General features: G+C 44.4%; 60 protein-coding genes (1 of these 60 only partly in view). 20 read left to right on the top strand and 40 right to left on the bottom strand.

Annotated features, from left to right (window positions below):
• Both AS888_RS20270 and AS888_RS20265 read right to left on the bottom strand, forming a co-directional pair.
• Positions 1-391, bottom strand: partial view of a cell wall hydrolase gene (locus AS888_RS20270; protein WP_061143928.1) — the 5' portion only. Its footprint begins 38 nt before the window's first position; only the first 391 of its 429 coding nucleotides appear in the window; the start codon lies at positions 389-391; its stop codon lies beyond the left edge, outside the window.
• Between the two features lie 386 nt (positions 392-777).
• Entirely contained in the window at positions 778-1,047 is a 270-nt protein-coding gene (locus tag AS888_RS20265; protein WP_061143927.1) for a DUF1292 domain-containing protein, read from the bottom strand.
• Between the two features lie 227 nt (positions 1,048-1,274).
• Between AS888_RS20265 and AS888_RS20260 the strand changes: the two genes are divergently transcribed.
• On the top strand, positions 1,275-1,700 hold the full coding sequence (locus tag AS888_RS20260) for a VOC family protein (protein WP_061143985.1): 426 nt from the start codon (positions 1,275-1,277) through the stop codon (positions 1,698-1,700).
• A gap of 255 nt (positions 1,701-1,955) precedes the next feature.
• Here AS888_RS20260 and rpsN read toward each other — a convergent pair whose 3' ends face one another.
• The 8 genes from rpsN to purT all read right to left on the bottom strand — a co-directional run bounded on the left by rpsN (position 1,956) and on the right by purT (position 8,832).
• Positions 1,956-2,225: a 30S ribosomal protein S14 gene (rpsN, locus tag AS888_RS20255; RefSeq protein WP_061143926.1), complete on the bottom strand. Its 270-nt coding sequence runs from the start codon at positions 2,223-2,225 to the stop codon at positions 1,956-1,958.
• Positions 2,226-2,290: 65 nt separating this feature from the next.
• Positions 2,291-2,440 (bottom strand): 50S ribosomal protein L33, encoded by a 150-nt coding sequence (rpmG, locus tag AS888_RS20250; RefSeq protein WP_061143925.1) that lies wholly within the window; start codon positions 2,438-2,440, stop codon positions 2,291-2,293.
• 256 nt (positions 2,441-2,696) lie between these two features.
• Positions 2,697-4,388, bottom strand: coding sequence for a methyl-accepting chemotaxis protein (locus AS888_RS20245; protein ID WP_061143924.1), 1,692 nt, complete (start codon positions 4,386-4,388; stop codon positions 2,697-2,699).
• Positions 4,389-4,535: 147 nt separating this feature from the next.
• Entirely contained in the window at positions 4,536-4,910 is a 375-nt protein-coding gene (locus AS888_RS20240) for a nucleotide excision repair endonuclease (RefSeq protein WP_061143923.1), read from the bottom strand.
• Positions 4,911-5,129: 219 nt separating this feature from the next.
• On the bottom strand, positions 5,130-5,282 hold the full coding sequence (locus tag AS888_RS25310) for a YpzG family protein (RefSeq protein WP_081092541.1): 153 nt from the start codon (positions 5,280-5,282) through the stop codon (positions 5,130-5,132).
• Between the two features lie 105 nt (positions 5,283-5,387).
• Complete coding sequence (locus AS888_RS20235) at positions 5,388-6,032, bottom strand: DUF4352 domain-containing protein (RefSeq protein ID WP_061143922.1); 645 nt, start codon at positions 6,030-6,032, stop codon at positions 5,388-5,390.
• 19 nt (positions 6,033-6,051) lie between these two features.
• On the bottom strand, positions 6,052-7,425 hold the full coding sequence (locus tag AS888_RS20230) for an alkaline phosphatase (RefSeq protein WP_155645569.1): 1,374 nt from the start codon (positions 7,423-7,425) through the stop codon (positions 6,052-6,054).
• Between the two features lie 249 nt (positions 7,426-7,674).
• Positions 7,675-8,832: a phosphoribosylglycinamide formyltransferase 2 gene (gene purT / locus AS888_RS20225; RefSeq protein WP_061143920.1), complete on the bottom strand. Its 1,158-nt coding sequence runs from the start codon at positions 8,830-8,832 to the stop codon at positions 7,675-7,677.
• A gap of 295 nt (positions 8,833-9,127) precedes the next feature.
• Between purT and AS888_RS20220 the strand changes: the two genes are divergently transcribed.
• Both AS888_RS20220 and AS888_RS25980 read left to right on the top strand, forming a co-directional pair.
• Positions 9,128-9,424 (top strand): hypothetical protein, encoded by a 297-nt coding sequence (locus AS888_RS20220; protein WP_260320320.1) that lies wholly within the window; start codon positions 9,128-9,130, stop codon positions 9,422-9,424.
• An 89-nt stretch (positions 9,425-9,513) separates the two neighbouring features.
• Positions 9,514-9,714: a hypothetical protein gene (locus AS888_RS25980; RefSeq protein ID WP_155645568.1), complete on the top strand. Its 201-nt coding sequence runs from the start codon at positions 9,514-9,516 to the stop codon at positions 9,712-9,714.
• A 119-nt stretch (positions 9,715-9,833) separates the two neighbouring features.
• Here the strand turns inward: AS888_RS25980 and AS888_RS20215 are convergent, their stop codons facing one another.
• Together AS888_RS20215 and katA are read right to left on the bottom strand one after the other, a co-directional pair.
• A complete protein-coding gene (locus AS888_RS20215; RefSeq protein WP_061143918.1) occupies positions 9,834-11,027 on the bottom strand; it encodes a M14 family metallopeptidase in 1,194 nt (397 codons plus the stop codon).
• 142 nt (positions 11,028-11,169) lie between these two features.
• Entirely contained in the window at positions 11,170-12,624 is a 1,455-nt protein-coding gene (gene katA / locus AS888_RS20210) for a catalase KatA (RefSeq protein WP_061143917.1), read from the bottom strand.
• A gap of 479 nt (positions 12,625-13,103) precedes the next feature.
• Here katA and AS888_RS20205 point away from each other — a divergent pair, with 479 nt between their 5' ends.
• The 4 genes from AS888_RS20205 to AS888_RS20190 all read left to right on the top strand — a co-directional run bounded on the left by AS888_RS20205 (position 13,104) and on the right by AS888_RS20190 (position 17,618).
• Positions 13,104-13,994 carry a TetR/AcrR family transcriptional regulator gene (locus tag AS888_RS20205; RefSeq protein ID WP_061143916.1) on the top strand — a complete coding sequence of 297 codons (891 nt, stop codon included), beginning with the start codon at positions 13,104-13,106 and terminating at the stop codon, positions 13,992-13,994.
• A gap of 230 nt (positions 13,995-14,224) precedes the next feature.
• Positions 14,225-14,572, top strand: coding sequence for a phage holin family protein (locus AS888_RS20200; protein ID WP_061143915.1), 348 nt, complete (start codon positions 14,225-14,227; stop codon positions 14,570-14,572).
• A gap of 208 nt (positions 14,573-14,780) precedes the next feature.
• Entirely contained in the window at positions 14,781-15,935 is a 1,155-nt protein-coding gene (locus tag AS888_RS20195; RefSeq protein WP_061143914.1) for an endonuclease, read from the top strand.
• Positions 15,936-16,250: 315 nt separating this feature from the next.
• A complete protein-coding gene (locus AS888_RS20190; RefSeq protein WP_061143913.1) occupies positions 16,251-17,618 on the top strand; it encodes an amino acid permease in 1,368 nt (455 codons plus the stop codon).
• Positions 17,619-17,667: 49 nt separating this feature from the next.
• Here AS888_RS20190 and AS888_RS20185 read toward each other — a convergent pair whose 3' ends face one another.
• The 5 genes from AS888_RS20185 to AS888_RS25305 all read right to left on the bottom strand — a co-directional run bounded on the left by AS888_RS20185 (position 17,668) and on the right by AS888_RS25305 (position 24,661).
• Complete coding sequence (locus AS888_RS20185) at positions 17,668-18,534, bottom strand: DUF4349 domain-containing protein (RefSeq protein WP_061143912.1); 867 nt, start codon at positions 18,532-18,534, stop codon at positions 17,668-17,670.
• Between the two features lie 162 nt (positions 18,535-18,696).
• Positions 18,697-22,512: a bifunctional 2',3'-cyclic-nucleotide 2'-phosphodiesterase/3'-nucleotidase gene (locus AS888_RS20180; RefSeq protein ID WP_061143911.1), complete on the bottom strand. Its 3,816-nt coding sequence runs from the start codon at positions 22,510-22,512 to the stop codon at positions 18,697-18,699.
• Positions 22,513-22,820: 308 nt separating this feature from the next.
• A complete protein-coding gene (locus AS888_RS20175; RefSeq protein ID WP_061143910.1) occupies positions 22,821-23,291 on the bottom strand; it encodes a DinB family protein in 471 nt (156 codons plus the stop codon).
• A 15-nt stretch (positions 23,292-23,306) separates the two neighbouring features.
• Positions 23,307-24,140, bottom strand: a complete 834-nt coding sequence (locus AS888_RS20170; protein ID WP_260320319.1) for a GNAT family N-acetyltransferase — start codon at positions 24,138-24,140, stop codon at positions 23,307-23,309.
• Positions 24,141-24,526: 386 nt separating this feature from the next.
• Positions 24,527-24,661, bottom strand: coding sequence for a YvrJ family protein (locus tag AS888_RS25305; RefSeq protein WP_232732473.1), 135 nt, complete (start codon positions 24,659-24,661; stop codon positions 24,527-24,529).
• A 183-nt stretch (positions 24,662-24,844) separates the two neighbouring features.
• Here AS888_RS25305 and AS888_RS20165 point away from each other — a divergent pair, with 183 nt between their 5' ends.
• The gene (locus AS888_RS20165; protein ID WP_061143909.1) at positions 24,845-25,468 is read left to right on the top strand and encodes a sigma-70 family RNA polymerase sigma factor; all 624 of its coding nucleotides are present in this window, start codon (positions 24,845-24,847) and stop codon (positions 25,466-25,468) included.
• Positions 25,461-25,679 carry a hypothetical protein gene (locus tag AS888_RS20160; protein WP_061143908.1) on the top strand — a complete coding sequence of 73 codons (219 nt, stop codon included), beginning with the start codon at positions 25,461-25,463 and terminating at the stop codon, positions 25,677-25,679. The genes AS888_RS20165 and AS888_RS20160 overlap by 8 nt, the downstream gene beginning before the upstream one ends.
• 44 nt (positions 25,680-25,723) lie before the next feature.
• On the opposite strand, the gene AS888_RS20155 is transcribed toward AS888_RS20160, so the two are convergent.
• The 3 genes from AS888_RS20155 to AS888_RS20145 all read right to left on the bottom strand — a co-directional run bounded on the left by AS888_RS20155 (position 25,724) and on the right by AS888_RS20145 (position 29,813).
• Complete coding sequence (locus AS888_RS20155) at positions 25,724-28,093, bottom strand: penicillin acylase family protein (RefSeq protein WP_061143907.1); 2,370 nt, start codon at positions 28,091-28,093, stop codon at positions 25,724-25,726.
• A gap of 355 nt (positions 28,094-28,448) precedes the next feature.
• The gene (locus AS888_RS20150) at positions 28,449-28,889 is read right to left on the bottom strand and encodes a hypothetical protein (protein ID WP_061143906.1); all 441 of its coding nucleotides are present in this window, start codon (positions 28,887-28,889) and stop codon (positions 28,449-28,451) included.
• Between the two features lie 60 nt (positions 28,890-28,949).
• Positions 28,950-29,813: an STAS domain-containing protein gene (locus AS888_RS20145; protein ID WP_061143905.1), complete on the bottom strand. Its 864-nt coding sequence runs from the start codon at positions 29,811-29,813 to the stop codon at positions 28,950-28,952.
• 145 nt (positions 29,814-29,958) lie between these two features.
• On the opposite strand from AS888_RS20145, the gene AS888_RS25975 reads away from it, so the two are divergent.
• Positions 29,959-30,102 (top strand): hypothetical protein, encoded by a 144-nt coding sequence (locus AS888_RS25975; RefSeq protein WP_155645567.1) that lies wholly within the window; start codon positions 29,959-29,961, stop codon positions 30,100-30,102.
• A 59-nt stretch (positions 30,103-30,161) separates the two neighbouring features.
• On the opposite strand, the gene AS888_RS20140 is transcribed toward AS888_RS25975, so the two are convergent.
• The 4 genes from AS888_RS20140 to AS888_RS20125 all read right to left on the bottom strand — a co-directional run bounded on the left by AS888_RS20140 (position 30,162) and on the right by AS888_RS20125 (position 34,424).
• Positions 30,162-30,491, bottom strand: coding sequence for a hypothetical protein (locus tag AS888_RS20140; protein WP_061143904.1), 330 nt, complete (start codon positions 30,489-30,491; stop codon positions 30,162-30,164).
• Between the two features lie 99 nt (positions 30,492-30,590).
• Positions 30,591-31,784 (bottom strand): MFS transporter, encoded by a 1,194-nt coding sequence (locus tag AS888_RS20135; RefSeq protein ID WP_155645573.1) that lies wholly within the window; start codon positions 31,782-31,784, stop codon positions 30,591-30,593.
• Positions 31,785-31,928: 144 nt separating this feature from the next.
• A complete protein-coding gene (locus AS888_RS20130) occupies positions 31,929-33,242 on the bottom strand; it encodes an APC family permease (RefSeq protein ID WP_061143902.1) in 1,314 nt (437 codons plus the stop codon).
• A 354-nt stretch (positions 33,243-33,596) separates the two neighbouring features.
• The gene (locus AS888_RS20125; protein WP_311316493.1) at positions 33,597-34,424 is read right to left on the bottom strand and encodes an undecaprenyl-diphosphate phosphatase; all 828 of its coding nucleotides are present in this window, start codon (positions 34,422-34,424) and stop codon (positions 33,597-33,599) included.
• Between the two features lie 151 nt (positions 34,425-34,575).
• Here AS888_RS20125 and AS888_RS20120 point away from each other — a divergent pair, with 151 nt between their 5' ends.
• The gene (locus AS888_RS20120; protein ID WP_185113139.1) at positions 34,576-35,319 is read left to right on the top strand and encodes a glycerophosphodiester phosphodiesterase; all 744 of its coding nucleotides are present in this window, start codon (positions 34,576-34,578) and stop codon (positions 35,317-35,319) included.
• 60 nt (positions 35,320-35,379) lie between these two features.
• Here AS888_RS20120 and AS888_RS20115 read toward each other — a convergent pair whose 3' ends face one another.
• Entirely contained in the window at positions 35,380-35,589 is a 210-nt protein-coding gene (locus AS888_RS20115; RefSeq protein WP_057912178.1) for an alpha/beta-type small acid-soluble spore protein, read from the bottom strand.
• 170 nt (positions 35,590-35,759) lie between these two features.
• Between AS888_RS20115 and AS888_RS20110 the strand changes: the two genes are divergently transcribed.
• Together AS888_RS20110 and AS888_RS20105 are read left to right on the top strand one after the other, a co-directional pair.
• Positions 35,760-37,046, top strand: a complete 1,287-nt coding sequence (locus tag AS888_RS20110; RefSeq protein WP_061143900.1) for a glycoside hydrolase family 18 protein — start codon at positions 35,760-35,762, stop codon at positions 37,044-37,046.
• Between the two features lie 229 nt (positions 37,047-37,275).
• Positions 37,276-38,268 carry a potassium channel family protein gene (locus AS888_RS20105; RefSeq protein ID WP_081092539.1) on the top strand — a complete coding sequence of 331 codons (993 nt, stop codon included), beginning with the start codon at positions 37,276-37,278 and terminating at the stop codon, positions 38,266-38,268.
• Here the strand turns inward: AS888_RS20105 and AS888_RS20100 are convergent.
• The 4 genes from AS888_RS20100 to AS888_RS20085 all read right to left on the bottom strand — a co-directional run bounded on the left by AS888_RS20100 (position 38,265) and on the right by AS888_RS20085 (position 41,866).
• Positions 38,265-38,669 (bottom strand): YugN-like family protein, encoded by a 405-nt coding sequence (locus AS888_RS20100; RefSeq protein WP_061143899.1) that lies wholly within the window; start codon positions 38,667-38,669, stop codon positions 38,265-38,267. The two genes, AS888_RS20105 and AS888_RS20100, sit on opposite strands and share 4 nt — an antisense overlap.
• A gap of 70 nt (positions 38,670-38,739) precedes the next feature.
• Positions 38,740-39,069 carry a FlxA-like family protein gene (locus tag AS888_RS20095; RefSeq protein ID WP_061143898.1) on the bottom strand — a complete coding sequence of 110 codons (330 nt, stop codon included), beginning with the start codon at positions 39,067-39,069 and terminating at the stop codon, positions 38,740-38,742.
• A gap of 135 nt (positions 39,070-39,204) precedes the next feature.
• A complete protein-coding gene (locus AS888_RS20090; RefSeq protein ID WP_061143897.1) occupies positions 39,205-40,551 on the bottom strand; it encodes a glucose-6-phosphate isomerase in 1,347 nt (448 codons plus the stop codon).
• 151 nt (positions 40,552-40,702) lie between these two features.
• Positions 40,703-41,866: an iron-containing alcohol dehydrogenase gene (locus tag AS888_RS20085; protein WP_061143896.1), complete on the bottom strand. Its 1,164-nt coding sequence runs from the start codon at positions 41,864-41,866 to the stop codon at positions 40,703-40,705.
• A gap of 212 nt (positions 41,867-42,078) precedes the next feature.
• On the opposite strand from AS888_RS20085, the gene AS888_RS20080 reads away from it, so the two are divergent.
• Positions 42,079-42,312, top strand: coding sequence for a DUF378 domain-containing protein (locus tag AS888_RS20080; RefSeq protein WP_061143895.1), 234 nt, complete (start codon positions 42,079-42,081; stop codon positions 42,310-42,312).
• A gap of 127 nt (positions 42,313-42,439) precedes the next feature.
• Here AS888_RS20080 and yugI read toward each other — a convergent pair whose 3' ends face one another.
• Positions 42,440-42,844 (bottom strand): S1 domain-containing post-transcriptional regulator GSP13, encoded by a 405-nt coding sequence (gene yugI, locus AS888_RS20075; protein WP_061143894.1) that lies wholly within the window; start codon positions 42,842-42,844, stop codon positions 42,440-42,442.
• Between the two features lie 431 nt (positions 42,845-43,275).
• On the opposite strand from yugI, the gene AS888_RS20070 reads away from it, so the two are divergent.
• Entirely contained in the window at positions 43,276-43,629 is a 354-nt protein-coding gene (locus tag AS888_RS20070) for a helix-turn-helix domain-containing protein (RefSeq protein ID WP_061143893.1), read from the top strand.
• A 157-nt stretch (positions 43,630-43,786) separates the two neighbouring features.
• Here the strand turns inward: AS888_RS20070 and AS888_RS20065 are convergent, their stop codons facing one another.
• Positions 43,787-44,956 (bottom strand): aminotransferase, encoded by a 1,170-nt coding sequence (locus AS888_RS20065; RefSeq protein WP_061143892.1) that lies wholly within the window; start codon positions 44,954-44,956, stop codon positions 43,787-43,789.
• A complete protein-coding gene (locus AS888_RS20060; protein WP_061143891.1) occupies positions 44,953-45,453 on the bottom strand; it encodes an Lrp/AsnC family transcriptional regulator in 501 nt (166 codons plus the stop codon). Before AS888_RS20060 ends, AS888_RS20065 begins: the two co-directional genes overlap by 4 nt.
• A gap of 300 nt (positions 45,454-45,753) precedes the next feature.
• Between AS888_RS20060 and AS888_RS20055 the strand changes: the two genes are divergently transcribed.
• A complete protein-coding gene (locus AS888_RS20055) occupies positions 45,754-46,623 on the top strand; it encodes an alpha/beta fold hydrolase (protein WP_061143890.1) in 870 nt (289 codons plus the stop codon).
• A 57-nt stretch (positions 46,624-46,680) separates the two neighbouring features.
• On the opposite strand, the gene AS888_RS20050 is transcribed toward AS888_RS20055, so the two are convergent.
• On the bottom strand, positions 46,681-46,941 hold the full coding sequence (locus AS888_RS20050; RefSeq protein WP_061143889.1) for a DUF1871 family protein: 261 nt from the start codon (positions 46,939-46,941) through the stop codon (positions 46,681-46,683).
• Positions 46,942-47,043: 102 nt separating this feature from the next.
• Here AS888_RS20050 and AS888_RS20045 point away from each other — a divergent pair, with 102 nt between their 5' ends.
• The gene (locus tag AS888_RS20045; RefSeq protein ID WP_061143888.1) at positions 47,044-48,219 is read left to right on the top strand and encodes a MalY/PatB family protein; all 1,176 of its coding nucleotides are present in this window, start codon (positions 47,044-47,046) and stop codon (positions 48,217-48,219) included.
• A gap of 111 nt (positions 48,220-48,330) precedes the next feature.
• Here AS888_RS20045 and AS888_RS20040 read toward each other — a convergent pair whose 3' ends face one another.
• A complete protein-coding gene (locus tag AS888_RS20040; RefSeq protein ID WP_061143887.1) occupies positions 48,331-49,086 on the bottom strand; it encodes a TraR/DksA C4-type zinc finger protein in 756 nt (251 codons plus the stop codon).
• 141 nt (positions 49,087-49,227) lie between these two features.
• On the opposite strand from AS888_RS20040, the gene AS888_RS20035 reads away from it, so the two are divergent.
• Positions 49,228-50,085: a manganese catalase family protein gene (locus AS888_RS20035; RefSeq protein ID WP_061143886.1), complete on the top strand. Its 858-nt coding sequence runs from the start codon at positions 49,228-49,230 to the stop codon at positions 50,083-50,085.
• Positions 50,086-50,126: 41 nt separating this feature from the next.
• Here the strand turns inward: AS888_RS20035 and AS888_RS20030 are convergent, their stop codons facing one another.
• From AS888_RS20030 to AS888_RS20010, 5 genes are all read right to left on the bottom strand, one after another.
• The gene (locus tag AS888_RS20030; protein WP_061143885.1) at positions 50,127-50,741 is read right to left on the bottom strand and encodes a PH domain-containing protein; all 615 of its coding nucleotides are present in this window, start codon (positions 50,739-50,741) and stop codon (positions 50,127-50,129) included.
• 43 nt (positions 50,742-50,784) lie between these two features.
• Entirely contained in the window at positions 50,785-51,261 is a 477-nt protein-coding gene (locus AS888_RS20025; RefSeq protein ID WP_061143884.1) for a GNAT family N-acetyltransferase, read from the bottom strand.
• 101 nt (positions 51,262-51,362) lie between these two features.
• Positions 51,363-51,587 (bottom strand): hypothetical protein, encoded by a 225-nt coding sequence (locus AS888_RS20020; protein WP_061143883.1) that lies wholly within the window; start codon positions 51,585-51,587, stop codon positions 51,363-51,365.
• Positions 51,588-51,709: 122 nt separating this feature from the next.
• Entirely contained in the window at positions 51,710-52,825 is a 1,116-nt protein-coding gene (locus AS888_RS20015) for a M50 family metallopeptidase (protein ID WP_155645565.1), read from the bottom strand.
• A gap of 673 nt (positions 52,826-53,498) precedes the next feature.
• The gene (locus AS888_RS20010; RefSeq protein WP_397252242.1) at positions 53,499-54,089 is read right to left on the bottom strand and encodes a peptidylprolyl isomerase; all 591 of its coding nucleotides are present in this window, start codon (positions 54,087-54,089) and stop codon (positions 53,499-53,501) included.
• Between the two features lie 160 nt (positions 54,090-54,249).
• Between AS888_RS20010 and kapB the strand changes: the two genes are divergently transcribed.
• The gene (kapB, locus tag AS888_RS20005; RefSeq protein WP_061143880.1) at positions 54,250-54,636 is read left to right on the top strand and encodes a kinase-associated lipoprotein KapB; all 387 of its coding nucleotides are present in this window, start codon (positions 54,250-54,252) and stop codon (positions 54,634-54,636) included.
• A 40-nt stretch (positions 54,637-54,676) separates the two neighbouring features.
• Here the strand turns inward: kapB and kapD are convergent, their stop codons facing one another.
• Positions 54,677-55,300: a 3'-5' exonuclease KapD gene (gene kapD / locus AS888_RS20000; protein ID WP_061143879.1), complete on the bottom strand. Its 624-nt coding sequence runs from the start codon at positions 55,298-55,300 to the stop codon at positions 54,677-54,679.
• Between the two features lie 271 nt (positions 55,301-55,571).
• On the opposite strand from kapD, the gene AS888_RS19995 reads away from it, so the two are divergent.
• The gene (locus tag AS888_RS19995) at positions 55,572-57,434 is read left to right on the top strand and encodes a transglycosylase domain-containing protein (RefSeq protein WP_061143878.1); all 1,863 of its coding nucleotides are present in this window, start codon (positions 55,572-55,574) and stop codon (positions 57,432-57,434) included.
• Positions 57,435-57,671: the final 237 nt, after the last annotated feature.

Raw genomic sequence — 57,671 nt, 5'->3', positions numbered from 1 at the left:
TTGGTTCATAAAAGCAATGAAGCTTAAAGCGGCCGACTAGAGGCTGATTATACCAGGTAGGCGGGCAATCCCCCTCTGGCCTGAAATACCACAGGCTAAATTTCGAGGGCCATAATCTTTCCCCGCTTACACTTCGACGTGCAAGCCTTTTTTCCCTATCTCTTGCCCGTTGGTAAAAATACCCTTTCTGCACAGCCTCAAAGGCATGCTCCTGATAAATCATATCCGGAATCGTCCTCAGCCCTTTGAAGTCGGAGCAATTCGATCTAATCCGGTTGACTCCAACGTTCCCGATCATCAACATCCCTTGATCGCCTTCACCTTCACCTTCCGCTCTGAGCAATCTCGCCAACAGAGCAATGTCGGCATCAGTGTGCTTAACGACGGTCATCCAATCACCTCCACTTTTTTTATCCTATGCCCAGGAGATGGAAAGATGCTCCGATTTTAATAAAACCTTCATATGCCGTACACGTCCCATCAACAATCCAACCTTATACTTAAGGAAGGTTGGATGGCACGCGTGGCTATCATGGTATTTGGCGTAGGCGGGGCCAATACTTTTTGTACATAGACAACGGCGCGGATCGTGCCGTACCAAACTGTAGGCAAACTCAAGATTCATCGAGGCTGTTTATGGTTTTTGTGTTTGGAGCTTTGATTTTCGGTGCAGGTATAGATTGCATCGCAAGTGCTTCCATTCCAAAAGTAATTAAAAAGGCTTCGGAATGAGGCCATTCCGAAACCTTTTTGTGTGTCGTGTCCTTGACTTGTCCATTATGCCTTCGCTTCAAAAGCAGCTTCAAACGCCAAAGATACCTTTTCGAATTCTTCGTCCGATTCGATATCGAACAGTTCGCCTTCGCCCTCGACCCTGAAGAAGAAAATATCGATGTCTTCCTCTGTATCTTGTTCAATATCTTCAAGCAAACCGACTGCCACATATTCCGTTCCTTCTACATCCAATGAGCCTAAAACCTCAACTTCATGAGCCTCATCACTGTCATCTGTAAGTGTGAAAACCTCACCTTCACGAATGTTACCCATCCTATCTCTCCTCTCTTATCCATTCATAATGGAGTTGTTTCCATAGTATATCGGCTATTTCCTTCAGAAACAAACTTTTGCCCTGAAAACTAGGGAAATTCTTTTTCCGCTACTTAGAATCAATGCCAGCCAATGGCCTATACAGGATGACCCCTATCGTTCCAAACATTATGATCAATAGAAAAAATATTGAAAAACAGTTAAAAAAGGGAATCCAATTCCGAATAATGTTATATATTGAACTATTAATAAAGGAGGCTGTTTCATTGCCCGCAAAAAGAATCGATCATATTGGAGTTGTCGTAAGAGATCTTGAAAAATCCATCACTTTTTATCAGGACGTGCTGGATTTAAAATTAAAAGCGCGTACTCCTCATACCAATGGTGTCATCCAACTGGCATTCCTGGGTTACGAGGAGTCGGAAGAAACGGAAATCGAATTGATTCAGGGGTATAGCGATACATTGCCATCTGAAGCGACGATCCATCATTTTGCCATTACCGTTGATGATATCGAAAAAGAATATGCACGAATCAAAAAACTGAATGACATCGAGCTGATCGACGAGGAAATCGTCACCCTTCCAAATGGCTACCGCTACTTCTACATATATGGACCGGAAAAAGAATGGATTGAATTTTTCCAAAGATAAATCGCATGCTAAAAAAGCAGAGTCCAGTCGACTTCTGCTTTTTTGCCGTTCACCCACGCTGAATCCTGGTACGCTGACTGTTTAGGTTCATCCGGACGATATACTCCCGCGTCGGGACGATTTCTCTTCTAATCGGACGGATTTCTCGCGTATCCGGATGATTTATCTGACGGATCGGATGGATTTTCGCGCTGTTTCGGACATTAAATGATGGGGTATCTCATTTCTTCACCACAATTAAATAAAAGCTGGCTGTTACCAGCTTGACTTTTTGACACCCGGTACATGCCCCTTATGGGCAAGCTCGCGAAAAGCAATTCGTGACATGTTGAATTTGCGCATATATCCACGGGGCCTTCCCGTTACTCCGCAGCGATTATGGATCCTTGTCGGGGAGGAATCCCGGGGGAGTTTGGCCAATGCTGCATAGTCCCCTTTTTCTTTCAATTCCCGCCTGCGCTCCGCATACTTTTCAACCAGTGCCAACTGTTTTTGTGCTTTCACTACCTTCGATTTTTTCGCCATTTTTCAATCTCCTTTACGTTAACTGGTCCACATAAAACAAAATCATTACGATTTAAAAGCGATCATTATTTCGTTTCCCGATGGATCGTATGTTTCTTTAAGCGTGGACAATATTTCTTCAATACGATTCGATCCGGATGATTCCGCTTATTCTTCGTTGTAATATAGTTACGGTCCCCTGTTTCCGTGCATGCTAAAGTAATATTCACTCTCATTTCCTTTTCCTCCTTTTTCCTTCTAATCACAACACAAAACGTAATGATTACGATTTAATCCCCTGATTTCCATCACTTTAAAAAGCTCCTCTTCATAATAAAACGTAATGATTACTATTTGCAAGTTTTTTTTATTCTTTTTATCGTTCAAATTCAGAAAAATCCTTCAGGCCTTGCATCTGATTTTTCCCGAACCAATAAAAAACCGAAGACAACCCCAATGCATTTCGAGTTAGTCTTCAGTCTAGAATTTTTATTATTTGATGTTGAATTTCCCGACCATATCCCCAAGCTCTTCAGCCATGGATGAAAGCGAACGGATGGAGGAATTGACTTCCTCCATGGATGCCAGCTGTTCTTCTGTCGATGCCGCTACTTCTTCTGAGTTGGCGGCATTTTCCTGGGCGTGCGCCGTCATATCATTGGATACCTGTGCCACTTCATCTATGCTTGCGGAAATTTGTTGGACACTGGCCTTGATTTCCTCGATTTTAGGTGTAATGCTTCTCGTACTGTCCAGGATTTGCGAGAATTTATTGGAAGTCTCGACAGATACCTTCACACCCTCCTCGGCATTTTCCATCACTTTTTTCATTATGTTCACTGAATCTCTCGTGTCGTTTTGCATGCCGTTAATCAAATCGGCAATCAGCTTAGTTGAGGTTTGGGATTGCTCAGCCAATTTCCTCACTTCCTCTGCCACAACGGCAAAGCCTTTACCATGTTCCCCAGCACGAGCAGCTTCAATGGCTGCATTGAGTGCCAGCAAATTCGTCTGTCCCGCAATTCCGGTGATGACCTCGATGATTTTTCCGATTTCATGAGATCGATCGGACAAGGAGCCGATCACCTGATTCGATTGATTGACGGATTCATGGATGAATCGCATTTGATTCAAGTTTTCCTCAACAAAATGACTGCCCTCTTCAGCTTGCATAGCAGATTCCCTTGATAATTCAGCTACACTGGAGGTACTGTCCGATATCCGAACGATTCCCTGGACAACTTCATTCAACGTTCCGAGACTGCCTTCAAGCTGTTTTGTCGTCTCCTCGGATGCCCCCGAAATTTCCTGAATCGATGTGGCCACCGTTTCAGCGGCAATGCTCGATTGATTAACACTTGAACTTAATTGTTCGGCAGAAGCGGCTACCATTCCGGCATTGGCTGAAATTGCCGTAAGTGTATCGCGAAGATGCTTGGTCATTTTTTCAAAGGATTGATTTAACTCATATAATTCATCCCTGCTCTTCAACTCTATTCTCTCGACCATCAAATTGCCCTCCGCTACCTGGTTGGCAGCAGCCCCCAGCTTTTTAAGCGGCTTGGAAATCAGATTGGCTGTCAGCCATCCAGCTGCAATCGCAAAGATAAAAGCAAATATGCTGATGATCAAGATTTTGTCCGTCGCCTTCTCGGATTGCTCTTTCGCCTCTTTCACCTTCGCCTTGATGACGCCTTCGGTTGATTCATTTAATGCATAGGTTTGTTCACCCAATTTCGTACTGATCGGCACCACTTTTTCCTGTGCCAGCTTTTTTGCTTCATTTACATCTTTAGCGGCAACCTCGATGAGCTTTGTGTTCTCCGCTATCCAGGCTGCATTCGATTCCTGAATGTCCTCCAGCTGTCGATCCGTTTCTGCCACTGACGAAATATCCTTTGCCTGCGCTATTAACTGATTGATTTTTTCATTGGAAGTGTACACATTTTCTTTCATCTCGGAGGTGCCATATAAGAGATATCCCCTTATGTAAGAAACCTGGCGAGTGGCCTCGTTCTGGATACTTTGTGCGTTGGTGTTCACCTCTGTTATATTATCGATGATATAATCATAATCCTTATTCATTTCTTTCATGCTGGTGTAAGAAATGAATGCAGAAACCCCAAATATGATAGAGATGAGCATAGAGCTCATGATCAATTTTTTCTTGATGGAAAATTTCATTCCAGCCTTCCCCCTTTTCTATATAAACCACATCTTGCTTTTGCTTCCTTTCTGTTATTATCGGTTCATATGAAAAAAATTCTATCAGGGAGAAGAGAAATTGCGCACAAAAAAAGCTGATTGCACATGCAGCCAGCTTTTTTTTCCTCATTTATAAAACACTTTATCGACGTTGTATTTAGCTCGAAGTGTATTGATCATGTAGGTTTCGTAAATTTCGCGTTCCATGGGATCCTCGACGATAAGGATGTCGATTTTCTTCACTTCATTACGGTGGTCTTTAATCGGAGACACATTATCCTCGAAATGCTTTTTGACCCTTGGTCTCAGCTTACGAGCTTTACCGACGAAAATCAGTTCCTCGCGTTCATTGTAAAACAAGATGATGCCGCCTTTATCGCGGGGAATCAAATGAAAATCGATAAATCCGTATATTTCAGGAATGACTGCTTCGTCTCCCTCTATCACTTGTTTTCTTTGTTTAATGCTAATATCCGCTGCAGGGATTTCAATATTTATCATTACAATTCACGTCCTCTATTTGTATAAGCTAAGCACATTCAAATTCCTGTGATACAGCCCAATCGCTTTTTTCTTAAAGGTAAATGGTATCATAATTACGAACGAAAAGCCATGCATGCCGTAATGGGTTCGGGGTTGTTTGCCATTTTTCTTAACACATCGCCATGAAATATAAAGAAGAAGACTCAATAAGAGTCTCCTTCTTAGTCGAAATATCCGTTACCACCTGTGAGCCTTTGCATTGCTTCTTAGGATAATGTTTGTTTGCGATACTTCCGTATGGCCATTAACTTGAGACTTCGAACGCTTAGGTCTTGTCCAATTATGGTGAAACTTTTGAGAATGTGGATCTAAATGATCTTTATAACTCATTCTGTGTCACCCCATCATTAGGATTTGGATATTTCAGCCGTGATAAGAATCCCTATCACTTGCTCTAGTATTTGATTTTTGCATCTCTTTCATACAACATTTCCTTCAAAATTCCAACTCAACCGACTTCCCCTTTGCCAGGACCTTCCCTTCACCATTGACCGCATCACTTGTCATGAAGGTAATTCCCGTCACATCCCCTTTTTTTACAATGAAGCCTACATTGCCGCTTTTCGTACCGTTCCCGGCCATTTCGCCGTTCAGTTCCTCCAAGTAGATATCATCCTCCCATGGAAGGTGTTCCCCGTTATTGGTTTCCAGAAAAGCGACCGGTGAGAACTTGATCTTTTTATCGCTATTGTTTTTGATATCAACCTTCACTTTTACGATGTCGAAATCCTCAGCATGTGTATAGCCATGAAAGAAATCAATCATGCTGTAATCCGGTGTAACGTGCATTACCTTCATTTCTTTGACCGTTACCTCGATTGGTCCAACATTGATTGCTTCGTTCACTTTTTTAAAGGCCTTCAATGTCAGTTCGCCCTTTGCATCCGAGACATCCTGGCCGATTTGGGTTAGCTTCCTATCATCAGGCAGCTGTGGATTCGGAACATAGACATCCTTCTTCACCAGTGGAGCGCCCATCTCCTCCGTTTTTTCTTTAGCCGCCTTTTCTTCAAATGCAGGTTGGGTATTAAGAGCCCCGAATGTGGTCAATATAAAGGCACCTATTATCAGTCTGTTCATGGAATCCCTCCCCGAAATGTTATTTCTGTTTCTTTAATAGCTCAAAGATGATCTTGGCATGATCCGTGTTATCGACCTGCCCGGCAAAACGTTCTTTATAAGGTCCATAAGCATAGACCGGTACATCTTCACCCGTATGTCCTCCGGTGGTCCATGCTGTATTCGTCCGGTTATCGAAAATTGCTTCTATGGCGTTATCGATGTTCGTGACATTTTTTGTTTCGGCCGCATCTGTTACCGACTTGATTTCCTCGCTCGTTAGCTTCAATTTCTTTTGATTGATGAATTGCTTTAAAGTCTTTTCAGCATCGGCCCCTTTTACGATTGCATCCGCCATGAAGTCCGGGGTGCGTTTGGCCGCCTTGATCGGTTCACCGTACCAGTTATATATACCTTTGGCACCGATCGAGAATCCTCCTGTTGAATGGTCTGCCGTTGCCACTACCAAGGTATGTTTGTCTTTCTTCGCAAATTCTATCGCCACTTTATATGCCTTTTCAAAGTCCTCCATTTCACTCATGGCGCCAACGATGTCATTATCATGTCCAGCCCAATCGACTTGGCTGCCCTCGACCATCAGGAAGAACCCCTTCTTATTTTTATCCAGACGCTTAATCGCCGAATTGGTCATGTCTTTCAAGGAAGGCGTTTCACTTGGGCGATCGATCATTTTCGGGAGTCCTTCGGAAGCGAACAAACCTAGCACCTGCTCATTTTTATCCTTGAGCATTTGTTTCTTATCCGTCACATAACTATATCCGTCTTTTTTGAAGGCCTTCGCCAAATTGATGTCCGGGCGGACAAAATTGGATTTTCCGCCGCCTAAGAGGACGTCGATTTTATGCTTGCCCTTGATCAGCTCTTTATAATAATCGTCGGCAATCGAATTCATGTTTTTCCGGTTTTCATCATGAGCGCCAAATGATGCAGGTGTCGCATGAGTGATTTCGGAGGTGGCGACCAATCCAGTCGCTTTTCCTTTTTGCTTCGCTGCTTCGAGGACGGTTTTGACTTCGGATTTATCATTATCCACCGCAATCGCGGCATTATAAGTCTTCACGCCGGAAGACATTGCCGTTGCGGCCGAAGCTGAATCCGTAATATTTTGGGCAGCATCTTCCGGATATGTCATCTGCTGACCAACCAGGTATTTATCGAACTCTGTCCGTTCCGCCACCATGGTATTCGGGTTATTTTTTAAATACCGGTAAGCGGACGTATAGGAAACACCCATCCCGTCACCTATCATGAAGATGACATTCCTGATTTCCGGATCTTCATTCGACTTGCCCCTTGCCGATGCAGATTCTGATGCAGACCAAGTTAAACTTCCAACTGTCAGTGCCGATGCCAGCGTAAGCGGCAAAACCTTTTTACTCCATGTACGATTCAAATGAATGACCTCCCTTTAATGTTTGAATATTTAATTAAACTATAAAGGGCAAAAATGAACACAGTGTCAAGGGGATGTAAAAATACGGTAGGATTAATGTGAAGACAAAGTAAATCCAGCGCTTAATGGCGAAGCTCATTACACCGGCAGCATATTCTGATGAGGACAATAAGAAGCAAGCACTAAAGGTGAGGTGATAAATTCATGCCATAAAAAAAAGGCACTCCATTGCAGGAGCGCCTTTCCCTCTTACTTCTTCACCGTTAAGCATTCCAAAGCCCGGGCCGCATTCTCCCTCGCTGCTTCGATTGAAGCAGCGGATGAGAGGGCAACGGCCACCCTTCTCCCAATCTTGGTGACTGGTTTTCCGAAGAGGCGCACCTCCGTATTCGGTAAAGCCAAAGCTTTATCAACACCAACGATCGAATATTCCGCCAACTCCTCGGACGCCTTTAATGGGCGGCTAGCGCCTGGGGTGATCAAATGGATTTCCGGGATGGGGAATCCCAAGATCGCTCGAACATGCAGGGCAAACTCGGATAAATTCTGTGTCACTAATGTCACAAGTCCCGTATCATGCGGACGGGGAGATACTTCGCTGAAATAGACTTTATCCCCTGAAAGGAAAAGCTCGACTCCGAATAATCCGTATCCTCCAAGTTCATCCGTAATGGCTAGGGCAATCCGCTTCGCTTCGTTTATCTGGGCTTCCGTCATATCATGCGGCTGCCACGATTCTATATAATCCCCGCCCTGTTGAATATGGCCGATGGGCGCACAATACAGGGTCCCGTTTACGGCTCGGACTGTCAGCAATGTGATTTCCGAATCAAAATGGATGAATTCTTCAATGATCACACGCGCATTTTGAACCCGGCCGCCTTCCATGGCGATTTTCCAGCACTCTTTTAGGTCAGCTTCCGTGCGGCACACACTTTGCCCTTTCCCAGAGGAGCTCATCAGCGGTTTTATGACATTCGGAAAGCCGATTTCTTTGGCAGCTTGGACAAATTCTTCATATGTATCAGCGAATTTGTAGGCGGCAGTCGGAATGTTCAAGGATTCGGAAGCCAGTCTCCTGATTCCTTCACGGTCCATCGTTAATTTTGCTGCCCTCGCGGACGGAATGACGGGAAAGCCCTCTTCTTCCAATTCCACTAATGCTGCAGTAGCGATGGCTTCGATTTCCGGGACGATCAAATCAGGCTGTTCTTTTTCCACGACTCCCCGAAGCTGTGCTGCATCCAGCATATTGATGACATGGCTGCGGTGGGCGACCTGCATGGCAGGGGCATGTTCATAACGGTCGACTGCCACTGTCTCCACCCCAAGACGCTGTGCCTCAAGCAGGATTTCTTTCCCCAATTCACCTGAGCCCAATAATAAAATCTTTTTTGATTTATACATACAGCCTCTCCCCCTTCAAACCCATTATATACGAACTATAACATAAAAAATATAATTTTCATTCGTATTTATAGTAACTCACTCTGAAAATATGACTCAAATAATTAAAAAGTGACGGATTTACAATACCAACTTGACAACTAAGAATAATCGGTTTATCCTTTTTCTTATAAGAAAAAGAAATACGCTGACCAGTTAACTGGAGGCTCTCTATTCACCTGAATAGGGGGCTTTTCGATTTCAAAAAAAAGGGGGCCAGACACTATGCAAAAGGAAAGGCTGGGCTGTATATCACTTGAAAAAAAAACGGAAGAAGCATGGGCGACTGGAAGAGATGGAGCACCTTAACCTTCCAGACAGAATGTTCTTCCACTGGTGCCAGCAGCAATATGCCCTGAATAGAGGGGTTTACAATACGATTGATAATTGGTTCCATGCTTATGGCATCATCGATATTCTATACCGGCGGATCAATCTTTTAGCCTTTCTCGAATACGCATCTGATTCGGAACAAACGATAGGGCGGGCAAAACCGATAAAATTCGGCAAGGGAGGGCTAACGAAAAAGCTTCAGGATTTCATGGAAATGTAAACTGACTTCAAGCTTTCCTTCAATGAAAGCTTGGAATGTCGAAATTTGCACTACGAATATTTTTGTAAATGTAAGCGCTTTCTATTATAATGAATATAGGTTGGATGGCATGCGTGGCCGTCAAAGTATCTGGCGTAGGCGGGGCCGATACAGGCGCTAAAGAGGGTAAACTTCTTTACCGCAAAACGATTAGAGTACCTATCATTCAGGGGCTGCAATATCCTGGACCAATAATGGCGGATGACCGTTATTTTTTAGGCTTAATAGCGACTTATTTTTGCAATCGATAAGTAAAGCGTACCTTTACTTATTTTTTGCAGCAGCCCTCATCGTTTTATCTCAATAATCGATAAGATAAAAAGCTCTTCCCCCATCGACTGGGAGCAGAGCGTTTTTGCATGTTCAGCGTTTACATATACAAGCCTGCCAAGAAGATCCCAAGTGACTTTTGATAAATTTCATCGAACTGGGATATAGGAAGCGGGTTGGTTCCTTTACCAAGCTCAACGGTAAATCCCGGCCTCCGCCAGTCCTGAATGTACCAATCCTTATACCCTGCGTAACTATTGGCCGACTTGACGGGCTCATAGCCACTTACCCTCGCAAACTCATTGACTATCGTTTCAGACTCTGGCGGCTCCATATCTTCAAACCCCCAGAAAATGACCTCTCCTTGAGTATGGAATGCGAGGACTCTCGCAAAGTCGCGCTTTCTCGTTAGATTTGCCATCGCAATCGCTTCTGGCTGTGTAAGCGGCCCTGTTCCCGAATAATTGGCCGGGCCTGGTTCATTTACCATGTTGCGGGCCTGCTCCAGCTCCCATTTTGCGGGGAATTGATCGTTCAGATCGACGCCATTGATATTCGCCTTCCATCCGGAAAAGTCCTCGCTGCCACTATTCCATCCCACGAGCCTCGCTCTCAATGTCTCATCTGCCGGCGGGCCGTTTTGCACCAATTCCACTCCATCCGGGTTCACCATCGGGACGATCGACAGAAGCGTCTTTTGATAATAGGGCAACATGGAAAGACCGCGGATATCCGTTTGATTCGTGATTGCCAACACATAATCATTTAAAAAGGTCATGATCACTGGGGTCGTAATCCATTCATTCGCATGAAACGATCCATTATAATGAATGCGTTTATCCCCCTGCCCGATGAGGATTTCGGGGATATCCCTATTTAACACCGAGTCGCCAATCGGGGATGTTTGAATAAAAGGGTAAATGTTTTTCAGCCGTCCAATATCGGCAAGCAATGTCTCATAGTCATAGTTCTGATTCCCTTGTGTGAGCCTCCACGTAATCCTTACTGGCACATCAATCGTCTGGCCGACTTGCAGGGCATTCGGGTTGAGGCCAGGATTAACCGCAAATAAGGCTTCCAATGAAAGATTACGTGATTTGGCAATTGCCCATAATGAATCCCCCCGCTTAATCTTATAAGCCGTCGACGTAAAGCCGGGAATTTTGATTCGCTGTCCTATCATGAGGCCCTGTGGATCGATTCCCCGATTGGAATCAATGATCAGTTGGTAGTTGACCTTGAATAATTGGCTATAATACCATATAGAGTCATTCTGCCTCACATAAACGTCCATATTGCACCTCCCCTTACCCATATGTGTATGCTCATTTTAATGAATTATGGCTAATGCACCAAAACCCGGCAGTGCCGCCCCATCCTGACTTCACAAAAACAAAGCAGGCATCCAATGGATGCCTGCTTAAACGGGTTACATATTACGCTTCTTGCGGGACCGCCAAGCCTAAACCTTCGGCGACGCGTGTTCCGTATTCTGGATCGGCTTTGTAGAAGTGGCCGATTTGACGAAGCTTGATTTCTTCCAATTCGACAGGCTTCATTGCGCCGACGATCGTTTCCACGAGGCGGGTTTTCTCTTCGGCACTCAATAACCGGTATAAGTCGCCCGCTTGTGTGTAGTGATCATCGGAATTATGGCCGACTTGGGCAGCTTGCCCAGTCACTTCAAAAGGAGCGACTTTATTTTCCGTTGATTCCACAGGACCGCCAAAGCTATTCGGTTCATAATAAACCGAGCCCTTGCCATTGTCATCTGCCCGCATGAATCCATCACGCTGGTAGTTGTTCGCCTCCACCTTCGGACGATTTACCGGAAGGTGGTTGTGATTCGCGCCAACACGGTAACGGTGGGCATCGCCATAGGCAAATAGACGTCCTTGAAGCATTTTATCTGGGGAGGCTTCAATTCCAGGGACGAATGTTCCCGGTGAGAACGTGGCTTGCTCCACTTCAGCAAAGTAGTTTTCCGGATTTCGGTTCAATTCCATCCGGCCAAGTTCAATTAACGGATAATCTTTTTGCGACCATACCTTCGTCACATCGAACGGATCGAAACGGTATGTGTCCGCATCTTCCAAAGGCATGATTTGAACATAAAGTTTCCATGCCGGGAAGTCTCCTTTTTCGATGGCATTGAAAAGGTCTTCCGTATGATAATCAGGGTTTTCGCCTGCTAGTTTTGCAGCTAGATTAACATCCAGGTTCTTGATGCCCTGTTCTGTTTTGAAGTGATATTTCACCCAAACGCCTTTTCCTTCATCATTCACCCATTTGAATGTATGGCTTCCGAAGCCATGTGTATGGCGAAGCGTTGCCGGAATGCCCCTGTCAGACATCAAGATCGTAACTTGGTGCAAAGATTCTGGCGAATGTGACCAGAAATCCCAAACTGCCGTTGGATTTTTCAAATGTGTTCTAGGATCTCGCTTTTGTGTATGGATGAAATCAGGGAATTTGATTGCATCGCGAATGAAGAATACCGGCGTATTATTGCCGACGATATCGTAATTTCCTTCTTCCGTATAAAATTTAACCGCGAATCCACGTGGATCACGTACTGTATCCGCGGAGCCCAATTCACCGGCCACCGTTGAGAAACGGATAAATAAATCCGTCTTCTTGCCAACACCATTGAAAAGTTTAGCTTTCGTATACTGAGAAAGGTCGTTCGTCACTTCGAAAGTGCCGAATGCACCGGCACCTTTCGCATGAACGACACGTTCAGGCACACGCTCACGATTGAAGTGGGCCAGTTTTTCCAATAAGTGCACGTCTTGAATGAGTACAGGACCGCGTTGGCCAGCCGTGATTGAGTTTTGATTATCCCCGACTGGTGCGCCCCAGCTTGTTGTAAGGTTTTTCTTATTCGTCATAATTGAACCACCTTTTCATTATTATTTATGTATATAATGATAAAGCTTATCAAGAAAAAATCAATACTTATTTATAATAATTTTAATATAATAATCAATTCATTAATAGATTGATGATCATGTACCTGAACATTCCATTCCAAGGGTTTTCAATCCAATGCCACTAATGAATTCCTAATAATGGTATACGCCCCTTATCTGCGATATTCCTCCATGAAAATCGATTTTATCCATTCTCCTTCCAATGGCATAGTAATCGAGAAACAGGATGGCCAACCACGGGGCTGTCCTGAAGCCCCTTTCGTTTTATGATTGGACCGCAGCCATTTTCACTAGGCAATCCACTCTTTTATATGTGATAAAGCAGCCTCACCCCTTAATCTACTAGGGATATCGGGAATATACCGGTTTGTGTTCGCTCGGAAAATGAGATACTATTACGTTAAAATGTCCAGCCAATAAGACTAAGGGTGATATAGATGAATGAGCGGAAACAACTTGTAGTTAAATATGCACACGAATTATTTATTGAAAAGGGGTATCAAGCAACATCCATTCAGGATATTTTAGATTATAGCCGCATTTCAAAAGGAACATTTTATAACTATTTTTCTTCTAAAAGTGAATTGCTTAAGGCAGTCTTCGTTTCCGCCCAGGAAAAATTCGAAAAGGAGCGAAATGAACTGCTTATTGGACAAAATCTTGCAGATATTGAAATATTCATTAAGCAATCCGAATTGCAAATCCACTCCAATAAGAGTAGTAAACTATTTACTTTATATGAAGAGATCATGATTTCAAATGACACCGATCTGAAAAACTTCATTACACATGTTAAATTCCAAAATATACATTGGCTCTCAAGTCGGTTTCTCGAAATTTTCGGTGCCGAAAAAAAACCATATATACTGGACTGTGCCATCCTTTATTCAGGGATGATGCACCAAACGATCCATTTTAACGCGATGGCTAAGGAGCCTGATTTCAACCCTACAGAAATCATCCGATATTGTGTCGATAGGATTTCAACCATTATCGAAGATGTGAGCCGAGCCAACGCACAGCTTTTGGAACCGGATGTCATCAAGCAATGGCTGCCTGAAATGTTCCATACACAGCAGGATTTTCATACAGCACTCCTGAACTCTGCTAATGCCTTAAAAAAAATGATCTTCAAGCTTTGTCAGGATGATGAAGCAGAACGTGTAAAAAACCTGAAATTAATCCACTTTGTCCAAGAGGAGTTTCTACAAAACACCGATCCGCGCATCTTTCTCATTGAAAGCGCCCTGCTGTCTTTAAGTACCAACCCAAAGCTTAAGGATACGGAGGAATTGAGTACATTCGAAAAGATCGTTGCCAATAGCTAAGGAGAAGTGAAGCTGTATCGTGTGAGCTTGGCTTGATAATGGTGAAGCGAAAGAGGATTAATCCCCCTTTTGCCGGCAAACGGAGACTCCTATCATGGGGTCTTTTGCTTTTGGCAAAGGAATCGGCACCATGATTCTCTTTTTTTGTGACAATTCTGCAAACATATAACTGATTTCATGAAATTTTAGTATAATGGCTTGTAGTAGAGTGACTTCAGGAGGAGTTTTTCATGAATATAATCATGCGTTTTCTTATCAACGGGTTAGTATTGCTCGTTATTGACTGGCTTCTCGACTCCATCACGATCAAATCTTACGGTACAGCCCTGCTGGCGGTTTTCATATTATCCATCATGAACTTGCTGGTCAGACCCATATTACAGCTGATTACATTGCCGATCACCATCCTGACGTTCGGATTGTTTTCGTTCATTATCAATGCCTTCACATTCCAAATCACTTCCTACGTAGTCAGTGGCTTTGACATATATTCCTTTTGGGGAGCTTTAATCGGATCGTTGTTATTGAGTTTCATTCAAAGCCTGCTCATAAAAAAGAATAAAAAAAACCGTCAGTAGGCTGCTGGCGGTTTTTTTCGCATCCGATCACCTTCCTTAACAAGCTTCGATATTTCCCGGGCTATTCCCCTATATTCCGCCAGCCATCACTAGCTGTATTCTCTCATTTTTGACAAACCAGAAGGAAAAAACGGGTTCCACCCATAATCTTACATATACATGCCATTTCCCCTGGAAATGAACATGAATCGATTTATGGAGGAATAACATGTTCAGAAAACATGAACCAAGATTTATCCTTTCCCTTTTATTCGTGCTTGCTTTCTTTATTCCCGTTCTTACCGGCGCCTCATCATCCGCAGCGGCTGGAGCTGGCTCTTTGTCCTCTCCTTATTCCGTCGCCCAGGCCATTTCCAATCAAGACGGCGCAATCAAGACGGTCTCTGGGTATGTGGTGGGTCAGCCAACTTCTGCCAATGTAGTCATAACGAGCGGCTATCCAAACGATTATGCCTTGGCATTAGCTGACAGCCCTACGGAAACAAACATGACCAACATGGCCTATATTCAGGTTCCCGCCTCTTTTCGCCCTGAATTCGGATTAAAATCGAACCCTGCTTTAAAAGGGAAAAAAGTAACGATTACCGGTGTGCTTGGTGCATATTTCAGCCATCCAGGCATAAAGAATGTAACTGCGATACAATCAAGTGACGCTTCAGTTCCAGGGACACCAGGGGCGGGCTCATACTATGACACTGCGATTGGAAAAACAGGTTCTGCGCTAAAGAGTGCACTTCATGAAATCATCGATGACCATGATGAAATATCGTACGATAATGTATGGGGCGCTTTACGGGAAACCGATGAGGATCCGAATAACCCCAATAATGTCATTCTTCTATATACAGGCCGTTCTCAAGGAAAGACGGTGAATGGATCTGGCGTCAATGATTGGAATCGTGAGCATGTTTGGGCAAAATCACATGGAAACTTCGGGACCACTTTAGGACCAGGCACCGATTTACATCATCTTCGCCCAGCTGATGTTTCGGTCAACAGTACCAGAAACAACCTTGATTTCGATAATGGCGGTTCCGAACACTCGGAAGCGAAAGGGAACTATTATGACTCGGATTCATGGGAGCCGCGCGATAGCGTCAAGGGCGACGTTGCCAGAATGCTATTTTATATGGCGGTCCGTTATGAGGGGGATGGCGGGGAAATAGATTTGGAGCTGAATAATCAAGTGAACAATGGCACTGCCCCCTATCATGGGAAATTGTCCGTCCTGCTGCAATGGAATGCACAGGATCCAGTGGATGCCTTCGAGCGGAACAGAAATGAGGTCATTTATAATAAATATCAGCATAATCGAAACCCATTCATCGATCATCCGGAATGGGCCTCCGCCATCTGGCAATAATCATGTTAAAGGGCTGTTCCTTGAAAATGGGACAGCCCTTTCCACTTAAGAAGTCTAAATTTTTAGAAAAATCACATAATTTAACTTTGTTTAAATAACAATATAATTGGATATTAATAAATTTACATGACGAATAATAAACTAGATTGCTTAAATGGTAAGCGTTTTCATTTTTTTCTTTACAATCTATCTATTAAAATATATTATTTAGTTGTAATATTATGTGAAAAATCAATAAATAATACGTAAGCGGCTCTACTAGTGATAAAATGCTAGATAGGAAGATGAAACTCCAACATAGAAAAGGGGAAAACTATGCAAAACTCCAAAGAATCTCAATTGCACAGAGGATTGGAAGAAAGACATATCGCATTAATGTCTCTTGGTGCAGCCATTGGTGTCGGTCTATTTCTAGGCTCGGCATCAGCAATTAAATTGGCCGGTCCTGCCATAATCATTTCCTATGCCATTGGCGGCCTCATGATCTATCTTATCATGCGGGCACTGGGAGAAATGGCGATAAAAAATCCGGTCGCAGGCTCTTTTAGCCGCTATGCGAGCGAATTTGTCGGACCTCTTGCCGGCTATATCACCGGTTGGAACTATTGGTTCGTTTGGATAGCCACCTGTATGGCTGAAATTACGGCGGTCGGGATTTACATGCAATTCTGGTTCCCTGGAACCCCGCAGTGGGCATGGGCTTTAGCCGCTCTAGCCATCATGACGACCATCAACTTTCTTGCTGTAAAGGCATACGGTGAATTGGAGTTTTGGTTCGCCCTCGTTAAAATCGTTACGATCATCCTTATGATCGTTCTTGGCTTTGGAATGATCATCTTCGGATTGGGGAACGGCGGAATCGCGGTTGGATTCGGCAATCTTGTGGAACACGGAGGATTTTTCCCTAATGGCATTTCCGGTGTCATGCTCTCTTTCCAAATGGTCATGTTCGCGTACTTGGGAATTGAAATGCTCGGTGTAACCGCCGGTGAAGTCAAAAATCCTGAAAAATCTTTAAAAAGAGCCATCGATACGGTCTTTTATCGTATTTTACTTTTTTACGTCCTAGCTCTTACGGTCATTCTATCGATCACTCCGTGGGATCAAATGAATGGTAAAGACAGTCCATTCGTGATGATGTTCGACAAAATCGGCATACCGGGTGCAGCAGGAATCATTCAGTTCGTCGTTCTGACTGCGGCCCTATCATCCTGTAACAGCGGTATCTTCAGTACCGGGAGAATGTTGTTCAACCTGGCGCAGCAAGGTGAATCACCTAAAAGCTTCGAGCGTACGACAAAATCGGGCGTTCCTGGCGTGGCCATTATCGTTTCGGCTGTCGTGCTTCTTTTCGGTGTCTACCTGAATTACATGGAAGCGGATAAGGTTTTCAGTTACGTTACAAGTGTCGCTACATTCGGTGCACTTTGGACATGGGGAACCATACTTATCACGCAAATCATCTCAAGGCGGAAAATGAGTCCTGGGGGAAAACAAGGCTTATCCTATAAGATGCCCCTTTTCCCATTCACTTCTTATTTAACCCTTGCTTTCTTGGTATTCGTAATGGTTATACTCGGCTTTTCGGCAGATACAAGAATCGCCCTGATCGTCGGTCCGATTTGGATCATACTGCTGGTAGTCTTGTATTATGTGACAGGCTTGCATAAACGAAAAAGATAAAGAAAGGGAGAGTGCCCTATCAAGTTTGGGCACTCTCTTTTTTTTACGCTTATTTTTCCCTTCTTCTTCTCATCACCCAGTGGACCAACAGACCCGCCATCCCTAAAATAACGAGGATCGGCAAGTTTCCGATGATAAATACGATGATTCCTGAACCGGCTTTAAGCAAAAGATTCGCACTCGTTGCAAGCTGTTTCTTCGTTCGCTCCCAAGTATTCAATTCCGCTTTATCAATGCCCGGGACAATGATGCCATCCTGTGCGAGCGTAATCGTGACCGTTGAATAGGACGTTTGGTTTTCCAAATACTTCATTTGCCCGGTCAGCTGCTCCATTTCTTCTTGAACCGCGGCAAGATCAGTGGATATTTTCAGCAGATCTTCCGTCTTTTCGGCTTCCTGCATGAAAGCGAGCAGCCGTTCCTCGACAGTCTTCTTTGACTTCAGTCTGGCTTTTAGATCCACATATTGCTCCGTTACATCCTGGCCGGTCACATTTCTTCCGATTACTTTCGAAGCTTCCCCTTCGCTAACGGCAAGAAAATCCTGAAAACGGGCTTCCGGCACTCGTACCGTTATCGTTCCCTCCATCTTTTCTTCATTTTCCCGGTACACATTGGACTCGACGACATAGCCTCCGTATTCCTCCGCCATCTCCTCTATCCTCTGCTGTACCTTTTCCAGGTCCTTTACCTTCCATTCAAGCTGAGCTTGATGGATGACCTTCCTTTCGGCCGTGATATCTTCTTGTTTCGCCACTTCTTCTTTCGGCTCCTTATCGCCGGAAAAGGAAGCATCCATTTTACTACTCGCCTTATCATCTCCCGATTCGGACACTGAATTATCACCTTCATTGTTGCTGCATGCCGCAAGCAAAAGGAACAAGCTGAATATAAGCATCATTTTTTTCCGGTTCATCGTCATTCCTCCTTTTCTTACTAGTACCGACGAGAATGATGGAAAAAAGTTACACTGCTTGCAGAGCTGTTTTTGCCTGAACCAAAAAACGGCGCCTTCGAGCTTTCCCAACACAAAAAAAGAGGGCGTCCAACGTATGCCGGAACGCTCCCCCTTTCTTCATTACTTATTGATATTCGTAATTCTGTGCTCGATCTCCGCTTTGATTTTTCCGCCTTTGAACGTTTCTTTCACATAGTTAACGAAGGCTTCTAGATCAGCGTGTCCAAATACACGTTCTTTTCCTTTCAGGACGGTATAGTTATCGCCGCCGCTTGCCATGAAGTCATTGACGGTCACTGTGTAGGTTTCGTCATCCTTGATCGGGGTGCCGTCCGCCTTCTTCAATAATGTGACACGCTCCGTGACCGGCTTACTGAAGTCAGCTGTATAGCTCAATCCTGAAATTTGCAGCGTTTTCGGAGCTCCTTCCACGATCCATTGCTGTTGAAGCAACGTTTTCACTTCCGCTCCTGTAAGCTCAAGCTTAACCAAGACATTGCCGAACGGCTGGATTTTCGCTAAATCAGAAAAAGTGACTTCACCCTTCGGAATGTCCGCACGAATTCCGCCTGGATTCATGAAAGCGAAATCGGAATTCAAATCGGCCTTCATTGAATCGGCGATTAAATTTCCAAGTGCCGTTTCCTCTTTGTAGGCATTGGTTCTTAAGATCTTCTCTTCCGTTGTCCCAAGCGGTGCTTTCAGCTCTGGGAACATATCCAAATAATCATTGATGAATTTTGTCGTCCCTGCATCAGCCGTGATGCCATCTTGTGTGACGGTCACGATTTCAGCGGACTTTTTGACAATATCCTTTGTCGCTGGATCGATTTCCAAATCGACATCTTCGAAAGCCGTCCCATAGGAATAAGCTTGGACAATCAATTTATTATCGACATAGTTGTTGACCTTGGCATGGTTATCACCGGCTAAGATCACATCGACTTCATCATCAACGGCTTTAGCTAGTTCAGCCACTTCACCTGTGATGACTCCGTCTTTTTCAGTGCCTGGGTCATGCGAGATGATGACGATCGATTTGACGCCTTTTTCCTTCAATTCAGCAACCGCCTTATTCACGGCAGGTGCCTGTTCGATGAATTCCACATTCTTAATGCCATCGGGGCTGACTTTCTGAGGTGTCGCATTCGTGACCACTCCGATGAAGCCAATATCAATTCCGCCGACCTTTTTTATGACATAAGGATCCAAAATGGGCTTTTTTGTATCCTTATATACAACATTGGCAACCACATATGGAAAATTCAATTTATCAAACACGACATCGGAGGTAGGTGACTTGCCGCCATTGATCTGGGCCATCAAGGTTTCCACCCCTTTATCGAACTCATGATTCCCGACGGTGCCGACATCGAATTTCATATCATTCAAAAATTGAAGCGTCGGTTTATCCTGGACCAAAGAAGATACCGGGGAACTTGCCCCGACTGCATCGCCTGCCGATAGTAAAAGAGTATTCGCAGGGTTTTCCGTTTTACGCTGCTTCAGGTGCGCTGCCAAATAATCCGCACGCCCTTGCTTGATGCCGCCAAAATCGGAGGTCGTATCGAGTTGGCCGTGAAAATCATTAATACCGAGCAATTGCACTTTGACATTTTCTTTTCCTAGATTGAATTTGTAAATGCCGAAGCCTTTATCGTCCTTTTTCCCTGTATAAGAGATCGGGCTGTTTTCATTTAAATATTCCGCACCCTTTGGCGATGATGGGAAAGTCACATTCACCTTGCCGGAAATCGGGGCAATCGACCAGTTATTATCAGCGGTTGGATTGATTTCACCCTCTTGCGTGATGTAATCCATCAAGATTTGGCGATTTTCGTCCGCAGAATCGACTACATACTCGCTTCCCTTCACTCCTGGGAAGTTACCCCCGCCTGAAGCGCGGTAGTTATTCGTCACGACGATGAAATCCTGGTTCGGATCGATTGGTTCACCGTTATATTTCAACTCGGCAATCCTGCTTGAATCCGACACCTTCGTTCCTTTTTCATCATAGCGCGGAGCCTTGGTGACATCGATTTGATAGGTTACTCCGTCGATGACGTCAAAATTATAGACGGCAAACTTTCCATTGAGCAATTCCTGCTCCTCAGTTTTGGCAGGATCGATCGTATTATATTTCCCTGCCGACATCTCAAGCCATTCCTTAACGACGGAACCTTTGATTTTGATAGCCTTTAACGTATTGTCATATAAATATAAATCACCGGCGCTGCGAATGGTCAGACCGCCTTGTTTGATATCCGTGAATTCCTCGACTCCATTGCGTCCCGCTTTAAAAGGAGCCCCTACAGAAAGGATCGGAAGGTCTTTGTATTCTGGACGGTTGTTTTTGATGTATTTCTCTACATACCATTTCTGGGCGCTTGTCACGACTTGTACGGAAGGATCATCCTGTACAAGGGCGAAGTAGCTATGGATCGGTGCTGTAGTCGTTCCAATCGGTGTATTGACATACTTGATCGTACCTTCGTGATCCTTTTTGACCGCTTTGACGACAGCCGGATCTTCAGCCGCTTTTTTCCCTGTCACTTTGTCGTTGATCGCGCGTGTTGATGAATCCGAATGAACGACTTTCCATTTTCCTTTGATATTCTGGATATCCAGGTCGATGATGCCCAGATTACTGCCGCCATATCCCGCTTGAACGGCCGGCACCCCATTTATGGTCCCTTTTTTATTATCGACACCTTTGAGGACCTTGCCTTGGCCATCCTTAAATAGACTGTCTAACGACGCTTCATCTTGTGCCGGAAAGACTTTATGTGTATGGGAGAACGTGATTGCATCGATACCGGAAACCTTGCTTAATGAATAGATGACATCCTCGGTATTCTTGGTGTCGCCATTGAATCCGGAGTGTGTAAGCGCCACGATCACATCCGCACCCTTTTTCTTCATTTCAGGAATATACTTGTTCGCAGTCGCGATGATTTCTTTCGTAATGACCTTGCCTTCAAGATTCGCTTTATCCCAATCCATGATTTGCGGCGGAGCGAATCCGATATAGCCTATCTTTACCGCTTTTTCATTCCCATTGATATCCTTTACCTTCTTGGTGACGATTTTATAAGGCGTATATTTATTTTTATCATTTTTCGGATCTTTGTCTTTATCTTTTTTATAGATATTCGCATTGACATAAGGGAAGTTTGCATCGTTGATGGCTTCGTCCAAATAAGATAAACCATAATTGAATTCGTGATTGCCGAATGTGGCCATATCATAATCAAGCAGGTTCATCGCTTTATAGACAGGGTGGACCTCGCCCTTTTTCAGTGGTGCTATCTTCGCTTTATACGTACCTAGCGGCGTGCCTTGAATAAGGTCGCCATTATCCACCAACACACTATTCTTCACTTCTTTTCGTGCTTGCTTGATCAAGGTCGCCGTGCGGGCAAAGCCGACCGATTCCGATGCGGCATCTTTGTAATAATCATAGCCCATCAGGTTCGTGTGTATATCGGTCGTTTCCATGATCCTCAATTCGAATGGTGCATCTGAAACGGAGGTTGCCAGACTGTTTCCGAAGTTGCTCGTATTGCCGTTATACTTGGAAACCACCGATACCTTGACCCAATCACCCGATTGGTACGAGTTGAAGTATGCAGAGAATTTTTGGGCCGATTTAATATCCGTCTCAATGGCTGACTGTGAAACGACCTTCGTCCCATGCATCAGCTGGAAGACAACGCTTTCATTTCCTTTGTTGCCTTTTTTCGGGGTGACGGTTACAGTCGCCTTGGTCCCTTTTGCGTAACTAACGGCAGGAGCCGATATGACGAATGGTTTGGCCGCCGGCTTTTTGGATGCCTCTTTGGCCGATGTCTCCCCCGGCACGGCAAATGGAGCCGTAATCAAACTTACAGCAAGCATAGGGGCGAGCATTTTTTTAACTTGAATCTTGAACGACATACTTCACAACCCTTCTAGTTTTGTAAAATGCTAGAATAATATACCATGATTTTGTCGAAAAAACGTCACATTTTGCGGTAATATTTAGAATCTTGGATAATTGGTACTATTTATCTATTTATTTTCACATTTTTGGCACCTTTTACCGGTATTTTTTGCCAGAATCCATGAATTACTTAAGGAAAAAGTCGCTTCAATATGGGCGAACCAAGCGACAAATAGCTTTTCAAGCATAATTTGACCAGATTGCCATTCGAGTCCTGCAACCTCAAAAAAACCGCAGGAAAATTACTCCTGCAGCCTGACACTCAATGAACCTGCAAATGCCGCTCGATCAAGCTTGCGGATACCGGCTCGATCCCCAGCTCCCTCGACCAGATGGACAACTGTCCGATATGGTGGATTTCATGCGCTATCAGATGGTTCAATATTCTGTTCTTATCATATAGCCGGCCGCCCATCCAAGCTGGTTCAATCATTTCATGCCCATCATCGAATGAAGGAGATTTCAAATAACCTATCACTTCATGGTGGTAACGCTTGGATAATTCCTCCACTTTTTCGATGGTAGTATAAGCGTCCAAGTTTATTTCGACATCCGCCTTCCCCTGTATAGCCCGGATCCAGCTGTATTCGACATCGATAATATGGGCCAGCGTCCGTAAAATGGTGCCCACCCCTCCCGTTCGCTGCCGGTTAAGTTCCTCATTCGCCAAGGGCCGGCACCATTCGATCCACTCATTTCGCACCTGCCAGTTATACGTGAATAATGTCAGCATTCCACTCCCCCTCATTCACTTCAGCCCTTCGTATCGGTAATAATCCTGGCGTTGAATCGTCTTGAATCCGCAAGATTCATAGAGTTTCAACGCATGATCATTCGTTGCCTCGACCTCGAGGAAAATATCATATCCGAGCTGGGATTGTTCGGCCACAAGCTTTTTCAATACCTTTCTGCCAAGTCCCCTTCCCTGATATTCCGGCAGGATGGAGAATCCATAAATCCAGGCTTCACCGCCTGAGTTATCAACACGGATCTTACCGACCGCCCGGCCATCCTTTTCAATCATCATCGTTTTCAACGTATCCTCGTAGAGAATGCGCTGATAATAATCCCGTGCCTCTTTTTCCGTAAAATGAAAGCAGTGGATATCCAGCAGTATTTCCGTTTGTTCATCGTTTCTCCGGGAAGGGCGAATGACGACATCTTCATATTCACCCAGCTCCATTTGGGACCATTTCATTTGATATTCGGAAAAAGCAAGCTGGCATGGCACCTGTGCCAAAAAACCTTTTCCGGAAGGTGATTGGGCGGGTGAATTCAAGATGATCAACTTATTTTCCCGCTTCATTGCGCTTCCAATGGCTTCTTCCAACATATTTGTGAAGATTCCCTGCCTCCGGAAATCCGGATGCACCATCCCGCACATCTCGATCTTGTTCCCAAAATCATAAAGGCCAAGAAAACCTGCCAGGTTCGAGCCAACATAATGAAAAAAATCATTTTGATGAACACCATTACGACTGCGAAGGGTTTCCCAGTTCAGCTTTAATGTGAACTCACCCCTTTCACATTCTTCTTGGAGAATTCGAATATCTTCCAGCTGTTTTTCTTTCAAGATTGTCACCCCTTTTCCATACTATCAGTTTATTACAAAAAATAAGAAAAACGGCACCCCTTTATGGGATGCCTCAAAGTTTTTGTAAGTTTTTTGAAAATGTTGTTTTTTTAAAAGTATTTTCACTTTAATTCATAAAACTAAAATCGTACAAGAGGAGGATTTCACATCTAATTCCATGGACGGATGAATTATTGTAGTAAAATGATTCCATTTGAGGATTATTTTTTACCTATTTTATGTTATATTCCAAATAATGGTTGAGTTTTTTTATTTGACTATATAAGGAGGGATATTGAGACACATTAGACCCATTTCTTTATACCCGAATTCCGGATTCCCTTTCACAAGAACCCGAAACTCGGTTTTACCACCTAGCACATGACGTCCTGAGGTTATCGTTTCGTTTTATGAGCGGACTTTTTTAAGTTCTCTACGTCCGTTGTCAGTTCTTTTAATTGTTTACCGAAGCGGAAGAGCAAAAACATAGAAACGACGAATGGATAGCCAAATTCGCTAACTAATGACACCCACACAGTAGCATCCTCAATCATCATCCTCTTCACCCCATTTCATGTATCTGATATCTAAAGTGAAACTTGTTTAAAAAAATCAATCTAGCACTATTGATTCATGGAAAAAAGAACGAATGTTCGTATATAATTGATTTATTCCCCTTGTCTATCACTTTAATAATTAAAGGAGGGATAACAATGAACCCATCAACTTCTCATTTTTTTTCTCATTCATTAGAGTTCTTACAGCAACAGTACTCATCTTTCTTTGAACAACCGATCATTCACGTATTTTTACAAAACCCTGAGCATATGAAGATTCTCACCGAGACTCTTGACTCCCCTTCTTCTCACAACATATGTCATCTCAACGAGACTTTCCAAATTTTCTATTACCGGGCTAAGGTATATAAATACATGTGCTCCTTGATTTATTTTTTCTCCGTTGATTTTGATAAAAGGGTACGCAAGCAGCGGGAACGCTATCGAATGGTACTTGATGCCGCACCGAGCGATGCCGTGAGAATGATCGATCGAATCGGCAATTATGACGGTCAGCTTGAAAAAATGGGGGAAACGAATGATTTGTCCTCACATATCAGTGATGAAGAGATGATAAAGGCCTTGCAGAAGTTAACGGCCAAACAAAACCTGGTACTGACCATGATCTTTTCTTATGGACTATCCAATAAAGAGATTGCTGCCTATTTCCATGAGTCACCCCAGAATATTTCCAGCATCCGCAAACAAGCACTCAAAAAGCTCCGAAAGCACTATATGGATGAGGTATATGATAGAAAGGAGAAAAGCCATTGTGGATAGTAAACTTTCTAAAGAAGAGCTGATGAACTTAATCAATTCTCTGAACCCAAAAATAAAAAAATCATTAAAAAACACAAACTATCAAGACCGGAGCGACCTCGAGCAAGAGATCAAGCTCAAAATCATTGAATCCTATGAAAAGATCGCCGCCATCGAAGCACCCAATTTCGAGGAGTTCCTTGCCGAATTCTTGACTAAGCAAAAACAATGAAAAAGCACCAAGTCCGGATCATGCCGGACTTGGTGCTTTTTTAATCAATAAGCTGGCTTCAAGGTCAGCTTATCACCTTTTGGATCATTCATTACCGTTTGGTGATATGTCCCATCTGCCCAATCGTCAAGCTGATCGTGGTACCATTCGCTTTTGACGTTACCTGATTGGCCAGGTCCAACGAGGTGATAGGCCTTGCTCATGTCGGATAGATCCATGACGAATCTCCAGGATCCGCCATGATTGACGGTACCGTCCTCCAAAAATGCCGCTGCCTGCACAGTGACGCTGCTGCCGCCTACCGGCACACCGCCGTCGCTGTTAAACAAATAATTTAACGGCGTGACGCTCGATAGCGGATGGTTGAACCTTACCTGATGGTAGTCCCCCCATTCCCAATCCGCTATATCGTTCCCCTGTGTTTCTTCCAATTCCTTTAACGTCTGCTGCAGCGACTTGGCAAGCACCTGCTCCAATCCGCCGCCCTCTTCGATCCACGGACCCGGCTTACCGTCCAGAGCCCGGCGCAGCAGTTCATCAATGGCAGAACGCCTTCCATTAAAGAGGTTGAGGGTTTCCTCCGGTATTTCTTCTTTAAGCAAAACATCCCCTATTTTCCGCATCCAGACATTAAAAATCATCGGTGCCGCTTCATCCGCGGAATCAATATGATTCCACTTCTTTAAAATCCTAATTGCCTGTTCTTCCTGCTTGCCCGATGAACCCTTCAATACCTCCAGGAACTGAGGGGCAAATTCCTTGGCTTGAAGATTCACCTGATCCATCTGCAGCGTTTGCATGTCTTCGGCCGTCAGCTTTTTATTGGCCTTCAAAAACTCCTGTATCCTCATCTGACGGTATGGCTGGGCCCAGTTATTGCTGATGTGGTAAGGGTACTCATCCGAGATGACTTTATTGTTCGCTGTCGATATGAAGCCTTCCTTTGGATTGATCGTTTTAGGAAGCTCATCAAACGGGATGTAACCCTTCCACTCATATTCATCCGTCCAGCCAGGAACAGGCAGCATGCTATCGCCCTTTTTCCGGATCGGGATTTTCCCGTTCGCCTTATAGGCAATGGTCCCATCGTTGGACGCAAAGACGAAATTCTGCGCCGGCGTTTCGAATTTCAAGAGAGCCTTTTCGAAATCGTTCCAGTTTTCCGCTTTATTCATATTCAATACCGCTTCAAGCTCCGCAGATGGATCAAGTGCCGTCCACCTTAAGGCAAGGACCGTATCTTTGCCGCTTTTGCCGGCAAACTCGGAGATGACCGGTCCATGACGGGTAACGGTCACCTTATAATCCAGGGTTTTCCCATCCTTCACCTTGATCGGCTCGTCCACGATTTCAACTTTTTCCCATTCATCCTTGAAGGCGAATTCCTTCTCGTTTTCCGGATTTCTCTTCTCAATGAATAAATCCTGGACATCCGGCCCCGTATTGGTCACTCCCCATGCGACCTTTTCATTATGGCCGAGGATGATCCCCGGAATTCCGGCAAAAATCACGCCGCTCACATTGACTGTCGGGGCTTCCAAATGCATTTGATACCAAACGGACGGTGTAGCCAGCCCAAGATGTGGATCATCCGCCAATAAAGGTTTCCCCGAATCGGTTTTACTGCCCGAAACGACCCAATTATTGCTGCCGTTGAATTCATACGGAATGACGGCCGCTGCGAAACTTTTTCCAATATCCAGCTCCTCCTTACTGATGATATAAGGAGCACTCTTTGGATAATCCGGAAATAAATCATACGCCTTTTCCTTCGGGAATGTTTGCAGCAAATACTGCCTGAACGCCTGGTCCTCCCAGTTTCCGCCTAAATCAAAGGCCATATATTTTCCGATCGTCAGCGAATCGACGGCTGTCCACCGCTCTGGTTCATATCCAAGTAAAGTGAACTCGACCGGCCATTTTCCATTCTCCTTGAGCTCATCGATATAAAGATTGACCCCCTCCGCAAACACATCCAACGCTTCCTTGCCCTCACTTGTATAAGCAGCATAGGAGGCCTCTGCCGCCCGTCTCAATCCAAGCGTGCGGAAATACTTATCATTTTTCACCGTTTTCTCGCCAATGACCTCGCTCAATCTTCCTGACGCCTGACGCCTGCTCAAATCCATTTGAAATAAACGGTCCTGCGCCTGGACATACCCTTGAGCTAAATACAAATCATGCTCATTCGCAGCATTGATATGCGGGACCCCGCTTGAATCCCTCACCACCGTAACCGGTTTCAAAAGGCCCGGCAGCGAAACTTCCCCCTTCGTTTCAGGCAAAGCCCTTGAAAGAAATACATTTGCGGCAATCAGGACAGACAGCAAAAGCACAATCAAAATCCCCAAACTCCATAATGCCCGCCTTCGCCACTTCCGTCTCGGCCTTTGCTGAGGTACGGCAACTTCCATCGACTCATCTCCCTCTCCCATTGAAAACTCTCATTCTTTCTACTTAAGATATTCCGCGCCTCCCTCCATCTTTCCTACCAACCTCCGAGAATTTTGCCAGTATTCTTGAAATTATGGAGTTGCCCCCGCAGGTTGGGGTCTTTGCTTGTGGATTTGAGTGGTTACTCGTGAGTTTGGATGGTTTATTCGTGAGTTTGAGTGATTTATTCGTGAATTTGCGCGGTTTATTCGTGAGTTTGAGTGATTTATTCATAAGTTTGGGCCGTTTCTCATAACATCGTGGCGTTCACTCGCGAATTCCGCCCTCCATCCACAAATGAAAAAGCACTGATACGATGTATCGGTGCTTAGTCTATTAGCTATTTGCCAATATGTATTCAATTACTTGATCTACGTCATCGGTATAGAGGAGGGCTTTGTCAAAGTCATGGGCTGCCTTTGTCTCTGCTTCCATGTATTCCACCGGAGAGAGGAAGCCGAAGAGCCGCTTCCATTTATGGTTTTGTTGGAGTAGCTTTCTTTCCTTTTTTATATCTTCCGGGATGAATTCGTTGATGATGAAGCAAGGGTCGGAATAGGCCGGGTGCTGAAAGCGTTCATTCAGGCTTTGTAATTTATCTCGGTCCCATTCCACCCGGATCAGGTCGGATATGACCTTTACATTTTGGAGCGAGTCGCAGATGTGTTTTGATAACACTTCATATTCTTCGTCCTCCAATCCGTGATCTGTCATGATTCCGATACAATACCATTTTTGAAATGGTTCATCGAGATTCTCATTTTTCTTGGAGAACATTGTTCATCCGCCTTTCTTCGTTGCTTTTAAAAAAAAGATACCCCATCAAGGATATCTCCATCATATCGGCTGAAGGGCCAGACCTCTTTGCTTAAAGATGAATTTCATGGCCTGCGCGAATGATAGAAAGGCTTTTACCTGATTGGCAAGGTCAAGTTTGACAATCCTTTTCGCCACATCAGGGGTGAAGCCGACAACGATCGTTTCCGTTCCCATAAGCGACAGTGCTCCCACCAATTGCTCTAGCAGAAAAAGCATATCGCTCTCTTCTCTAAAGGTAATCCCGGAGAAATCGATAATCAATACTTCCGCCTGTAACTCTGCACATTTTTGCAGGATCTTCGATTGCATCGACTCCATTCTCCAGTCATCAACGCCTCCGATCATCGGGAAGAGCAGCACATCCTTTAATACGGTCTGGACGATTGGAGTCGCCAACTCTTCCATGACTGCTTGGTTTTCCTTAATCTGCTGCAACGAATCAGTTGCCACCTTGGCCATTTGTTTGTAATGATTGACATAGCTTATACTGATACAGTGAATGTATTGGTCAAGGATCGAATCGATTATCGCACTAGCCTTCAGCAATATTTCGATGGAGTAGTACCGGTTGCTTACCTCTTCTTCTATGAAACTCCAAAAAAGATTACGCAGCAGCTGGGCTTCCTCGATGTTTTTATCTAAAGGTATCCCCATATCCACGATGCGCCTTCCGATTTCCATTCCTGCGGCTTTCATGCTTGCCATCGCTTGTTCCTTACCATGAATTAGCGCATCCGCATGAATTTGAATGAGCTGCGACCTTACCTGTTTACTCGTTTCAAGGTCATAGAGGGAATCCTCTTCATCAAACAATTCGATATGCTCCACTAAAATGTACTTAAACTTTTCAATTTTTTCGCCGATCAATCTTAATTGTTCCATTTCGACCTCCCATACAGGGCTTTTATCACATTTTATCAAATTTATTATGGATTGTGATATAAAATCCTTCTATTACCAATATGATAAGAGACGTTTACCCCAATCACAAAAGGGGTATTATGATATATGACTTGGAGGGATAACCATGAAAAAGAATCAACAAGACTTTGAATCCGAAAACATGAGCGATTTAGTCGAACTGATAAACAGTAAAAATAACAGCCGCAGGATCTTGGATGTACTTCGGCGTAATAAAAAAGATAAAACGAAAAACAAAGATAAAAAATGAAAAAGCCCAGACCAATTTGGCCTGGGTTTTTGCTTGGATGAATGTACACCGGTTCAGGACTATCTTTTTCTCCTAATTTCCTTTACATGGTTTCCTTCAGTAGTGATGTAGACCGTTTCTCCGATCTTATAGGTTAAATAACGGTCACAATCAATTTCCAACGTTTCCCCATTGTTGAATTTCATTGCACAATTGGAGCCCTCATCGGTTTTCGACACAGAAATGACCTTGTTCGTCTTAAACCCGACCGCTTTGCCATCGGAGAAATGAGGATAGTACTTTTCAACGATCTCCACCTTTGCCAATCTGCCCGGACTTGTTAAGTAGACAATGAACAATATAATTAATACGGCTATCAACCCAATGAGAATTACAGCTTTCCGTTTCACTCTATCTATTACCCTCTTCTCTTATCAATCTATTCTTCCCTATCCTTTTTTCACTAGATTATATTCAGCATCCGGAAAATCATGATAGAAAAGCTCAATTTATTTAGCGATTTTCACATTTTCAACCATAATGACACAAAAGGCAGCCAGGATGATGAGGATGGACACAACCGAGATGACCCCGCCCCAGCCGAACTTCATCAGGAATAAACCGCCAGATGCCCCCACGACACTGGACCCTGCATAGTAAAACAGCAAATATAAAGAGGAGGCTTGCGCTTTTTCGCTTTTTTCGGCTAATCGTCCGATCCAGCTGCTTGCGATGGAGTGAGCGCCAAAAAAACCGAATGTAAACAATGCTAGCCCCAGGATTTTCAGCAGCAGCGGTGCCATTAAGGTCATTAGCGCGCCCAGCAGCATGATGGCAATCCCGGAGAGAAGGACGCCCCTCCGGCCATACTGATCGGCGAGCCTCCCCATCCAGGTGGAACTGAATGTCCCGACAAGATAAATGATGAAAATGAAGCCGATCAATGTCTGTGATAAATGATAGGGCGGTCCCATTAATGGTATACCCACAAAGTTATATACGGTAACAAACGACCCCATCAATAGGAAAGCCATACTGAATAAGAGGACGAGCCTGCCATTCCTTAAGTTATTGATAAGCGAGGCTTTGATTCGCGACAATGACACTTTATTGCGAATGGCATGCTGGGAAGGGGGAAGCATCCACCAGAAGAAAAGACTGATAATCAGGCTTAATGCCCCAAGGCTGCCAATCGCTACATTCCATGAGAAATGATCGGTCAGCACGCCGACAATCAGCCGGCCGGCCAAGCCTCCGATGCTTGAGCCGCTCACATAAATCCCCATGACATACCCCAGGCTTTTTGGATGGAATTCTTCATTGATATAGGCCATGGCAATGGCCGGGAAGCCGGCAAGCACTGCTCCTTGAATCGCCCGTATGGCGATCAGGATGTATAGATCATCCTGGATGAAGCTGACGCATATGGATAATAAGGCAGATAGCGTGAGCGCTGTCCCCATTATTTTTTTTCGATCGATGTTTTCAGAGAAAAAGGAAACGAGCAATAAACAAATCGCAAGCGCCCCTGTCGCAAAGGATAATGTCAGGCTTGCCGTTGCAGGGGAGACGCCGAATTGCTTGGCGAATACCGGAATGACAGGCTGCGTACTATACAGATCGGCAAACGTTACAAAGCTGCCAAGAAACAAAGCCAAGATTGTCATCTTGAATGATTTACCAGCTGGCTCGATATAATTCAATTTCATTCAGACCCTTCACGATTTAAACTTTCCCCCTATGTTAATACGAACGGACCCCGTTGTCTATTTTGCCGCATGAAGCTGTCCGCATCATGAAAAAACCCTTCACCATAAGGAGTGAAGGGTTTTAAGTCCATATTCCGTTTAGCCTTCCAACCGCTCGCTCTTTTTAAGCAGCCAGTATACGGGCATGCCGATAACGAGGATGATTAACGAATACAAGGCATCCAGCGGGGTATCGATCAATGTGCTTGCCACAATATAGACGGCACCAGCAATCGCTACAATGGGAATGATCGGGTACAGCGGAACTTTATATGTTTTTGCATGCGGATCTCTCTTGCGCAGGATGAAGACGGCAAAGAAAGCTAATCCATAAAAACAGAAGACAGAGAATATCGCCATATTCGTAAGTTTGTCAGGGTTTGTCACAACCATCATGATGATTGCAATGATCACTTGCAAGATCGTCGCATTGATGGGCGTTTTGAACTTCGGCGATATTTTCCCGATTTGTTTATGCCCCGGCATCATTTTATCGTGCGCCATCGCCAGGGTAATGCGCGGAAAGGTCAGGAGCTTCCCGTTCAAGCAACCGAATATCGAAATCAAAATTCCGATCGCGATCAATTTCCCGCCCAATTCACCAAATAGCATCGTTGCCGCCACATTCGCAGCATTCGTGCCATGAGCGACGACACCCTCTGCGCCCAACACATGAAGCATGGCAAGGTTAACGGCCAAGTATGCGACCATGACCACGAGGATGCCTGTAATGATTGCGCGCGGTAACGTTTTTTGGGGATTCTTCATCTCTCCGGCCATGAAGCCGACGTTCATCCAGCCATCATACGCCCACAGTGTAGCCAATATCGCTCCAGCCATGCTGATTTTCATTGAACTTTCACTCGTTACATTGAAAACTGGCATATCACCTTGGGCAATCCCGAATACGGCGATGAAAAGGATCGGGATCAGTTTGCCGACGGTCGATAAGGTTTGGATGATCCCGCCGTACTTCGTCCCGAGCAAGTTCATCGCAGCCAAGAAAACGATCGTTATGATTCCAATTGCCAGCGTGTAATCAGAAGATATATTGAAAATTCCTGACACCAATAACCCGAAATATAAACTGAGTGCTCCCATGACAGCAGGTCCATATACCAACGTTTGCACCCAGCCGCAGAGGAAGCCCCAAACTTTTCCGTACACTTCTTCAAGGTACACATATAAGCCACCCGTTTTAGGGATGCGCGTACTCACTTCAGCGATCGTCAAGCCGCTTGCCAGGGTAATGAGACCGCCTATCAACCAAGCTAATAAGGCCATGGTTGAATTGCCGCTTAACTCAAGCACGTCACCAGGTTTCATGAAAATACCGGAACCGATGACCGTGCCGACTACTATAGATGTTCCGACCCAAAAGCCAATCGTTTTCTTCAACTGATCATTTCCCATTTTGTCCTCCCTGCGTGTACACTTGTATTTATTTTATACTAAAATTATATCATAAAAATTATACGAGAATAGTTTATGGAATAGTTTGAATTTTTTTACAAAAAGAATGATACCTTGATATCACTGTGCTCAAAGCGTTTTTTTTCTTACAAATTTTTTTCCTATTTATGTTCGCAACTTCTCCAAAAACCGAATATTTTTTTATTCATTAAAGAATTTTGAGTATTTACCGTAATAAAAGCGAACTTAAAATTAATAATAAACTAAATCATTCGTTGTATATTTTCGGACGCAAAAAAACCCACCCCTATCAAACGGGGTGGGTTCCTGAAGCTTTTCGCGCTTTGAATCATATTACCAGATAATGAATAATAAGATCACTGCCAAAACGATCCGATAGATGGCGAATGGAGTCAATTTCACTTTATTGATTAAAATCAAGAAAAAGCGAATACAGAATAAAGCAAAGATGAATGCACTGATGAAACCTGCAATGAAGAATGGCAGAACTTCAGGAGTGAAAGAATCCCAATACTTGACGACCTTCAACAGACTGGCACCTGCCATGATCGGCACGGCCATGATGAACGTGAAATCGGAAGCGGCCCGATAGCTCATCCCTAAAAGCACCCCGCCTGAAATCGTCGAACCTGAACGGGAAAACCCCGGCCATAGTGACAGACATTGGATCAACCCGACTCCAAGTGCTTGCTTGTACGTGATCTGGTCAACCGTTTCAGCAGTCAACTTCGGACGGAATTTATCCGCAGCGATCATCAGGAACGCGCCAAGGAATAACCCGATGATGACTGTCTCTATCCTGAATAACTTGTCATCGATGTAGTCTTCGAATAATAGACCAAAAATGCCCGCCGGCAGCAACCCGACGAATATCTGCAATAGGTTAAGCCTAGGACCCTTCACGGCACTTGTATCTTTCAATTTCTTCAACCCAAGCAAGTCCATGAACCGTCCCCAGAAGAGCACGACTACAGCGAGTATCGAGCCAAGCTGGATGACCACCTTGAAAGCATTGGCCACTTCACTCCCGAAGATATCGGTCGATTTCAGCCATAAATCGTCGACGATAATCATATGCCCTGTAGACGAAACAGGCGCAAATTCAGTTAATCCTTCTACAAGACCAAGGACAACTGCAACAAAAATTTCCCACATATTCATTTTATTCACCTCTTAATTCGAACACCTATTTATGGAAATACCATATGTATTTTACGCGTTGTTTAAAATATTGTCTATTAAACATTGCTGAAACATTTTGTGGGTAAGGGTATGATAGGTTCTAGATCAGTTTAAAGGGGATGTGATGATTTTGCAAAACATAAAAATTTTCGCCCATAGAGGCTCGAAAGGAACGCACCCGGAAAATACCATTGCCGCCTTCCAAAAGGCTGCCGAAACAGGAGCGGACGGGATCGAATTCGATGTCCATCTTGGTGCTGACGGGGAATTGGTCATCATCCATGATGAAACGCTCGACCGGACCACCTCCCTTACCGGGTATGTAAAAGATCATTCGTCCCAAGAGCTGAAAACGGGGGATGCCGGAGTCAAGTACGCCAAGAAATTCACCGGGGAGCGAATCCCTTTCCTGCGCGAGGTTTTTGACTGGGCCAAGGGTAATGACTTATTGATGAACGTCGAAATCAAAACGGATAAACTGGCCTATGAAGGAATCGAACAGAAGATTATCGATTCGATCCGCCATCATCAGATGGAGCAGCGGGTGATCCTCTCCTCCTTTAACCATCAATCGATTGAAAAGGTGAAGCTGCTCGCTCCAGAGCTTGAACGCGCCTTATTGTTCGAGGGGCTTCCGGATAACCTGGAGCAAATCTTGCGTGATAAACAAGAATCCGGTTTTCATCCCGATAAAAACAGCCTGACGGAAGCGACCAATGAAATCGCGAAAACCCTCGGATATAAAGTCAGGCCGTGGGTCGCCAATGAGGAGGCCGATATCATCAAGCTCGCCAAAATGGGCGTTGACGTGATCATGACGGATTTCCCGGAAATGGCCCTCAAGGCATTAAAGTCCTGGCAGGCGAACGGCTGAACAAAGCGAAAGAGAAGGAGCCGATGCCCCTTCTCTTTCTTAGCCATGTTATTCAGTTAATTAGCGAGAATAGTTTGATCCGCCTAGTTGTTGTTCAGCCATTTGAACCAAACGTTTAGTGATTTCTCCACCAACGGAACCGTTAGCGCGAGCAGTAGTGTCGGCACCTAGATTCACGCCAAATTCACTTGCGATTTCATATTTCATTTGTTGTAGAGCTTGCTCTGCGCCAGCTACTACTAGTTGATTGCTGCTGTTGTTGTTTGCCATGTGTTTTCACCTCCTACTAATATTAATTAGCATTTTGGGCTTAAATTATTATTGCCAATTTATTGAATTATTTTTTCTTTGGGAACCTTCATTCCAAAGCTCTTTATCATGATTTCCTTTGGCTGCTCATAAACTGTTAGGAAACTTTCTTTCAGTAGGAGGGAAAAGCATTGCAAATACATGTGGTTAGGCCAGGCCAGACGTTATATGGCATCGCCCAGACATACAGCGTAACCGTCGATCGGCTCGTGGAATCGAATAAAATTCCTAACCCAAATAATCTTGTCTCGGGGCAGGCCCTTGTCATTCCGATCGTCGGCAGCTATTATTTCGTGCAGCCGGGTGATAGTCTTTATTCCATTTCCCAAAAGGTCGATGTCCCTTATCAAGAATTGGCCAATATAAACGGGCTTCCAGAAGGTCAATCCCTCTCCGTCGGATATCGGCTCTATATACCGGCACGCAGGAAGCGGACTGCCGAATTCAATGGATATGTCGAGCCCAGGGGTACGACGGTTGCACCGGCCCTTGAAACGGCAGCAAGGGAAGCGGCACCCTATTTGACCTATTTAGCTCCATTCAGCTTTCAGGCGCTTCGTGACGGCTCCTTAAAGGAGCCATTGCTCAATAATTTCCCCGCCATCGCCAGAGAAAATAAAAACGTCCTGATGATGGTGATCACCAATCAGGAAAATGACCAATTCAGTGATGAGCTCGGGCAAATCATCCTGACGAATACTTCCGTTCAAAATAAGTTCCTCAACAACATCGTTGCGACCGCAAAGAAATATGGATTCAGGGATATTCACTTCGACTTCGAATATTTACGGCCAGCCGATAAAGAAGCTTATAATCAATTTCTCCGGAAGGCCAAGGAGCGATTCAAAAAAGAAGGCTGGTACATTTCCACGGCGCTTGCCCCGAAAACAAGCGCGGACCAAAAAGGACGCTGGTATGAGGCACATGATTACAAGGCCCAAGGTGAGATTGTCGACTTCGTGATCATCATGACATATGAATGGGGATATAGCGGAGGGCCGGCCATGGCCGTCTCACCGATTGGACCCGTTCGCGAGGTGCTTGAATATGCGATCACGGAGATGCCATCCAACAAAATCCTGATGGGTCAAAATCTATATGGCTATGATTGGACCCTTCCCTTTGTACAGGGGTCCACAGCCCGGGCGGTAAGCCCCCAGCAGGCGATCCAGATTGCTGCCGACAATGACGTTTCCATCGAATACGATGAAACCGCACAGGCCCCGCACTTCAACTATACGGATATTGAGGATAGGCAGCATGAGGTATGGTTTGAGGACGCCCGTTCGATACAGGCAAAATTCGACTTGATCAAGGAATTGAACCTCAGAGGGATGAGTTATTGGAAGCTTGGCCTATCCTTCCCTCAAAACTGGCTGCTCATCAGCGATAACTTCAACGTACGCAGAAGAGTGTGAGAGGCACGCCCCTTTTGGAAAGAAACAGGGAATAATTGAATATGACCAGGCATATAATCCACTATCGAGCATGAAGTCCAGGTATTTCAGGATATGTGACTCAGGTATAAAAGCCTTCCGGCGCTTTACGGAAGGCTTTTATCGTGAATCAAAGTTTTCCGCCCATGCCTTATGAGCCAAGTCTTTCTTGTCCATACTAAAAGGAACAGCTTAAGGGGTGTGAAAAAACATGATCAGAATCGGTCCATTCAATACCGCCGTTCCTAGATTTCCGCGTTTCATCAGATTACTTTCGATTATCGCCTTATTCTTACTAGCATTCGGGGTATTGATTCACCTTGTCGAGCCCAAGAACTTCCCCACCCTGCTTGATGGCATCTGGTGGGCCATCGTGACCATGTCAACCGTGGGCTACGGAGATTACACCCCGGTGACCAACCTTGGCAAAATCATCGGCATCATCCTCATTTTATCGGGTGTAGGATTGATTACCTCTTATTTTGCACACATTGCAAAAATGTCCATTTCCACGGAACAGCTATTCCTTACAGGAAGGAAAGACTTCACCGGCGGAGGACATTTTATCATCGTCGGCTGGAATGGCCGTTCTAAACGGATCATCCAAAACATTCATGAGCGCAAACATCATCAATCCATCGTCCTTATCGATGATACGCTGCAAAAGCATCCGCTTCCGAGGACGAATATCCACTTCGTTCACGGTAAAGCGACATTGGATTCCGTCCTGAAGAAGGCCAATATAAACCAGGCGATACGTGTTCTTATCACGGCCGACCTTAAGCAGGACGAGCTGCAAACGGATATGTTCTCGATATTGACGCTGCTGGCCGTCAAGGGGCTGAACCCTGAAGTGTATTGCCTTGTCGAGATCTTGACCCATGAACAAAAGGAAAATGCCTTGCGCGCCGGGGCGGACGGAATCGTCGAAACGAATAAATTCGCGAGTGAATTTATGCAGGATTGCTTATCAAAGGGAATAGTCGGGGAAGCAGAAGAGCAAGTTGAAGGAGCCGGATTGAAAATCAAACAGCTGCCCATTCAGGCGGAATGGGCAGAAAAGACGTTCAAGCAGTTGAGCACGGAGCTATTGGAACAGAACATATTAATCATCGGCATCCTATCAGGAGGCGAGACCTTCATCAAGCCCCCTGCAGATGAAATCGTCCATCGCAATGACGTCCTGCTCATCATTGATGATTAAGGGAGCAATAGCTTTTCCAGATCACGGACAAGCGATTTGCCATAAGAGATATAGTTTTCCGGAAATTCCGCATCCGGATCTTCAGGCTCGGCAAATTGGTTGAATGACGCAGAAAGGTTTCCGATATTCCCTTCATCATCAATGCCGTCCTCGTACTTATGGGACAATAAGAATGGCTGTAATATCTCGACCATCGCCCCATCTTTATCGAGTGAGCCATCGATGGCCTTGAACGGGACCCGCAGGAATTGGTATCCGTCGCTGTCATCCATTTTGTAATCGAAGGATCCGTGGTCATAATCCCACCCACCGCCAATCACATAGCCTTCCGGTTTTAACTTCGTCTCCAGATCGAACAAGCCGAATGTCTTCCCTTCCAACTCAGAAGAAATCTTGATCATTGTAAAAAACCTCTTTCGCTATTTTTCTATTAGCATAACCAAATGGCCGTTAAAAAAACCTGGAATGGCCTTATTCTTCCTTCGATTGCACATAGAGGAGCCTGGCCGCGTCACTGATTTCCAAGCGGTCATCAGCCTTTTGCGACGTTTCTTCCCCCTTTGATGCCTCCCTGGATTCACTCCTTTGCAATTGCTGAAGCTGCCTTTCGATTTGCCGCATCTCCTGCTCCAGCTGCTTGAGCTTCACTTCCTTTTCTTTTGCTTCGTCATCCGTTTGGTATACTTCCTGGATATCTGCCTGCAGCTCCGTTCTCCGGTTCTCCAGCTCCTTGATTGCATATGCCGAATCGCCTGCTCCAGCTCTCGAATAAGCGGAGCTTGTCGTTGATGAAATTTGCATATCTGATCCTCACTTTCGTTTTGTTCTTCATGAGTATCGGATAGGATTATTAACTTTGCCTTAATGGACGTTTTTTGAGCCTATTAAAAAGGCATCAAGCCAGGATGAGATCATCCAGCTTGATGCCTTTCTTTATTATAAGCGCTTCTCTAATTCCGCTTTTTTCTCTTCAAAGCCAGGCTTGCCCAAAAGTGCAAACATGTTCACCTTATAAGCTTCCACACCAGGCTGATCGAATGGATTGACGCCAAGCAGGTATCCGCTCATTGCACAGGCCTTCTCGAAGAAGTAGACCAGGTAGCCAAACGTATACGCATCAAGCTTCGGAACCGTTACGATAAGGTTCGGAACGCCGCCGTCGGTATGGGCTAACAGCGTGCCCTCGAATGCTTTATTATTGACGAACTGCACCGTTTCACCTGAAAGATAGTTCAGGCCATCCAAATCATTATCCGCTTCCTCGATCAAGATTTCATGACGGGCATTATCGACTTTAATGACTGTTTCAAAAAGATCGCGACGACCTTCCTGAACATATTGCCCTAATGAATGCAGGTCAGTCGAAAAGTTGGCCGACGAAGGGAAAATCCCTTTTTGGTCCTTGCCTTCACTTTCTCCGAATAATTGCTTCCACCACTCAGAGAAATATTGCAGACCCGGCTCATAGTTGATCAGCATCTCAATCGTTTTCCCTTTATTGTAAAGGACATTTCGAACTGCGGCATATTGGTATGCCTGATTATCGGCTAGCTCGGATGAACTGAAATCGTTTCTGGCACTTTCGGCACCTTCCATGATTTGATCGATGTCCGCACCGCTGACTGCAATCGGAAGCAAGCCCACTGCGGTTAACACCGAGTAGCGTCCTCCAACATCGTCAGGAATGACGAAAGTTTCGAAGCCTTCCTCCGTTGCCACTGTTTTTAATGCGCCTTTTTCTTTATCAGTGGTCGCATAGATCCTGCCTTTTGCTTCTTCCACGCCATATTTTTGTTCAAGAAGCTTCCGGAAGATCCTGAAAGCCAGTGCAGGTTCAGTCGTCGTACCGGATTTGGAGATTACATTGATCGAGAAATCCCTATTTTCCAATACATCCATTAAATCCTGCATATATGTAGAGCTAATATTGTTACCTACAAATAAAACTTGCGGGGTTTTTCTTTTTTCAGAAGGCAATATGTTGTAAAAGCTGTGTTGAAGCATCTCAACCGCTGCCCGGGCTCCCAAGTAGGACCCGCCGATTCCGATAACCAGCAACACTTCCGAATCTTCCTTGATTTTCGCTGCAGCCTTTTTGATTCTTGAGAATTCTTCTTTATCATAGTTGGCAGGGAGATCGATCCAGCCAAGATAATCATTTCCTGCTCCCGTTTGTTCGTGTAGGGAATGGTGTGCCACTTTTACGGCGTCCTGCAAATAGGTTATTTCATGCTCCCCGAAAAACGGCAGGGCTTTTGAATAATCGAAACGTATATGGGCCATTCAAATTCCTCCTCCAATTGTAACTTTCCTTTTCACTTTATCTGATGTATTTCTGATAATCAAGAACTGGATAAAGTAATTGGTGAATTTTCCCGATTAAATAAATTGCATTCCCACCTCATAAAGGTGGGAATGGGGATATTTTTCTTGATTATAAAGAAGCGCGTAATATCGCAAGGACATCTTCACGGTTCAGGATCTTGAATCGGCCAAAATCGCCTCTGCTCATCGCTTTATCAGCGATGACTTCCAGCTGCGAGTCATCGATTCCATAATCGGAAAGAGTCGTCGGCGCCCCTAAGCTGCTCCAAAATGCACGAAGCCTGTCAATTCCCTCAAGTGCCGCTTCCTCATCCGTTTTCCCTTCAGGATCGACATCGAATACCCGGATCGCAACCTGTTTGAAGCGTGAGACATTTTCATGAAGTACATGTTTCATCCAATTCGGGAACAGGATGGCCAATCCGCCGGCATGAGGGATGTCATACACTGCCGAGACGGCATGTTCAATATTATGCGTCGCCCAATCACCACTGTAACCGACTCCGAGCGAACCATTAAGGGCAATATGCCCGGCATACAAGATCGTAGCCCTGTGCTCATAATTCTCGAGATCTTTCAATAGTTCAGGTGCCGTTTCCATCACGGTCAATAACAGCGATTCACAGAAACGATCCTGAAGCGGTGCATGCGTTTCGGGATGGAAGTATGTTTCGAACACATGTGACATCATATCGACCATTCCGTATACCGTTTGGTTTTTAGGTACCGAAAAAGTGTTTTCGGGATCTAAAATGGAGAATTGAGGGAAAACCAATGGGCTGCCCCAACCGTATTTCTCTTTTGTCTCCCAGTTTGTTATGACGGATCCCGAATTTGCTTCGGAGCCCGTTGCAGCCAACGTCAGCACCGTTCCAAACGGCAATGCCGCCTCGACCGGCGCCTTCTTGATGACGAGTTCCCATGGGTTGCCGTCATATTTAGCACCTGCAGCAATGGCCTTTGTAGCGTCAATGACGCTTCCGCCGCCAACGGCAAGGATAAAGTCGATCTGATGCTGCTTACAAAGATCCACACCCTTTTGAACGGTGGAGATGCGCGGATTCGGTTCAACCCCGGATAGTTCGTGCACCTCGGCATCGATTTCTTTCAAGGCTTTGATCACTTTTTCATATAAGCCATTTTTCTTTATGCTGCCGGATCCGTATACGAGTAAAACTTTATTTCCATAAGCCGGAATTTCGGATTTTATGCTTTCAAGCTGATCTTTCCCGAAAATTACTTTAGTGGGATTTTTAAACGTGTAATTTTCCATTGGATTTCTCTCCTTTTTTATGACACATCACCTTTTTTGCAGCCTTGTAAACATCCACGCGGGCAATGGCAAGTTTTTTCTTTTCTTCATTATGACCAATGTGACATATAAATACAAAAAATCCGTCCGGAACTTTTGTAAAGATGTATATTTACATGATGAAAAAGCATGATAAGTAAAGAACGAACTTATTTTAAAAAGGAGGCTGTACAATGAGTGGAATTCAAAGAACGGCACTTGTTCTTACAATAATCGGTGCAATCAATTGGGGATTAATAGGGTTTTTCCAATTTGATTTAGTCGCATCGATCTTCGGAGGCCAGGATGCTGCATTGGCCCGTATCGTTTATGGATTGGTTGGAATTGCTGGCTTGGTCAATCTTGGTCTTCTCTTCAAACCAAGTCCTGAAATATCCAGGGAGCCAGAAACAAAACCGACTCGTTAAAGAATGGGTAAGTTCCTGGACATCTTTTATGTACAACAAATAAGCCGGGGCATGGTTTATCCTGACCCGGCTTTATTTCATTAGTCAAAAAAACCGGCTGATCAAAAGATCTGCCGGTTTTAAAAAATTATTTTTTGATAAGGTCTTCGCGTTGAGATTGTTCGATCCACTCTTGAAGTTTGTCTTTCAATGTGTTGAATCCTTCAGTAGATTCGATGTGAGATGTTGCTTTAACAGATGCTTGGCGTTTTTTCGGAGCTTTTTTCGGAGCTTCAGTACGCTCAGGAGCTTCTTCTGTAGCACGGATCGATAAGCCGATTTTTCCAGCAGCTGAATCGATTGAAAGAACTTTCACTTTCACTTCATCGCCCACTTTTAAATGTTCGTTGATATCTTTAACGAATCCGTGAGTGATTTCAGAAATATGAACTAAACCTTGAGTTGAATCATCTAAAGCAACAAAAGCACCGTATGGTTGAATACCAGTTACTTTACCAGTAACTACCGCACCAATTTCGAATTTTTCAGACATGGTAACACTCCTATTTTATATATATTTTTTCGTCTTTTCACGCAATAAAAAATTATATCACATATTTGGTAAATAATCAAAGTTAAGTATACCATACTTTTTAGGATTTTACTCATAAAAAATGTTTGTTTTTTGGAAATAATAATTAAATAGATGAAATCGTTATTTATAACTTATCCTAATAATTTGCAAATAACCTGGATTTCCTTTTCCATGGCAAAACTTCAGCCTTCTAACATCGGGTCTGCCAGCTATAAAATCCTCATTACTGAATTTTTTTACCGCCTGATTCATTAAGATATGCTCATTTCGAAGTTTCGCAAGCGATTTTTTTCACAAAACCTACATATTCAGTTTCCTATTCTTAAGTTATAATATGGTAAAATAATGACATTAACTAAATTTTTTCCATAAAAAGGAGTGCCTACCCTATGTCAAATGTCGCGAAGAATATTCGGCAATATCGAGAAGACCATAACCTCACGCAGCAGGAACTGGCTTTGAAATTAAGAATCGGCACCAAAAAAATCGAAAAGTATGAATCAGGGGAATCGGTCCCTGATACACAAACCATTTTACGTCTTTCCACCGTTCTTGATATTCCTGCTTCGGAATTTTTGAAGGATGCCCCTACCGGGAATGCAGTTGGCATGGACGACGACATCAAAAAACTAATTGAAGAAATCGGCACCAAAAAGGCTGAACTCATCTTAAGGGCGGCCAAGGATTTCAGTGAAGAACAAATTCTGAATGTTATGCATACTTTATATAATACACAAGCTTAATTCAAAAAAATGGTCATGGTATGTGTATTTTTTATCAACAGGCTGGATATACTATGATTAACACTTTCTATGTTAATCCATTAGATTAACTCTTTTTTCTAATTCCCCCTATGGAAAGGGATCCGGCTGCATAATGGCCGGATCCCTATTTTTTTGCTTATTTACAATGGTTGGCCATGAAACGTTCCATTCTCTTCAGCGCTTCCTGAAGTTGCTCCATGGAGGATGCATAGGAACAACGGATATGACCTTCTCCGCTTTTGCCGAACACATCTCCCGGAACGACCGCAACAAGTTCCTCGGTCAATAGTTTTTCGGCAAATTCCATTGAAGTCATCCCGGTCTTCTCGATGGAGGGAAAGGCATAGAACGCCCCGCCGGGATTATGGCAGTCAAGCCCTATTTCGTTAAATGATTTGACGATATAATTCCTTCTTCTCCGATAGCTGCGACGCATATCCTCTACGTCCTGCATTCCATGCTTCAAGGCTTCCAATGCAGCATGCTGCGCCATCGTCGGCGCACACATCATCGCATATTGGTGAAGCTTGAGCATCGCTTCGGAAATTTCCTTGGGCGCACAAACGAAACCAAGCCGCCATCCTGTCATCGCAAACCCTTTCGAAAATCCATTGATGACTATCGTCCTCTCCAGCATGCCATCAATGGCGGCAAATGAAGTGAACTGCTCATCGTAGGCAAGCTCGGCATAGATTTCATCGGAAATGACCAGCAAGTCGTGCTTTTTGACGATCTCAGCAAGCATCACCAATTCTTCATGCCCAAGCTGGGTACCGGTTGGATTATTTGGGGAACAGATTAAAACGGCCTTCGTCTTTGGCGTAATCGCCGCTTCGAGTTGCTCGGGAGTCAACTTGAAATCATCGTCCCTTGAGGTTTGGACCGTGACCGGGACCCCTCCCGCCATCGTAACCAAAGGTGCATATGCAACGAAGCACGGTTCGACAACGATGACTTCTTCACCAGGATTCAAGATGGTCCTCAAAGTAATGTCCAGCGCTTGGCTTGCACCAACCGTGACGATGATTTGGTCCTCTGGCCTGTAAGATACATGGAACTGCTTTTCCATATATCGACTGATTTCCGACCTCAACTCATATAAACCGGCATTGGCCGTATAAGAGGTAAATCCTTCCTCCAGGGAATTGATCGCCGCCTCCCTTACTGCCCACGATGTAACGAAATCAGGTTCACCCACGCCAAGGGAGATGACCCCCTCCAAATTGGCTGCCAGGTCGAAAAAGCGGCGGATGCCTGATGGTCTAAGCTCTGCTATCGTTCTTGAAACATAACTCGTTTTGATCATGGTGACACCACGATCCGCTTATCTTCTTCAGTTTGATCGAAAATGGTGCCATCATGCTTGTATTTTTTCATGATGAAGTGCGTCGTCGTCGAAATGACGGAATCAAGCGTCGAAAGTTTTTCGGAAACGAAGCTAGCCACTTCATTCATCGAGCGTCCCTCGACAATGACTGAAAGATCATAGGCGCCTGACATTAAATACACAGATTGCACTTCTTTGAATTTGTAAATCCGTTTTGCGACCTCATCGAAACCGACGCCGCGTTTTGGTGTAACCTTCACATCAATCATCGCCGTGACACCGTGGTATTCATCCACCTTAGCCCAATTGATGACCGTTAAATAACGGACGATGACACGCATATCTTCTAATTTTTTCAATGTAATTTCAATGTCCGCTTCTGATAAATCGGTCATTTTAGCCAAATCATTCAGGTCGATCCGGCTGTTATTTTCAATGATTCTCAAGACTTCCAATTCCTCTTCATTCAAGTGCATTGGAAAACCCCCCTTTTGGAATTCACTAATGTAGATGTGATGGTTTTTGGCTGGCAGATCGGCTCACGAATGATCTCATTAGACTTTTTCGGAATCCTATATGACAATAAAAATTAATAAGTCCTATTCTGTCAGGATAAACTTACACTATTATATCAAAATTGATTGGCGAGCTGTTATAGCATTTGTCATTTTTACTGGGGATTATTACATTTACTGTTATGCAACAGCAGGACCATCCCTATATTTGGTGATTATGGCATTTTATCCGCTGACCAATGACGAGGAAAGAGGACCAATATGGAACGTCAAACAATCATCGGCAGGGAACGGGTGGATAATATAGATATCTATTTCGAATATGACCGAATGGATGACTCCCTTCCCACCCTTGTACTGCTTCACGGCTTCTTGTCATCCAGCTTCAGCTTCCGTAAGTTGGTGCCCCACTTAATCAAGGAATTCAACGTGATCTCATTGGACCTTCCTCCATTCGGACAAAGCGGAAAAGATTATCGATATACGTATTCATTCCGCAACATCGCCAAATCCGTTGTCCGCTTTTTAGCGGGGAAAAACATCGGCAAATTCAGCATCATCGGCCATTCCATGGGTGGGCAGGTTTCCCTGCAACTCATCCAATCGCATCCTGATTTGGTTGAACACGCGATTCTCCTTGCCGGATCAGGCTATCAGCCAAGCTATTCGGAAAAGATGAAGCTGGTCAGCTACCTGCCTTTCTTTTCATTCGGGATAAAGGGGTATCTACAGCGATCTGGCATCGAAAAGAACTTGAAAAATGTTGTCCATGACCCTGCCCTGATCGATGATGAAATGCGCCAAGGATATATAAGGCCATTCATGGAAAAGCATGATATATTCCGTGCCCTGGGGAGGATGCTCCGGGATAAGGAAGTAGATTTGCTGAAGGATGAACTTCGCGATATTCTGACACCCTGCCTGCTGGTATGGGGAAGACATGACCGCGTCGTGCCGCTGGAAATCGGCCAAAGGCTTCATGGCGATCTGCCCAATTCCGAACTAGTTGTGCTTGAAGATACCGGCCATTTGCTTCCCGAGGAAAAGCCTGCGGAAATCTACCAATTAATCAAACAATTCCTCGGAACAGCCGCCCTTGACTTTGGACCTAAGGAACATGCTCACGAGTAATGGGGCAAAATCAATAAAAAAAAGCGTCCCTGCATTTGGGGACACCTTTTTTGACCTTTATAAGGAACAGCTGGCATCATTTTTTATGATGAGCAGCTTCTGTGCAACTTCGAGGCATTTGTCGAAATCGATGGATTCATCGAAAGCGAACTCGTAAATGGATTGTATTTTTTCCGCGAGCTCCCGCGGGCTATCGATATCCCGGATGGCTACGACTGTATCGGCAATTTCCGGCTCATATAAGTCCCCTCCGATCCGGAAAGGGTCCCACTCTTGTAAAACGGCCACCAACGCGATATTCATTTGCTGTGTATCCATATAATCATCACCTGCTCGATAAATTCAAAGAACATGATATCATAGTATCATACTGACTGCTTCTTAGCGAAAACGACAAAAAATTTTTCGGTGGTGGATATTTTGAATAAATCAATTTTTGAAGAACATTATGAAAGGGAGAATACGGGATCCGTGAAATGGGATAAAAGCTCGCTTAAAACATTGTTTGGAAGCGAGGATGTACTGCCAATGTGGATAGCCGATATGGATTTCCCGGCTCCCGAAGGCATTCAAAAAGCGTTGTTCGAGCGCTTGAAACATCCCATTTTAGGTTATACCGCCCCTTCGGATACAGTTTTCACCGCAATTCAAAACTGGCTGAAAGATCGCCATTCCTGGAAAGTCGAAAAAGAGTGGATCTCTTTCAGTTCCGGTATCGTTTCGGCCATCAGCACGACGATCCAAGCCTTTACAAATCCCGGTGATAAAATATTGCTTCAATCACCTGTGTATACACCATTTTTTGATATGATCAAAAGCAACGACCGGGAAGTGGTCAACAGTCCCCTTAGCCTTGAGGAAGGCCGCTTTACGATCGATTTCACCGATTTTGAAGACAAGCTGAAAAACGGAGTGAAGGTATTCCTTTTTTGCAGCCCTCATAACCCGGGCGGACGTGTCTGGACAAAGGACGAACTGCTGCGAATCGGGGAACTTTGTCAAAAGTACGATGTCATCATAGTCAGTGATGAAATTCATGCTGACTTGTTCCACAAGGGATCGACACATTACCCGATTGCCTCGCTTTCAAAAGAATTAGCGGCGATGACCGTGACGCTGATGGCCCCAAGCAAAACATTCAACATTGCCGGCATGCAGGCTTCATTCCTGATCACCAGCAACAAGAAATTGCAGCAGCAATTGCAGAAGGTTCAAATGAAATTAGCTTTCCACGGCCTCAACATCTTGGCCTTGACAGCCATGGAAGCCGCCTACCGGGAAGGCTTGGAATGGCTGACGGAAATGATGGACTACATCGAGGAAAATATTAAGCTGGCAGAGAAATTCATGGCTGAAGAACTTCCTGCACTGCATGTGATGCATCCTGATGCTTCGTACCTATTATGGATAGACTGCCGTGACCTTGGTCTGTCCGATGAGGAAATCAAGGAACGGCTGATCCATCACGGGAAGCTTGCATTGGAGCCAGGGTCCAAATATGGCCCAGGCGGGGAAGGCTTCGTCCGAATGAACATCGGTTGTTCACGCGCTACACTCCTGGAAGGGCTAAAGCGGTTAAAACGAGCTTTTTCATAAATGGTCTCGATAGGTGTTACAAAAGGGTTTCCGAATGATCTCATTGGGAAACCCTTTTCGTTTTTCAAATGTTAAAAGGAGAGCACATCGCAGTCGCTCTCCTTTTGCCATTTATTCTTTATCTTCCTCCACATAAGGATCATGCTCATAACGAGGCAAATCCCCAAAGGAGGTTTGGATATTTTCTTCAAAAAGCTCTTCCTTCAGTTCTTCATACTGGGAATTCGGGTATACCGTTATTTCCTTCCCATAAATATCGACACCTACGAAATTTTCATAATCCTCTACATACCCGATGTTCTCTTCTGAATCGATGTACATATCTTCGTAGTCGTTTGGCGGATAAGCGAAATCGGAAGGCGTTTCGGATGTTCCAAAGGATGCCACTTCCTGCCATGAATCCTCGGCATCGAATGCGACCGATTCGTTTCGTTCTTCGTTATCGAATTTACCGAATGATGGCCCCAGCACTTCTTCCTCGATCGGACGATTGTCCGAGGTTTCCCTTGATGGGGTATGCTCGACACAAAAGGTTGTCGTAGGGATGGCATTCAACCGTTCAAGCGGAATATCGGCTGAGCAAACCTCGCATTTACCATACTCCCCTGCCTCGATGGCGGTTAGGGCCCGATCGATATCACTTATTTCATCGCGATAATGCTCTGTAAGCGCCAAATCCTTTTCACGTTCATATAATTCGGTTCCTTGATCGCCAGGGTGATTATCATAACTGGATAATTCACCAGTCGAATCGTGCATGCTCCTTCTTAAATCGAAGTCGCCCGAATCATGTAATCGCTCCTTCAGCTCCTGCTTCGTTTGCTGCAATTGCTGTTGAAAGCCCTTTAGCTGCTGATTGGAAAGCATGTGCAACATCCTTTCAAAATTGTTCTCCCTCTAGTATTTCTCTCTTCGAGTCATTCCATAAAGGTATTTTTTACCTTAGGAATAAAATAAATCAGCTGACAAAAGCTAATTGAGAAATATCAATTTCTAGGGGGCCTTTCATTGTATTTTTATAAAGAAGATTTAATCAATATGATCGTTCCTGATAAGCCTGATCCAAGTGCGGCCAAAGTTCTTCAGGAGGCGCTTGGAGGACAATTCGGTGAAATGCGGACGATGATGCAATATTCATTCCAGAGCGCCAACTTCCGCGGCAAAGCCAAACAATATCGTGATTTGATCCGTGGTGTATTCTTGGAAGAGCTAAGCCATATTGAACTGGTCCAATCGACGATCAACCAATTGCTGAATGATGCAGGCGGGAATATGCCGGGAAATTCCGGTATCGATGGCGCCCCATTGGATGATGTCATCAAGGGCGGCGCAAACCCCCACCATTTCATCATGGGGGCAAAAGCATCCCTCCCCGTCGATGCGGGAGGAAATCCTTGGACTGGCGCATATGTTTATGATCATGGAAATCTCGTTGCCAACCTTCTGAATAATGTCGTTCTTGAATCGACTGGGGTGCTGCAAAAGTCGAGGATTTATGAAATGAGCTCCAATAAATCGTTGCGTGAAACGATCGCCTTTTTGATGGTTCGCGACAATGCTCACCAAAACGCTTTTGCCAAAGCCTTGGAAACACTCGGGGTCAGTTGGGGCAAGATCTTTCCTGTACCGAATTATGATTTGAATAAATACCCTGAATGCCGCAAATATGTGGATTTAGGCTATCACAATGCCCAGTTCAACTTCAGGCTCGACCAAACCCGGATCAGTGAGGTTTTCCAAGGTGAAACGCCTAGCCGCAATGGCGGACAGCTTACTGTCACGGAGCCTCCGAATGGCTACCCCGTTCCTGAAATGCCGGATATGCCAAATGAGCATAGCCCTGGTTTGTATGACTTGAACAGTTAAAAAAGTGAAGGCGGACACATGAACCTGTGCCCGCCTCCCTTTTAATTATTGATATATTTTTCAAAAACGTATCCGAAATCTTTCACATGGTATTTTGTCCGGCTATCCATCAACCATTCAAACGCTGCGGCATTGATTTCCTTGAAGCTTGCCGCCATTTGATTTCCTTCGGTGCGAACTTGGTTCAAGGTCGAAGAAGCCAGATTTACGCTTTGCTGCGCAAATTGCAGGGCATACTCGTTCTCATGGCAAATTTCCGATATTTTCACGAGTGACTTGAACAGGTCCTTCAATTCTTCGATGAATTTTTTATGGACATCGATGGAAAAGGTCCTTGCACCGATCGAAAATTTGATCTCCGCATCCAAATCCACGGTACCCGCCGTCTCAAGAGTCACGTTGGAAATAGTATTCTGGCTGTAGCTGTACCTCATAAGTGTACGCTTCTTGCTGATTGCACTTGTCCCATCCAAATGGATGAAAGCTTGATTGGTGAAGCAATACTCATCCGTTTTCGATTTGATCAGGAAATAAATTTTTTCCCCATCTTCGTGCATGATATAATCATCTGCATCGACCTTGTCATAATCGGCAGGACTTATCACACTTCCAATATCACTTAGACCAAGGGCATCAGCCGCTATTTTCTTGAACATTTCTCCATTCCTCCTATCATGATTCCAGGTGAACTACACCCTTTTAGACGTTTTTCTCCAATATGATCTCATCTCGGATCGGGATGCCATCTCTGCTGTAAAAAGGAATTTCAGGCTTGATTTCCCGTGAATGTTCCACTGCATTTTTGACGATTTCCGAAATGGCATACCCTCTCTTTTGAAAGAACTTCAATGCCTGTAGATTATCATTCGTCGTAATCGCTTTAATTGTATGGCAGTTTTTCTCCTTAGCGATATTCTCCATCACATAAAGCAACGATGAGCCCACACCTTGATTCTCATGCACACTATTCAAAGAAATGATCTGGCATACTTGATCGGACACCTTGTACGTGCCCAATCCAGAGATTTCTCCATCCTCATCCATCACCCCGAAACCCTCAAGTTCGGCATAATGAAATAAGCCCCTTGAAAAAACGACTTGGCTCGTCTCCCAGTGGTGAATGAAAAAACGCTTAACCGTATCTGCCGCAATCATCCTTTTCGCTACGATTTGCATAACAACTTACGCCCCCAAAATTTCTATCTCTATGATTTATAGTATAAATTGCTTATGCTGATAAGGGAACTTTTTATTATTCATTCTAATTTTATCCTAGGTCAAGTGAGCCTGTCATCCTTTAAACGCTGGTTCCTCTTCGTCACTTCATCCTCGAATTGCTTCGTCTTCATCTCTTCTTTTTTTGAATATCTGATAATGGCCCTCATCGTAAAAACGGCGGCAACCAAAAAGATGAAACAAGTGATGCCAGCCGGAATATACTCAGACTTGTCTTCCGGAAAATAAAGAAACAAACCTAGTAAAGCATGATCGAGAAAATCCATCCGATACTTCCTCCTTGATAGAGATATGCACTGCTTTCTATTATTATATCAATTCCCAGAACAATCCACTAGTGGACCGAATTGGCTAAAACAAAGAGTGATATTGGAATTCCATTTGTTACTCAACCCCCTTTACCGATTGAAGGTAGAACCATCCTAAGAATTCCTTGTTGATTTGGATCCATTAACTCACCTGTTTTCGATAAGCCCTTTTCAAGCTCCGCTACCATTCGTCCACTCTTATTATTTGGTTCTTGTATGATTGCCTGGGCTATCGTATAAAAAGCCTCACCATACCAAAAGGTTATCTTCTGCAGTTCTTGATAGCCATCATTTGAGAGCGTATCGTTCATGTAGAATGCCACTAATGTTTTATAAAAAATCAGAATTTGCCTTAGCACCGTCTGTTCCTGCGCTAGCTCAATCTTGTCAAGACCAGCCTGAAGGATTTCATTCCCCTCCTCAGGACGATGGGCTGCCAGATAATGATGGAGTAGCAGAAGCGTTATACTAAAGACATCGTCAGATTTGGCTGCCTCATTCATTTTTGCTTTCAGCCAACTAATGTCATGAGTTGTCAGCTGTTGGACGGGGCGAAAGTAGAATGATTCTAGCTGACTATCGCCCTTAACCTGCTCTTCTGTCCTCTTAATAATTTCCATAATACTCCACCCATCTGTTCCTTCAATAGGAACCATAGTGGCAACCATGATCACAAGATTCAAAACGATGAAGTAAGGCAATACATCACTAAAACTCCCTTTATCCCAGTCCAACATGAAATGTACCAGAGAGGCTACGGTAAGCAAGAAAAAATTCGCTAACGGGCCACCAGCATAATACCAAATTTTTCTTTGCCTAATATTACTTTCAGACAGACTGTCATCAAAATACATTTTCGTCACTCCAAAAGAGAGCGGCAGGCTATTATTTAACTCACATCTAATCTTCCCCTCTTCTTTCGTTAGCAAGATACAGAAAAACGCAAGGAATTTAAATTTCATGTTCAACAAGGTACCCAGCAGCCAATGACCCAGTTCGTGGAATCCTATCGCGATGACGAGGATGGCTGCTAATTGTCCAATCAATATATAAAGGGTGTCAGTCGTCATTACAAACAGAATGCCCAATAAGAAAAAGAGACAAAACAAACAAAATAACGGGTGAAGGACTACATATTTATAATCAGGCATATTTGCATCTCCCTTCAAATGATAAATTGCCATTACAGTATCCATGTTAAAAGTGGTTCTATTCCTTTTTGTTTCGATATAGTGAAGATTGTTTTCAGACATCGCAAACAGTAGAAGGACTTATGACGAGAGAAAAAAATTCTATCAATGGGCTGATAAAACTTTTAAACACTCACTTCGTTACATTTATCAATTATTCCATTAGATCATATAAATTTTAGTAGGGCGTTTCCATTTTGAATTCCAAAGTATCATATTTGGTTTTATGAATATCGTTATTGGAAGAATTTCTAGATTGAACATATACCAGATCTTCCACGCTCATACATAATCATACTGCGGAATGATGAAGTGTAGGACGGAATTTCCAGATTCAGGGCGGATTTTTGGGTGTAGGACGGAATGGAATAAGCGGGAGTTAGGTCGAATTAACGGAGATTAGGACGGATTAAGCGGAGTTAGGTCGAATAAATGGAGACTGGGACGGATTAAACGGAGACTAGGACGGATTAAGCGGAGTTAGGTCGAATTATACGAAGTGTAGGACGAATTTCTCAATTATAGTAGGATTTCGTGTTCCCCTAGTACGGTTTGCCGCTGCTTTTTCCGGATTCCGCATCACTGTGGACTGCGTTCATGGCTCCGGACTTGCAATAACTTCAGGCACATCCTTGCACATAAAAAAGCGAGAGACACTCGGCCCCTCACTTTTGATGGTTTATAAAATGGTGATTCCTTTAATGACTACATCTTCGGCTGGCTTGTCTCCTGCCACGGTTTCCACGTCAGCAATCGCATCCACGACGTCCATGCCTTCGATGACTTGTCCAAAAACGGAATGCTTATGGTCAAGCCATGGTGTGCCGCCTTGTTCCATATAAGCACTGATGATTTCCTCAGGATAACCGGCTTGCTTCATTTGCCCGCCCATCCTGCTGTCCACGTGCTGGGCTTGTACGACGAAGAATTGGCTGCCGTTCGTTCCCGGTCCTGCATTTGCCATGGAAAGCGCTCCTCGCAAATTGAATAATTGCATCGAGAATTCGTCCTCGAATGGCGCTCCCCAAATGCTTTCTCCACCCATTCCAGTTCCTGTTGGATCTCCGCCTTGCAGCATGAAATCCTTGATGACACGGTGGAAAATGATCCCTTCGTAGTAACCGTTTTCAGCATGTGTCAAGAAATTTTCCACTGTCTTTGGAGCAAGCTCAGGGAATAGCTTGATTTTAATATCGCCAATCGTCGTTTGCATGATGACCGCTTTTTCATTTTCCAATACTTCACTTGTTAATTGCGGAAAGTTTGTCATTGTCATACCCTCTTTCTTTTTTATAAAATGGCCTCATCTTCATTTGTACACTTTACACGATTTTCATAAAAAAAGCATCTTTGCAAAATTGAACAAAATCGCTGTGAAAAATCGGTGTTCTTATGTATCATGAAGGAAGTTAAAGAAAGGTGGTAGGGAAATGTCAGAACAAGATTTTAAAATCGGCGATAAGGTTACCGCGATATATAAAACAGGAAAATACATCGGCGAAGTCACCGATATCCGGCCTGCTGCATATCTTGTTAAAGTGTTGGCTGTCATGAAGCATCCCATGCAGGGAGATCTTCATAACCCGAAGCAAACGGAAGTGTCCATGTTCCATCAACGGCGTGCCCTTGCATTCCGGGAGCAAACCAATGTGCCTAAGAATATGGTCAGGGTCTTTGATGGGGAAATTCCTGAGTATCGGGAATCCTTAAACGAGGCTGTTGCGAAAATGAAACAAACCTTAAGCGAAGACGATACGGAGTGGAATGAAAAAAGCTTGCGGCTCCTCGAAGACCTAGCGGTGGATTATTTCAAATAAAGCATGATAAAAGCCAAATCAGTAGTAGATGATTTGGCTTTTATAACGCTAAATGATTCAGCACCTTCGATAAATCAATGCGATCGCCAATCGTGGTCGGTTCATGATTTTGCATATAGCTCTTATCCTTCTCTACCAGCTTAAAGATATTGTATGTCGTGATTGCGTCATCCAGCGCCCTATGATGCTTGCCTGTCCCTTCTTTCCCATAGGCCTGTACAGCCTTCCAAAGGCCGGTTTGATTTTGATCCCCGAAAAAGCGTTTATACTCCAAACAAAGATCCGTCTGTTTTCCTGAAAACGGGAACTTCAACCCTGCTTTCTGACAGTTTTGGCGGAGCACCTTCATGTCCATATTCCCCCAAGTCACAATTGTCGTTGGATGCTGCTCATCTATCTTCCTCAATAAAGAAACCAGCTCTTCAAATGAAATCCCCCGGTCCACCTGGTCTTGGGTTATATTCAAGAATTTCTTGCACCTTCCCGTTAAGTCTGGAAATTTCAATGGGTTGACAAAAGAAGAAAATTGCTCCTGAATCGTCTCATTCATGACGGTGACGAAGCCGACCTCAATGATTTCCGGATAAAAGCCTACTGGATTCGCTTTCCCCTCCGGCATCGTAAATTCAAAATCTATGAATACATATTGCTGTTGTTCGTCCATTTTTATGACCCCCTTCTTAGTCCTGACGTTTATTTATGACCATATATTAGTTTTCTTTTCTCATGAGAATATTATAACAGAAGATTTAGAAAGTTCTTCTTCGGATTGCCCTCACCTTCAACACCCTTACCGGAGGGCAGTCCTAAATTCCCCAAAAGTCTTTATTGTCTTCCTTAATTGGATTATGATGGATGGATGAACCAAAAGTACCATTCCACTCCTTATTTTGTCCAAGAACATACTAAAAATATATTAGTTAGGAAGTTGAACTATGCGCACGTATCTTGGTTATATCACGATTTTCTTGTTAGTTCCTGTTCTGGCCTTATTCATCTTTCTTTCCTATCAAGAATGGTCATTGGCCCAATCTCCCTATCATGTGCTCGATGAGCGCATTCCCATTGATTCGATTGAATTGGCCCAGACAAGTTACATGACGGCCGCAAATGGAAAAGTGATCAGCGAGGTATCCGATGGCGGAAAAAGGACCTACCTAAAACTTGATGATATCCCTCTATTCCTGGAAAATCTGTTCATCGTTTCCGAAGATCAAAAATTCTATGAGCATGGCGGCGTCGACCTGTCGGGGATCAGCAGGGCACTTCTTATCAATTCCCAAAATGATGCGATCGAACAAGGCGGCAGCACCATCACCCAGCAACTGGCCCGGAATGTTTTCCTTACCCATGATCGGACTTATAACCGGAAACTCAGTGAACTCCTCTATGCCTATCAATTGGAGCGCAAGAAATCCAAACAGGAAATCATGGAGCTATATTTGAATGCCATCTATTTCAGTAATGGCGCCTATGGGATCGAAGCCGCTTCCCAGTTTTACTTCAGCAAACCGACTCGGGAGTTGTCCAAGGCTGAGCTGGCCTTCTTGGCCGCGATCCCTAATAATCCGGAACACTATAATCCCCTTCAACATTTTGATGCAACGAAAAAGCGACAAGAGAGGTTGCTGAAACAAATGGTAGCCGAAGGCGATTTGGAACAGATGGAGTATGATAGGCTTATCAAAAGTACGATTAGATTGAACTTGTCCACCTCGGTCGAGCTATATCCCGATTATGTGACGTATGTTCATCAGGAATTGAAAAATCTGGTGGCAACCTCTGAAGGTCTCTCGAAACCTCTGCAAAGTTCTGATGAGTCTGTCCGTCAAAAAGCGGAAGCCGAGCTTGCTAACAAAGTCGAAAAGCTTTTACATTCCGGTGTAACCATTCATACCGCACTCGATACGAAACTGCAAACCCAGTCCAAGACTGCCCTGCAATCGAAAATCGGTGTCAATGATATCGAGGGAGCGATAGTGGTTATACAGCATCATACGCACGAGCTTGTCTCTTTGATTGGGGGAAAAGATTATAAAAAAAATTCTTTCAATCGTTCATACCAAAGCTATAGGCAGCCGGGATCGGCCATCAAGCCCCTGCTTGACTATGCTCCCTACCTTGAGGAAACCGGGGCTGACATCAATCAGCTTGTAAGCGGAGCGAGCTATTGCAGCAATAGCTACTGCCCAAAGAACTATAGCGGTGATAGCTACGGGATGGTCACGTTAAGGACCGCCTTCGCTCAATCCTATAACACACCCGCCATCCGCCTTTTTGAAAAGACGGGTATAAAAAAGAGCTTTTCGTATCTCGACGCCTTCGATTTCAAAAGAATCACCATGAAGGATCACCATATCAGTTCGGCCATAGGCGGCTTCGAATACGGCATGAGTCCCCTCGAATTGACGAATGCCTATACCTCCTTCCAAGATGGCAACTACCAGCCAGCGCGCGCGATCATTAAAGTCACCGACAAACAAGGTAAAACCGTTTATAGCTGGAAGGATAAACCCAAGGAGGTATGGAGCAAAAACACCGTCAGCAAAATGAGGACGCTTCTCCATGAAGTAACCATGACCGGTACGGGCCGCAAAGCCTACTTCCCTGCGGAATATGTCGGCGGCAAAACCGGTACGACCAATGATGTAAAAGACATGTGGTTTGTCGGCCTGACCGCAAACTACACGACAGGCGTCTGGATCGGCAAGGACAAACCAGCCAACCTACAGGCCATTTATTCACGCTCACCGCATACACTGATATGGAAAGACATCAGCCAAACGGCCGAGCAATAAAAATAAGCTAACGAATATCAAGGTTGACTAACGACAAAAAGACTAAGAGCCAAATCCATCCGTACCGGGGGTTTGGCTTTTTAGCTGAAAAAAAGTGAATAGGAAGCCTGAGGAAGAATGCTTAAAGGGTTTTACGCTGAGCGGAATGCAACGGTCTTAGTACTGATTCTCCTGAACGCTGGGCATTCGGGGCTCCATCTTGTTTTAAGAAAAAAGAAGGTGCCTTCATTAGCACCT

It is taken from the genome of Peribacillus simplex (genome assembly GCF_001542915.1).
GTDB lineage: Bacteria > Bacillota > Bacilli > Bacillales > DSM-1321 > Peribacillus > Peribacillus simplex_B.
Note: the sequence above shows the minus strand (reverse complement) of the source record. Positions and strands in the feature narration are given on the sequence as shown.

Excerpts from the sequence above, each read along its gene's own strand:
- AS888_RS20215 (WP_061143918.1), bottom strand. The coding sequence starts at position 11,027 with ATGGACGTTTATGTGAGGCAGAATGACTCTATATGGTATTATAGCCAA.
- yugI (WP_061143894.1), bottom strand. The coding sequence starts at position 42,844 with ATGTCTGAAAAATTCGAAATTGGTGCGGTAGTTACTGGTAAAGTAACT.
- rpsN (WP_061143926.1), bottom strand. The coding sequence starts at position 2,225 with ATGGCGAAAAAATCGAAGGTAGTGAAAGCACAAAAACAGTTGGCACTG.
- AS888_RS20205 (WP_061143916.1), top strand. The coding sequence starts at position 13,104 with ATGAATGAGCGGAAACAACTTGTAGTTAAATATGCACACGAATTATTT.
- AS888_RS20055 (WP_061143890.1), top strand. The coding sequence starts at position 45,754 with ATGGAACGTCAAACAATCATCGGCAGGGAACGGGTGGATAATATAGAT.
- AS888_RS20040 (WP_061143887.1), bottom strand. The coding sequence starts at position 49,086 with ATGCTTTCCAATCAGCAGCTAAAGGGCTTTCAACAGCAATTGCAGCAA.
- AS888_RS20190 (WP_061143913.1), top strand. The coding sequence starts at position 16,251 with ATGCAAAACTCCAAAGAATCTCAATTGCACAGAGGATTGGAAGAAAGA.
- AS888_RS25980 (WP_155645568.1), top strand. The coding sequence starts at position 9,514 with ATGAATATAGGTTGGATGGCATGCGTGGCCGTCAAAGTATCTGGCGTA.
- AS888_RS20165 (WP_061143909.1), top strand. The coding sequence starts at position 24,845 with ATGAACCCATCAACTTCTCATTTTTTTTCTCATTCATTAGAGTTCTTA.
- AS888_RS20125 (WP_311316493.1), bottom strand. The coding sequence starts at position 34,424 with ATGAATATGTGGGAAATTTTTGTTGCAGTTGTCCTTGGTCTTGTAGAA.
- AS888_RS20235 (WP_061143922.1), bottom strand. The coding sequence starts at position 6,032 with ATGAACAGACTGATAATAGGTGCCTTTATATTGACCACATTCGGGGCT.
- AS888_RS20105 (WP_081092539.1), top strand. The coding sequence starts at position 37,276 with ATGATCAGAATCGGTCCATTCAATACCGCCGTTCCTAGATTTCCGCGT.
- AS888_RS20260 (WP_061143985.1), top strand. The coding sequence starts at position 1,275 with ATGTTATATATTGAACTATTAATAAAGGAGGCTGTTTCATTGCCCGCA.
- AS888_RS20200 (WP_061143915.1), top strand. The coding sequence starts at position 14,225 with ATGAATATAATCATGCGTTTTCTTATCAACGGGTTAGTATTGCTCGTT.
- AS888_RS20070 (WP_061143893.1), top strand. The coding sequence starts at position 43,276 with ATGTCAAATGTCGCGAAGAATATTCGGCAATATCGAGAAGACCATAAC.
- AS888_RS20095 (WP_061143898.1), bottom strand. The coding sequence starts at position 39,069 with ATGCAAATTTCATCAACGACAAGCTCCGCTTATTCGAGAGCTGGAGCA.
- AS888_RS20060 (WP_061143891.1), bottom strand. The coding sequence starts at position 45,453 with ATGCACTTGAATGAAGAGGAATTGGAAGTCTTGAGAATCATTGAAAAT.
- AS888_RS20175 (WP_061143910.1), bottom strand. The coding sequence starts at position 23,291 with ATGCTGACATTATTCACGTATAACTGGCAGGTGCGAAATGAGTGGATC.
- AS888_RS25310 (WP_081092541.1), bottom strand. The coding sequence starts at position 5,282 with ATGAGTTATAAAGATCATTTAGATCCACATTCTCAAAAGTTTCACCAT.
- AS888_RS20155 (WP_061143907.1), bottom strand. The coding sequence starts at position 28,093 with ATGGAAGTTGCCGTACCTCAGCAAAGGCCGAGACGGAAGTGGCGAAGG.
- kapB (WP_061143880.1), top strand. The coding sequence starts at position 54,250 with ATGTCAGAACAAGATTTTAAAATCGGCGATAAGGTTACCGCGATATAT.
- AS888_RS20100 (WP_061143899.1), bottom strand. The coding sequence starts at position 38,669 with ATGATCAAGATTTCTTCTGAGTTGGAAGGGAAGACATTCGGCTTGTTC.
- AS888_RS20020 (WP_061143883.1), bottom strand. The coding sequence starts at position 51,587 with ATGGATTTTCTCGATCATGCTTTACTAGGTTTGTTTCTTTATTTTCCG.
- AS888_RS20015 (WP_155645565.1), bottom strand. The coding sequence starts at position 52,825 with ATGGATACTGTAATGGCAATTTATCATTTGAAGGGAGATGCAAATATG.
- AS888_RS20265 (WP_061143927.1), bottom strand. The coding sequence starts at position 1,047 with ATGGGTAACATTCGTGAAGGTGAGGTTTTCACACTTACAGATGACAGT.
- AS888_RS20025 (WP_061143884.1), bottom strand. The coding sequence starts at position 51,261 with ATGCAAATCGTAGCGAAAAGGATGATTGCGGCAGATACGGTTAAGCGT.
- katA (WP_061143917.1), bottom strand. The coding sequence starts at position 12,624 with ATGACGAATAAGAAAAACCTTACAACAAGCTGGGGCGCACCAGTCGGG.
- AS888_RS20115 (WP_057912178.1), bottom strand. The coding sequence starts at position 35,589 with ATGGCAAACAACAACAGCAGCAATCAACTAGTAGTAGCTGGCGCAGAG.
- AS888_RS20185 (WP_061143912.1), bottom strand. The coding sequence starts at position 18,534 with ATGAACCGGAAAAAAATGATGCTTATATTCAGCTTGTTCCTTTTGCTT.
- AS888_RS20195 (WP_061143914.1), top strand. The coding sequence starts at position 14,781 with ATGTTCAGAAAACATGAACCAAGATTTATCCTTTCCCTTTTATTCGTG.
- AS888_RS20030 (WP_061143885.1), bottom strand. The coding sequence starts at position 50,741 with ATGTTCAAGAAAATAGCGGCTGATGCCCTTGGTCTAAGTGATATTGGA.
- AS888_RS20010 (WP_397252242.1), bottom strand. The coding sequence starts at position 54,089 with ATGACAAACTTTCCGCAATTAACAAGTGAAGTATTGGAAAATGAAAAA.
- purT (WP_061143920.1), bottom strand. The coding sequence starts at position 8,832 with ATGTATAAATCAAAAAAGATTTTATTATTGGGCTCAGGTGAATTGGGG.
- AS888_RS19995 (WP_061143878.1), top strand. The coding sequence starts at position 55,572 with ATGCGCACGTATCTTGGTTATATCACGATTTTCTTGTTAGTTCCTGTT.
- AS888_RS20085 (WP_061143896.1), bottom strand. The coding sequence starts at position 41,866 with ATGGAAAATTACACGTTTAAAAATCCCACTAAAGTAATTTTCGGGAAA.
- AS888_RS20180 (WP_061143911.1), bottom strand. The coding sequence starts at position 22,512 with ATGTCGTTCAAGATTCAAGTTAAAAAAATGCTCGCCCCTATGCTTGCT.
- AS888_RS20245 (WP_061143924.1), bottom strand. The coding sequence starts at position 4,388 with ATGAAATTTTCCATCAAGAAAAAATTGATCATGAGCTCTATGCTCATC.
- AS888_RS20130 (WP_061143902.1), bottom strand. The coding sequence starts at position 33,242 with ATGGGAAATGATCAGTTGAAGAAAACGATTGGCTTTTGGGTCGGAACA.
- rpmG (WP_061143925.1), bottom strand. The coding sequence starts at position 2,440 with ATGAGAGTGAATATTACTTTAGCATGCACGGAAACAGGGGACCGTAAC.
- AS888_RS20145 (WP_061143905.1), bottom strand. The coding sequence starts at position 29,813 with ATGGAACAATTAAGATTGATCGGCGAAAAAATTGAAAAGTTTAAGTAC.
- AS888_RS20065 (WP_061143892.1), bottom strand. The coding sequence starts at position 44,956 with ATGATCAAAACGAGTTATGTTTCAAGAACGATAGCAGAGCTTAGACCA.
- AS888_RS20090 (WP_061143897.1), bottom strand. The coding sequence starts at position 40,551 with ATGGCCCATATACGTTTCGATTATTCAAAAGCCCTGCCGTTTTTCGGG.
- AS888_RS20050 (WP_061143889.1), bottom strand. The coding sequence starts at position 46,941 with ATGGATACACAGCAAATGAATATCGCGTTGGTGGCCGTTTTACAAGAG.
- kapD (WP_061143879.1), bottom strand. The coding sequence starts at position 55,300 with ATGGACGAACAACAGCAATATGTATTCATAGATTTTGAATTTACGATG.
- AS888_RS25975 (WP_155645567.1), top strand. The coding sequence starts at position 29,959 with ATGAAAAAGAATCAACAAGACTTTGAATCCGAAAACATGAGCGATTTA.
- AS888_RS20240 (WP_061143923.1), bottom strand. The coding sequence starts at position 4,910 with ATGATAAATATTGAAATCCCTGCAGCGGATATTAGCATTAAACAAAGA.
- AS888_RS20150 (WP_061143906.1), bottom strand. The coding sequence starts at position 28,889 with ATGTTCTCCAAGAAAAATGAGAATCTCGATGAACCATTTCAAAAATGG.
- AS888_RS20080 (WP_061143895.1), top strand. The coding sequence starts at position 42,079 with ATGAGTGGAATTCAAAGAACGGCACTTGTTCTTACAATAATCGGTGCA.